Below are 56,039 nucleotides of genomic sequence, written 5' to 3'. Positions count from 1 at the left end.
GCCGACCCATCGGCGATGGTGTCGATCCTTCGGGCTGCATCTGCGCGGGATGCCCGCCTCAGCCGTACATGAGCGATCCCGGCGTGGTGAGCAGCTGGCCCGTCTCGAGCCAGGTCTTGAGACCGGAGAGGATCATCGGCCAGCCGCCGTACAGCTGCTCGTTCGCGCCCTCGCGGAGCTGGTCGTGGGTGAGGATGAGGCGGCAGGAGTCGCCGACCTGCTCGATCTCCCAGGTCACCCGCGACGTCCCCTCGCTCTTCACGTCCTCACCCCACAGGGCGACCATGCTCTGGACGAGCCGGTGGGGCGGATCGACCTCGAGGTTCACGCCCTCGCCGAGCAGGGCCGCGGCGCTCGGGTGACCCATCTCGAAGCGGGAGCCGGGCGTCCAGTCCGAGCTGATCCGGCCGCCGAACTGGTACTTGCTCCGGATGTCGGGGTCCGTGATGGCCTCCCAGAGACGCCCCGGGGTCGTCTTGATGTAGATCTCGAACACCTTCTCCATGGGACGCTCCAGTCTGATCCTGATGCCGTTGAGCGCAGCCGCCCAGGGCTCCGCGTATTTGCTCACCCACCGGTCGTGCGGACCGAGCGTCCAGCAGCCGTGCGCCAGCTCCCGCCGCCTCCTCCCGCGGCGCTTACGCGCGCGGTGCGTGGTCGAGCGTGGCGGAACCGCTGGGGGAGCCGCGGCCGCCTGGGCGCACGCACGGCAGACGGCTGCGACAGCGACGACGGCGCCTTCCCGCGTCGTCCACCACGTCCAGTACGCACCCAGAGCGTATCCGTCGCAGTCCGACATGCCCAGGCACGCGCGCCGCTCCCGGATCTGCCCACCACGCGACCAGTACGCACCCCGCGCGTAACCGGCACACGGCGGGCTCCGCATCGCCCGGCCGGCGACACCGGCCGCTCCCCGCGCGATGGCGTTCTGGGACAGCGCTGGCCGTCCACACAGATGGCGTTCTGGTATTGACATGGCTTCCTCGCGACCCGATACTGCGCGAAATCTAGGAAATCGATTTCCGGCCCGGCCCCGACAGGAAGCGAGGACAGCGAACCATGCACCGCTCGAATCGATCGATCGACGTTCCGCGTGTCAGTCCCCTCCTTGCGTGGCTCGCCGCCGGAGCGATCATCCTGGCGGGATGTTCGGGCGCCGCGTCGCCGAGCCCCGCCGCTTCGGCGGCCGCATCCGCGGCCCCGTCGGTCGCGGCGGGCTCGCCATCTCCAGTGGCCTCGGCGTCGGCGGCCTGCCCGATCCCGCCGTGCGATCAGCCGATCGTCATCGGCGTCTCACAGGCTCTCACCGGCGACAAATCCGACCCGGGCACCGCGATCGAGCATGGCTACCAGGTCTGGGTCAAGGAGATCAACGCCGCCGGCGGCCTCCTCGGGCGCCAGGTCGTCCTCAAGGAGTACGACAACCAGAGCCTCGCCGATACGGCCGTGAGCCAGATCGAGCGGCTCGTCACGGTCGACAAGGTGGACCTCCTGTTCGGTCCCTTCTCGTCGGCGCTGACGATCCCGACCTCGGCGATCGCGGAGAAGTACAAGTACGCGTTCATCGAAGGCGCGGGCGGCGCGCCGGGCGTCTTCCAGCGCCAGTTCCACTACACGTTCTTCGTCCAGCCCGCGACGGCCGAGCACCAGGCCGATCCGTTCGTCACCTACATCCTGTCGCTCCCGGCAGCCCAGCGGCCGAAGACCGCGGCGTACCCGCAGCAGGACGACCCGTTCGTCAAGGCCACCGAGGACGGCGCTCAGGCCACGCTCGAGGCGGCCGGCATCAAGACCGTCTATCACGCCGTCTATCCGCCGACTCAGACGGACTTCGCGTCGATCGCGGCCGCGGTCAAGGCGTCGGGCGCCGACATCGTCCTCGGCGGCACGATCTTCGGTGACGCCGTGGCCCAGGTGCAGGCATATGCCTCGATCAACTATCAGCCGAAGGCGATCTACTTCACCAGCGGCCCCAGCACGACCGGCCCGTTCGAGCAGGCGCTCGGCAGCAAGGTCAACGGCATCTTCACCGGCGACGGCTGGATCCAGTCGTCCAAGGCGACGGGCAACGCCCAGTTCGTCGCGGACTACCACGCGATGTTCCCCAAGGAGGTCGACATCCCCGGCGAGGCCGCCGAGGGCTATTCGGTGGGCCAGGTGCTGCTGGCGGCGGTGACGGCGACGCAGTCGCTCGACAACACCAAGATCGCCGACTGGCTGCATGCCAACCCGGTCCAGACGGTCCAGGGCCCCATCGGCTGGGATTCCATCGGTCGGCCGAACGGCAGCTACCTCCTCGAGCAGTACCAGTCCGGCAAGCTGTACGTCGTCGCCCCGGCGAACGATCCGAACAAGGGCGCGGATCCGGTGTACCCCAAGCCCAACTGGTGAGGTCTCCGGCGGAGCAGTCAGGTAACCTCCGCACGGAGAACGTCAGTTGAACCCGGAACTCCTCATCCAGAGCGTCGTCCTGGGCATCCTCACCGGCGGCGTCTACGCGCTCATGGCCTCGGGCCTCACGTTGATCTTCGGGATCATGCGTGTCGTCAACGTGGCGCACGGGGCCATGATCGTGATGGCGGCCTACGTCTCGTGGGTCCTCTACAAGACGTTCAACCTTGATCCGATCGCCTCGATCGTGGTCGTCATGCCGATCTTCTTCGTGGCGGGCGCACTCGTCCAATGGACGATCCTGCGCCGCCTCGGCGGGCGCGATCTCACGCTGACCGTCCTCGTCACCTTCGGCTTCGCGATCATCCTCGAGGGGCTCCAGGGCAGCCTCTGGTCGTCATCGTTCCAGGCGATCAACACGCCCTATTCGCTGAGCAGCTTCGAGATCGGCGGGATCTACGTTCCGCTCGTCCGGCTCCTTGCGGCGGGGGTGGCGCTCGTCCTCCTCGGCGCGCTCTACCTCCTCCTCGCCCGGAGCAACCTCGGCCGCGCGATCCGGGCGACGACCCAGGACCCGCGCACCGCGGCGCTCGTCGGGGTCAACGTGGAACAGGTGACGATGCTGGCGTTCGCGCTGGGCGTCTCGATGGCGGCGGCCGCCGGGCCGCTGCTGGGGATGATCTTCGCCTTCTACCCGGCGACGCACTGGCTGTGGATCGGGAAACTGCTCGCGATCGTCGTCCTCGGCGGGCTGGGGAGCCTTGCCGGCACGTTCGTCGCGGCGATGATCCTGGGCCTGGCCGAGCAGGTCGCGACGGTGACGGTCTCGCTCGACTGGGCGCCGATGGTCTTCTACATCTTCCTGTTCGGTGTCCTGATCGTGCGGCCGCGGGGCCTCTTCGGCACGACCGCCCGGGAAAGCCTGTAGTCCGATGCAGACCCGCAGGATCGTCCCCCTGATCGTGCTTGCGCTCCTCGTCGCCCTCCCGGTCTTCGTCCGCGAGGGCTTCTACCTGGACCTGCTCCTGTTCACCTTCATGTACGCCGCCATGTCGGTCGGCTGGGACATCATGGGCGGGTACGCCGGCTACGTCTCGCTCGGCCACGTCGGGTTCTTCGGGATCGGGTCGTACGCGGCCGGGCTGCTCGTCGTCAAGTTCGGGATCCCGGTCTTCGTGAGCGCCCCGTTCGTGGGGCTCTTCGCGGCGTTCATCGGGGCCGGTCTGGGATGGGTCTCGCTGCGGGCGCGGGGGACGTCGTTCGTCATCGTGACGCTCACCTTCACGTACATGGTCCAGCTCCTCGCGCTGAACTGGCGGGGCGTCACGGGCGGCAGCGCCGGTCTCTACCTGCCGCTCCTCGACCTTCCGGGGAACCTCGTCATCCTGCCGTTCTATTACTCGATGCTCATCCTCCTCGTCGTGGCGATCCTCGTCTCGATCGCGATCCGGCGCTCCAAGTTCGGTCTCGGCCTCGTCGCGATCCGCGAGGAGGAGGGCAAGGCGGACGGCTCGGGGGTGAACACGTCCCTCTACAAGATCCTTGCCTTCGCGATCAGCGTCTCGTTCGCCGGAGCGGCCGGCGCGCTGCACGCCCAGTACCTGAACTACGTCGACCCGGACCTCGCGTTCGAGCTCATCATCACCCTCAACCTCATCATCATGAGCCTCGTCGGGAGCCGTGGGACCGTGTGGGGCCCGGTGCTCGGTGCCTTCATCGTCCAGCCGCTCTCGCAATACCTCATCTATTTCATGCCCTCGCAGATCGCGGGCCAGGTCCACCTCATCGCGCTCGGCGTCGTCCTGGTCCTGGTCGTGATGTTCATGCCCGACGGCATCATCACCACGTACCAGACGTGGCGGCGCGGCCGCGGTGGAACACGGGCGGCGGGCGCCACGGGCGCCACTGATGCGACGGACGCGCGGCTCCCGGGCGCGACGGCATGAGCGCGGCATCGACGAGCGCGGCGACAGCGGCAACCACCACGACCGCAGACGAGCCGGCGCACCGGTCGGGGCGTGACGGGCCCGTCTGCCTGGCCGTGACCGGCATCGACAAGTCGTTCGGTGGCATCACCGCGCTCGTCGACTGCTCGTTGGCGGTGCAGCGCGGGAGCATCACCGCGCTCATCGGGCCGAACGGCTCCGGCAAGACCACGCTGTTCAACTGCATCACCGGCTTCTACCAGCCGGACCGCGGCCAGATCCACGTCCAAGGCGTCCCGATCACCGGACGCCGGCCGAGCGACATCGTCCACCTCGGCGTGATGCGCACGTTCCAGGTCACGCGGATCTTCCGGCGCATGACCGTCCTCGAGAACATGATCGTTCCGGTCCGCCAGCTGACGCTGCGGTCGCTCTTCACGGCGGCCATCAAGGGTCATGAGGCGCAGCGCGCGGAGGCGCTCCTCGAGTTCGTCGGTCTGCAGGCCCTGCGGCACCAGCCCGCCGGCAGTCTCTCATTCGGCCAGCAGAAGCTCCTCGAGCTCGTCGCCGCGCTGATGGCCGAGCCGGACCTCCTCATGCTCGATGAGCCGGCCGGCGGGTTGAACCCGGTCATGATCGAGAAGGTCGCCGGTCACGTCCGCGAGCTGAACGCGCGCGGGGTGACGTTCCTCATCATCGAGCACAACATGGGCTTCGTCATGAATCTGTGCGACCCGGTCATCGTGATGCACCGCGGCACGGTGATCGCGCAGGGCTCCCCCGCGGTCGTGCGCGACGACCCGACCGTCCTCGACGCGTACCTCGGAGACTAGCGATGCTGCTCGAGATCGAGGGTCTCCACGCAGGCTACGGTGGCGGCGGCGACATCCTGCGGGGTGTCGACCTCAGCCTCGCTGAGGGCGACTTCGTCTGTCTCATCGGGCCGAACGGGGCCGGGAAGTCGACGCTCCTGCGGGCCATCTCGGGGATCCTCCGGCCGCGCCGCGGCAGCATCCGCTTCGACGGCGTGAACGTGGGAGGATGGCGTCCCGACCTGCTCTTCCGACGCGGCATCGCCCACGTCCCGCAGGGCCGGAGCACGTTCCCGCAGATGACGGTGCACGAGAATCTCCTCATGGGCGCATACAGCATCCGCGACCGCTCGCTCGTACCGGAGCGGCTGCGCGCGGCCGCCGAGCTCTTTCCGATCGTCGTCGAGCAGGGAGGCCGCCGCGCCGGCCTCCTGAGCGGCGGGGAGCAGAAGCAGGTCGAGATGGCCCGGGCGGTCGTGACGGCACCGCGCCTCCTCCTCCTCGACGAGCCCACGCTCGGCCTGGAGCCCCGCGCGGCTCGCACGGTGATGGCAAAGATGCGCGAGCTCAACGAGCAGGGAGTGACGATCCTCCTCGTCGAGCAGAACGCCCGGATCGGGCTCGGCGCGGCGGGGTCCGGCTGCGTGATGGAGCTCGGCACGATCAAGCTGCGCGGCGCGGGCCAGGCGCTGCTCGACGATCCGCAGGTCAAGCGGCTCTACCTCGGCGAGAGTGCCGCGGTATGACCGGCGCCGCGAGGTAACCCGATGGGCGCGACGAGAGCTCGAGCGACGATCACCGACGTGGCGGCGGACGCCGGCGTCCACCCGTCCACGGTGTCGCGCGTCCTCAACGGCCACGCCGGGTCAACGATCCGGCCGGCCACGCGCGAGCGCATCCTCGCGGCCGCCGAGCGTCTCGGCTACCGGCCCTCGGCCCTCGCCCGCAGCCTCCGGCTGCAGCGGACGCTGACGCTCGGGATGCTCGTCCCGGACATCACCAACCCGTTCTTCTCGTCGATCATCAAGGGGGCCGAGGACGCGGCGCGCGAGCGAGGCTACAACCTCATCCTGTGCAACTCGGAGGACGAACCGGAGCGCGAGGCGACCTACCTCCGCGTGCTCCGCGAGCGCCAGGTGGACGGCCTGTTCATCGCGTCCTCGCAGATGGCCGACGACACGATCGCCGAGCTGCGCGAGGAGGCCTTCCCGTTCGTCCTCCTCAACCGCGCGACCCAGAGCACCGAGGACCTCGCGGTCGTCGTCGACAACTACGCCGCGGCCGTCGAGGTGGTCGCCCATCTCGCCGCCCTCGGCCACCGCCGCGTCGGCCACATCGCCGGGCCCCAGAACACGACGACCGGTATCGAGCGGCGCGAGGGGTACCGGGCCGGCGTCCTCGCCTGCGGCCTGGCCGACGAGCCCGAGCTCGTGGTCGAGGCCGACGCGTTCTCCGAGGAGGCGGGGCACCGGGCGCTCGGGATCATGCTCGCCGGCCCCGCCCGGCCGACGGCCGTCTTCGCCGCCAACGATCTCATCGCCATCGGCATGCTGCAGCGGCTTCGCGAGACCGGCGCCCGCGTCCCGGGCGACCTCTCGATCGTGGGCTTCAACGACATCCCGCTGGCCGGCCTGCTCGAGCCCGCGCTCACGACCGTGCGCGTGCCGCAGCTCGAGATGGGCGTCGCCGGCGCGCGCCTGCTCATCGACCGGGTCGAGGGTCGACCGATCGGCGCCGTGCGCCTGACCCTTCCGACCGAGCTCGTCATCCGCGCATCCTCGGCCGCGCCGGCCGCACTGTGAGGCAGTCCCCATGACCACCGGAGCCCAGCCATGACCCGCCTCGTCGACCTGACCCAGCCGTGGGGCGATCGGATGCCCACGTGGCCCCAGTTCGCCTCGATCGAAGTCACCGACATCACGACGCACCACCGGGACCGCAAGAGCACGATGCTCGTGAAGACGAACATGCATACCGGCACCCACATCGACGCGCCGAGCCACTACTGCGAAACCGGCCGGGACCTCGGCCGGATCGGGCTTGACGAGCTCTACGGAACGGGCCTCGTGATCGATCTCCGGCCGATCACCCGGCCCTGGAGCTCCTACAGCCTGGCCGACATCGAGGCCCACCTCCCGCCGGGCGAGTCGATCCGCGAGGGCGACATCGTCGTCCTGTACACCGGCTGGGACCGCTTCAACTGGACGCAGCCGACCCGCGACGACGTGACCTATTTCGACCGCCATCCGGGCCCTCAGCCCGAGGTGATCGATTTCCTCATCGGCAAGGGCATCAAGTGGATCGGCGCCGATCTCGCGTCGATCGACCACTCCCTGCACACGCGCGTCCGCCTGATGCGCCCGGACCTCGTCGCCGAATACGAGGCGATGACCGGCCGGCCGATCGAGGCGACGCTGCCCGAGAAGGATTTCGAGTACATCCACTACGCGACAGCGCGGCACGACGTCTCGATGCTCGAGAACCTCGGTGGCGAGCTTGCCGAGGTCGCCGGCAGGCGCGTGACCATGGGCGCCTTCCCGTGGCGCTGGCAGGGCGGCGAGGGCTGCATCTGCCGCGTCGCCGCATTCGTGGAGGAGTAGACATGGAAGCGCTCGTCCTCACCGCTCCCCATGCCTTCGAGATCCGCGAGGTCCCCCGGCCGGAGCCGGCCGCCAACGAGGTCGTCTGCCGGGTTCGGGCCATCGCGATCTGCGGCACGGACGCCGAGATCATCGAGGGTGGCTTCCCCGGCCGCTGGCCGCGGGCCTATCCGTTCATTCCCGGCCACGAATGGTCCGGCGAGGTCGTGGCAGCCGGGCCGATCGCCGAGCAGAACGGCTTCATCGTGGGTACGCGCGTCGCGGGGACCTCCCACTCCGGCTGCGGTTACTGCCGGATGTGCCGCATCGGCCGCTACAACCTGTGCTTCAACTACGGGCGCGAGGACCTGGGTCATCGCCAGTACGGCCACTACACGCAGGGAGCGTACGCCGAGTACGTCGTCCACACGATCAAGAGCGTCTTCCGGATCCCGGACGCGATGGCGTTCGACACGGCCGCCCTGTGCGACACCGCCTCGATCGCCCTCCACTCGGTCCGCCGTCCCGGGATCGAGCCCGGCGATCTCGTCGCCTCCGTGGGCTCGGGCGGGATGGGCCTGCTCGTCGCGATGTGCGCCCGGGTCCTCGGGGCGGCGCGGGTCATCGTCATCGGCGGTGGGAAGCGCCTCGAACGCGCTCGCACGCTCGGCTTCGAGACGGTCGACTACCACGACGGCGACCCCGTGGCACAGGTCCGCGACTGGTCCGGCGGGATGGGCGTGGACGTCGCGCTGGACTCGGCCGGCTCCAGGGACTCGGTCGGCCAGGCGATCGGGATGGTCCGCAAGGGCGGCCGGGTCGCCCTCACGGGGATCCCGAAGGAGCCGACCCAGGTCGACTTCCAGAAGATCGTCCTCGAGGAGATCGACCTCTACGGAGTCCGGGCCAACCGCAACACGATGGAGTCCGTGATCCCGCTCATGGCCGACGGGCGGATCCCGGCCGGCCGGCTCATCACCCACCACTTCCCGCTGTCCGAGTTCCGCGAGGCGCTGCGGGTCTTCAACGAGCGCGTCGACGGCGCACTCAAGGTGATCGTCGAGCCGTGACCACCCGCTGCCGACCCGCCGATCCGGCCATGAGCGCGGGCGCATGAGCCTTCCCTCGCGGATGCGCGCCGTCGTCTTCGAGGCGCCCGAGCGATTCGCCCTCGACGAGATCCGCATGCCCGAGCCCGGCGCGGGCCACGCCCTCGTCCGGGTCGAGGCTGCGATGGTGTGCGCGACGGATCGCAAGATCCTCGCCGGGACGTTCGCCGGCACGACGTTCCCCCATGTGCCGGGCCACGAGTTCGCCGGCACGATCGCCGCGCTCGGGCCGGCGACGATCGGCCCGCCAGCCGGGACCCGGGTGGGAGTGGAGGTCCACGTCGGCTGCGGGGTCTGCGATCGCTGCCGGGAGGGGCTCTACAACCTCTGCCGCAACTACGGCCGGACGGAGATGGGGCACGCCCACGTCGGGTTCACGATCGCCGGCGGCCTGGCCGAGTACGCCAGTGTGCCGGTGGCCGCGCTCCACCCGTTGCCCGACGCGGTCAGCACGGCCGACGGGGCATGGACGGACAACCTCGGGGTCGCCCTCTGGGCGATCGAGCGGGCCCGCCTCCTCGCCGGAGAGTCCGTCGTCGTCGTCGGATGCGGGGCGATCGGGCTGTGCGCCGCGCAGCTCGCCCGGGCGACTGGCGCCGGGCAGGTGACCCTGGTCGGTCGCGGCGAGCGCCTGGCCCGGGCCACCCGGTTCGCCGACACGGTCGTCGACGAGCGCGATGCCGGTGCCCTCGCCGGGACCGCCGACGTCGTCGTGGAGTTCGCCGGCACCTCCGAGGCGGCCAGGCTGGCGATCGCGGCGGCCCGTCGCGGCGGGCGTGTGGTCCTCGGCGGGGCGACCGGCCAGGGGGTGGACTTCCCGTCCATCGACCTCTCGACGATCGTTCGCGGCCACCTCGACGTCCTCGGCTCCGTGGCCAACCCGAAAGGTGTCTCCGGCCGAGCCCTTGCCCTCCTCGCGTCGGGCGCGATCGACGTGGCCGGTCTCACCACCCACCACTTTCCCCTCGACCAGTTCAACGACGCATGGGCGACGTTCACCGAGCGCCGCGACGGCGCGATCCGGGTGATGGTGGCCCCATGAGGAGGACCCGATGACCATCGACCGGGCGACCGCGCTCGACCTCTACCGGGTGATGCGGACGATCCGCCGCTTCGAGCAGCGCTCGGCCACCCTCTTCGGTGAGAACAAGATCTGGGGCACGATCCACAGCTACGCCGGCGAGGAGGCCATCGCCGCGGGTGTCTGCGCCCACCTTCGCGATGACGACTGGATCACCTCGACCCATCGGGGCCACGGCCACTGCATCGCCAAGCGGGCCGATCTCGGGAAGATGTTCGCGGAGCTCCTCGGGCGTGAGACCGGCTACTGCCGCGGCCGGGGCGGCTCGATGCACATCGCCGACACCTCGAAGGGCAACCTCGGGGCGAACGGGATCGTCGGCGGCGGGATCCCGATCGCGACCGGCGCGGCCCTCACCGCCCGGCAGCTCGGCACGGACCAGGTCGCCGTCTCGTTCTTCGGCGACGGGGGCGCCAACCAGGGCACGTTCCACGAGTCGCTCAACCTCGCCGCGATCTGGAAGCTGCCGGTCATCTACGTCTGCGAGAACAACCAGTACGCGGAGAGCCTCCCGGCAGGCAGGGCCTTCGCCACCGACGACATCGCCTCGCGGGCGATCGGCTACGGGATGCCCGGAGTCAACGTGGACGGTCGGGACGTCCGGCTCGTCCACGCGGTCGCCGGCGAGGCGATCGCCCGGGCCCGGGCGGGAGGCGGACCGACCCTGATCGTCGCCGAGTCCTACCGCCACGAGGGCCACTACTACGGCGATCCGCAGCAGTACCGGACGAAGGAGGAGATCGAGACCTGGCGGACGACGTTCGACCCGATCGTCAACGCCCGCGCCTGGCTCATCTCGGACGGCCTGGCGAGCGAGGCGGAGATCGACGCCGTCGACCGCGAGGTGGACGAAGCGACCGAGGCCGCGATCGCCTGGGCCGAGACCGGCCCGCTCGCCTCGCCGATCACGCCGGAGGAGATTTATGCCAGCTACTGAGACGGCCCCCGCCGGGGCTCCCGGCGGGACGATCGAGCAGTTCTACGCCGAGGCGCTCCGCGACGCGCTCCGGCTCGAGATGCAGCGCGACCCGCGGGTCCTCGTGATGGGTGAGGACATCGCCGAGCATGGCGGCGCGTTCCAGGTGACGGCGGGCCTGCTCGCGGAGTTCGGCCCGGAGCGGATCCGCCAGACGCCGATCAGCGAGATCGGGATCGTCGGCGCGGGCGTGGGCGCGGCACTCACCGGCCTGCGGCCGATCGTCGAGCTCATGTATATCGACTTCTCTGGCTTGGCGATCGATCAGATCGTGAACCAGGCGGCGCAGAACCGCTTCATGTTCGGTGGACAGGCGCGGGTGCCGCTCGTCGTGCGGACCCAGGGCGGCTCGGGCCGCGGCAATGCCGCCCAGCACTCGAAGTCGCTCGAAGCGTGGTTCACCCACGTCGCGGGCCTGAAGGTCGTCATGCCGGCGACGCCCGGCGACGCGAAGGGCCTCCTCACCGCCGCGATCCGGGACGACGACCCGGTCATGTTCATCGAGCACAAGCTCCTCTACCGCACGAAGGGACCGGTCCCGCAGGGCGAGTACGTCGTCCCGCTCGGCAAGGCCGACGTAAAGCGGGTGGGGAGCGATCTCACGATCGTGACCTGGTCGCGCGAGGTGCTGTTCGCGCTCGAGGCCGCGGCGAAGCTCGCCGACGAAGGCGTGGAAGCGGAGATCGTCGACCTGCGCTCCCTCGTGCCCCTCGACCGGGAGACGATCCTCGCGAGCGTGCGCAAGACACGGCGACTGCTCGTCGTCCACGAGGCCATCAAGCGCGGCGGCTATGGCGGCGAGATCGCCGCGCTCGTCGCCGAGGAGGCCTTCGACGATCTCGACGCCCCGCCGCGCCGCCTCGCCGGCGTGGAGACGCCGATCCCGTACGCGGCGCATCTCGAGCGCGGCGTCATCCCCCAGGTCGAGGACATCGTCCGCGTCGCGAAGGAGCTCGTCGGGTGAGCGTGACCCCGGTCATCCTGCCGAAACTCGGCCTGACCATGGACGAGGGAACGCTCGTGGCGTGGCTGAAGCAGGAAGGCGATCGCGTGGAGGCCGGCGAGGTCCTCTTCGAGGTCGAGACGGACAAGGCCACGATGGAGGTCGAATCTCCGGTCGCCGGGTACGTTCGCCGGCTGCTCGCGGCCGCCGGGGACACCGTTCCGGTCACGGAGGTCATCGCCCTCATCACCACCACCGCCGACGAGCCGTTCACCGTCCCGTCGACGCCCGTGGAGCTGGAGCGACCAGCCGCGGTCGAGGCACCGCCACCCGCTCCGACTGCGCCCCGGCTCGAGGACGAGCGAGTCATCGCCAGTCCGGCGGCCCGCAAGCGGGCCGCGGAGCTCGGCGTGGATCTCGCGCGGGTCCGTCCGGCCAGGGGCGGTCGAATCTCCGTCGAGGATGTCGAGACCGTCCATGCCGCGGGGGGCCCGGGAGAAGGGCCGGTCGCACCAGGCGGCGCCGCCGTCCGCGCCCCGCTGTCGCGGATGCGCCGGGCGATCGCCGAGCGGATGACCCAGTCGTTCCGCGACGTGCCCCAGTTCTCCGTGTCGCGCGACGTGGATATGACGGCCGCGGCAGCCGCCCGGACCACGGCCGGCGTCTCCTTTGCGGACGTGCTCATCTGGGCCGTCGCCCGGTCGCTGGCTGATCACCCGCGGCTCGCGATGCGCTACGACCCGGAGGGGCTGATCCCGCCGGACGGCATCCACATCGGGATCGCAGTCGCGCTGGACGACGGGTTGCTCGTGCCGGTGCTCCGCGATGCCGGCGCGAAGGAGCTCGCGGCGATCTCGCGCGAACGGGTGGCCCTGCAGGATGGTGCCCGTGCCGGGAAGCTCCCGGTGGAGGCGCTCGTCGGCGCGGTCTTCACGATCTCCAATCTCGGCCCGCAGAGCGTCGATCGCTTCACCGCCATCGTGAATCCGCCGGAGGCGGCGATCCTCGCGGTGGGCCGCGTCCGCGATCTCGTCGTGGCGCGCGACGGCGCGGTGGTGATCGCTCCGACCGTGACGCTCACGCTGTCGGTCGATCACCGGGTTGTCGACGGAGCGCAGGCGGCCGCGTTCCTCGCCGATCTCGCGGGTCGGCTCGAGGGCGGCCTGCCGTGAACCGGTCGCGCGCCGTGCCGACCAACCCGAAGGAGTCCGTCCGTGGCCACTGAACCAGCGAACCGGGTCCAGCTCGCCGTCTCCCACTGGAAGCCGCGCTTCGTGGCGAATGGGATCGACGTCAACGACTTCGAACGGGTCCAGGCCGCCACCATCGAGTGGGCAGACTGGGCGCCGAACTGGAAGGCCGTCGGCGACATGCACCGAGAGCTCGCCGAGGAGGCGGCCGCCCGCGGTCACACGGTGAGCGCGACCGAGGCGTTCCAGCGGGCCGCCTGGTCCTACCACCTCGGGAAGTTCCTCTGGTTCGAGGACCTCGACCTGCACCTCGCGATGGGCGCCCTCGTCGGCGCGATGTATGCCCGCGCACTCCCCCACCTCGATCCGCCCGGCGAACGCCTCGAGATCCCGTTCGAGGGCACGACGATCCCGGGCAACCTGCGCCGACCGCGGGACGTCACCCGTCCGCCGGTCGTGCTCCTCGTCCCCGGCCTCGACTCGGTGAAGGAGGAACTCTTCGCGATGGAACAGGACTTCCTCCAGCGCGGGATGGCGACCCTCACGGTGGACGGTCCGGGCCAGGGCGAGAGCGCGCCGCGCTTCCCGATCCGGGCCGACTGGTCGAGTGTCGTCCGGCCGATCATCGACACGCTCGCCGCCCGCTCGGATGTCGACGCCGGGCGGGTCGGGCTCATGGGGATCAGCATGGGCGGCATCTACGGCCCGCTCGCGGCCGCTCGCGAGAAGCGGGTCCGGGCCCTCGTCGCGCTCGCCGGCCCGTACGACCTGTCCGAGTGCTGGGCCGCCCTCAATGCGCTCACCCGGGGCGGCTACGTCTTCTACACGAAGTCGAAGGACGAGGCGGAGGCGTTCGAGCGATCGAAAACCCTCGCGCTCCATGGCGTGCTCGCGAACGTCGATCAGCCACTTCTCGTGATCCACGGCGCCAGGGACCGGCTCTTCCCGCCGGAGCAGGCCGAGCGGATCGCTCGCGAGGCGCCCAACGCGACGCTGCTCATGTACCCGGACGGCAACCACGTCTGCAACAACATCACGTACAAGTACCGGCCGGCGATGGCCGACTGGATGAGCGAGCGCCTGCGCTCATGATCGATCGGCAGGTAGTTCCGGAGGATCGGACATGACCATGACGATGGACCAACTCGAGCTCTCCGCCGAGCAGCGGCTCATGCAGCAGACGACGCGCGAGTACGTCGACCGGGTGGTCATCCCGTTCATCCGGGCCAACCGCCAGCGTGAATGGCTCTTCGAGCCGGACGAACGCCTGCCGCCGAACATCCTCGAGGAGGCCGACGCCGCCGGCCTGCGAGGTCTCGGAGTGCCCGGCGCGTACGGTGGGGTGGAGCTGGACCCGGGTACGGAGGCGCAGACGTTCGCACTCATCGGCACCGAGCTCGGCCGCGGGGATGCCGGCCTCGCCGACAAGCTCGCCCAGGGCTGGAAGGTGTCCGTGCTGCTGCGGAACGTTGCTCCCGAACACCTTCAGGCGCGCTGGTTCGCCCGCTACATGGCGGATCCGTCGTTCCTCATGGCCCATTGCCTGACCGAACCGAAGGGCGCGTCGGACCGCTGGCTGCCGTACAACGTCCCCGAGGCGAACATGGACACGCAGGCCACGTTCGCGCACGGTCACTGGACGATCAACGGTCGGAAGCAGTACATCAGCAACGGGTACGACGCCTCGCTGTACGTCGTTTATGCGAATACGAATCCCGCGCTCGGGATGCTCCAGGGCACGAGCAGCTTCCTCGTCCCACGCGATTCGCCGGGGCTGACCGTCACCCGCTGCAACGAGACGATCGGCGGCCGCTACATGAACAACGGCGAGATCGTCTTCGAGGACTGCCGGGTACCCGAAGACCATCTCCTGGTGCGCGATGACGCCCTCGGCAAGGCGGGGGTCTACTTCCGCCCCGGCAAGATCCTCCAGGCCGCCAAGAACCTCGGCACCGGGATCGCCGCCTTCGAGGACACGGCCACCTTCGTGCAGCAGCATGTCCAGGGCGGCCGCGTCCTCATCAAGCACCAGGCGGTCGCGCTGAGATTGGCCAAGATGGCCATCAAGCTCGACGCGGTCAGCGCGTTCGTCCGCCACGCGGCCCGGGCGGTGGACCGGAACGCGGCGGACGCCGACAAGCTGTGCAACATGGTGAAGGTGTTCGCCTCGGAAGAGGTGTTCGAGGTATGCCGTCAGGCCATGGAGCTGCACGGCGGCCACGGGTCGATGCTCGATGTGGGGATCGAGAAGTACCTCCGTGACGCGTCCGTGTACCTCCACATGGATGCCACGGTGGACGTCTCTGCCTTCAAGATCATCAAGGCCATGTTCCCGCAGACGGCCGGTGCCTATGCGGGCCCGGAATGATCGGCCGCGAGCGCCGATAGAGGAGGCCGCGTTGGCAGAGAGACAGCGGATCAGCTATGTCGGGCCGGAGTCCGTGGACGGGGACATGCGCGCCGAACTGGAGCGGTGTGCCCGGTTCGGCACGCCGCGGCCGGAGAGCCAGTCCGTCCGGGCCCACGTCCCCGCCGTGTTCTGGTCGTTCGCGAACTCCTGGCAGGCGGTGTTCCGCGAGGGCGTCTGCGACCACACGATCAAGGAGCTCTGCCGGGTCTACGTGTCGCGCACGGTGAAGTGCGAATACTGCGGCAACCAGCGCTCGGTCCAGGCCTCGGCGCAGGGACTGAGCGAGGGAAAGTACGACGAGCTGCTCAATTTCGAGACTTCGGGCGTCTACGACGAGCGGCAGAAGGCCGCGCTGGCGTACGCCGAGGCGATCACCTGGCGCCTGGATCCCGACGACGCGTTCTGGGACCGGCTGCGCCGACACTTCAGCGAGCCCGAGCTCGTCGAATTGGGCTACTTCATCGCGCTCACGATGGGCCAGCAGAGTTGGCTGCGGCTCCTCAACATCGAACACCACGAGGTCCTCGCCGGCGACGCGGCCTCCATGGCTCCCGGCTTCGAGACCCCGGCCGCGCTGGCGGCCAGCAAGTCGAGCGACGACTACTGGGCCAGGCGCTGAGGGACGGAGCCTCCCGAGGTGGGCACCGTGGCCTGCGATGGCCATTCGTCTTCCTCGAGCGGTGCGACCATGACCGCGGGCACGCCTAGCCAGCCTCGAGTACCGGACGCGTCGAGGCGGTACCGGTGCCCGTGCCGGCAGTCGGCACCGCCGCACCCGGGAACCGATCGAGCATCTCCAGGAACGCGTGCGCGCCGAGTCGCTCGCCGATCTCGCGGGCCTCGCCGAGGGCTGCGTCACGCTCCTCGTTCGGTGGCCGCAGCACCGCGAGCTCGACGAGACGGGCGAGCGCGAGCGACCAGATGCTGCCTGTCCGTCGCAGAACGTCAGCCGCCTCTCGAAAGGCGGTCGACGCCGCTGGGACGTTGCCGTCGAGCGCCTCAAGCGCGCCCCGGTAGAGCGTTCGATGTGCGATCGTGAAGTCGAGCCCGGGCGGGCCGGCTTCGAGCCCGACGATCGTCTGGCGCAAGCGCTCGGCATTCGTCGCAAGGGCGGCCGCGCGCCCGGCCGCGATCCATCCGTCGATCGCGTCACCGAGCTCCTGTCCGACCGCGACGAGTGCCATGGCAGCCTCCCACGTTCGATCGGGCGTCTCGTGGGCGAGCGCCCATTCGGCCTCGGCGCCGCGGGCTGCGAATCGGTCCTGCGCAGTCCCACGCTCGACGCGACGACCTAGTTCGGCAAGCACGGTCTCCGCCGCGCGATCGTCGCCTCGCCAGATCGCGAGGGAGATCTTCGCCGCGGCGAGCGGCGTCCACGTCAGGTTGCCGAGATCGTCACGGAAATGCTCATCGATCCGGGCCTCCGCCCATTCCCACTCGCCCGCGAGAAACGCAGGGATCGCGAGGAAGCCGAACTTCGCGGCCCACCCCGAATGGCCGAGTCGTTCAGCCATCTCGAGCCCCGGGCGACCGATCTCGAGCGCGCGCCGCGGACCGTAGGTGATGAAGAACGTGGCGAGATTGTTCCGCGCTCGCTGCTGGCTCTCGAGCAGACCGTGCTCAACGGACATCTCGAGCGCACCCTGCAGGATCGCCACCGACTCGCGCCAGCGACCCATCGTCTGGACCGCCCAGGCCCGCGTGATCAACATGTCGGCGATCCCGGCGACGTCGTCGATCCGCGGCGCCGCCGCGAGGCCGCGTTCGAGCCAGGCGACCGCTTCGTCGGGGCGGCTGGCGAACATGGCCGCCCGTCCGAGCTGGGCGAGCATGATCACGGCCTCGGGGCTCGCGTCTCCCTCGGGAAGCGCCCCGAGCGCCTGCGCGAGGACCCCGGAGGCTTCCTCGATCCTCGAGGCGAACATCAGGAGGACGCCGAGCATCGCCGCTGCGCGAGCGGCGCCAGCCGGGTCGCCCGACGCCTCAAACGCGGCGATCGCCGCCCGCGCATGGTCCTCAGACGCCGACATCCGGTTCGCCTGATAACCCGCCCGGGCAGCCTCGTCGTGGAGGCGTGCGGACTCGGCGGTGTCCTGGGTCACTGCGAGGGCTCGCTCAAGGTAGCCGAGGGCGAGGTCGGGCGAGTGGAGCGCGAGCGCACGCTCGGCCGCGCCGCGGAGCGCGATCCGGGCTTGAGCCGCCAGAGCGTCGGCCTCCGGGCCCGGCGTGCTGGCGGCGTGCGCCTCGACGTAGTGGGTGGCGAGGACACCGGACAGCTCCTCGTCCCCGAGCGCCTCGAAGAACCGCGCGACCGCCAGGTGCTTGGACCGTCGTTCCCGTCGCGCCAGCGTCGTATAGGCGACCTCGCGGATGAGCGACTGGACGAAGCCGTACTGGCCGCGCTCGGGCGATCGTGGGTCGAGATCCAGGATAAGGATCTCGCGCCGGACGAGGCCGCGAAGCTGGACTTCGAGCTCTCCGGGGCGCTGGTCGACGACCGCGGCCAGCGAATCGAGCGTGAAGGTCTGACCCAGGACAGACGCATCCTGGACGAGCGCGCGATCGGCCGGGTCGAGGGCGTCGAGGCGAGAGGCGATCAGCGCGTGGAGCGACTCAGGCACGTCGAGTGCGACGCCAGTCCCCGCCGCGACCATCCGCCCCTCCGCCGTCGGGGCGAGAGCGCCGCGATCGACGAGCATCCGGAACGTCTCGACGGCGTAGAGCGGGATCCCCTCGGCCCGGGCCACGATCCGGTCGACGATCTCATCGGATAGTCCTGAGGCCATCCCGCGGATCAGGATGCGCACATCGGCGTCCGGGAGCGGGTCGAGGCGGAGGGAGGTGAATGCCCGCTGGCCGGCGCCCCATGTGGGCCGCCGCTCGAGCAGCTCCGGCCGGGCGAGCGTGATGACAAGCAGACGATGGTTTCTGCTCCACTGGATCATCGACTCGACGAAGTCGAGGAGGCCAGGATCCGCCCATTGCAGGTCCTCGAAGACGAGGATCGTCGTGCCCCGCTCTGCGATCCCCTCGAAGAAACGGCGCCAGGCGGCGAACATCTCCTCGCGCTGTGCCGCTGCCGGAGGCTCCTCGAGGCCGAGCAGGCTCCGCAGCCGCTGCCGCACCCAGCCGCGGTCGTCCTCGCTCGTCACCCACTCGATGACCGCCTCGTCGACCTTCGCCGCGGTCGTGGCCGCATCGTCCGCCTCCGCGATCCGGGCCCGGCGTCGCACCATTTCGCCGAGCGCCCAGAAGGCGATCCCGTCTCCGTACGCTGGCGAGCGGCCCTGGTGCCAGTAGACAGATTCGACGACGCCGTCGAGGTACTTCTCGAGCTCCCAGATGAGCCGGCTCTTGCCGATCCCGCCCACGCCGACGATCGAGATCAGCCGCGCGCGACCGTCCTCGCCCGTCGTCCCGACGGCGTCCTTGAGGAGGCGCAGCTCCCGCTCGCGGCCGACGAACGGGGCCTCGAACCCCTCGCTCCGGCCGGCCCCGCCGACGCGGGCCACGACGTGCAGCGCGCGCCACGCCGGGACGGGGGCGGTCTTGCCCTTGAGGAGCTGGTCGCCTGCCTGCTCGAAGGCGATGGCGTTGGAGGCTGCGCGCTGCGTCGCCTCACCGACGAACACGGCGCCGGGCGGCGCGGCGGACTGGAGTCGCGACGCCGTGTTCACCAGGTCACCCGCCACCATCCCCTGCCCCGCGGCACCGAGCGTCACCGCCGCCTCGCCGGTGAGGACCCCGGCCCTCGCCCGCAGCTGCGTCTCGATCGTCGGAATGGCCGCGACGAGCTCGAGGCCCGCGCGCACGGCGCGCTCGGCGTCGTCCTCACGGGCGACTGGCGCTCCCCAGACGGCCATGACGGCGTCGCCGATGAACTTTTCGATCACCCCGCCGTAGCGCTCGACGACGTCGCGCGCGAGCTCGAAGTAGCGTCCCAGCAGCTCACGCGTCTCCTCCGCATCACGGCCATCAGCGATCGCCGTGAAGCCGACGAGATCGGCGAAAAGCACAGACACGAGTCGACGCTCGGCGACCGGGGGAGACGTCGTGGCCGCCTGGACCGGCGCCGATCGCGTCGTCGGTTCGGCCTCGAGCGGCGAGGCGCACTGCCCGCAGAACCGATCGCCCGGGTCATTGGCGGCCCCGCAGCGTGAGCACGGCGCGGCGAGCGGAGAGGCACACTGCGCACAGAACCTACGCCCCGGCTTGTTCTCCGTCCCGCAGCTCGCGCAAACCACCGAGGCCTCCCGTCTTCAGGGCGCCCAGCGTAGCGGATGCCGGATAGCCCGCACAGGACCGGCTCAGCCTCACCAGCGGCTGGCGACATACTCCGCGTCGCGCACGACCCCCAGGAAGGTGGCCGAAGCCTGGTCGCGCTGCCAGGGCAGACCGACGAAGGCGAGGCCGGGCACCTCGCTCACACCACGGTCCTGCCTGGGCATACCCTGTTCGTCGAGGATCGGCAGGTGGATCCAGCCGAAGTCGGGCCGATAGCCGCTCGTCCAGATGATCGTCGAGATGCCCTCGGCGGCCAGGTCGAGCTCGGTCACCTCGGGCGGCTCGAACTTGACCACCGTTCGGTCGTCGGCCGGCGCATCGAGGTCCGCGCGCTCGATGAACGCGTCGAGGAGCGGTCGGAAACGCTGGTCGAAGAACGTGTCGGCGAACTGGAGGTTGGCGGCGAGATCGGGCGCGAAGCGGAGGACCTCCCCCGCCCCGCCCTCGACGCGGCCGACGAGGCGGATCCCGTCGGCGGCGAACTGGCGCAGGTTCGTGTCGTGCCCTCCGCCATGCCCGGACAGATGCGGATTACCGGCGAACCGAAGGCGCGGGTCGGGCAGCTCGGCGACCGTCGGCAGGGCCATGCCGAGTTCTGGCCCGCGGGACACGACGTCCGCCAGCCAACCGAAGATGTCCCGGCCCCGGTAGCGCCGCGGTAGTCGACCGCAGTGCCCGACGGCCAGGGTGACCGGCCGGCCGACCGAATGGAGTTCCTCGGCGATCTGGACGCCGGACTGACCGGACCCGACGACGAGGACACCGCCGGGCGGCAGCGACGCCTCGCTGCGGTAGTCATGGCTGTGGAGCTGGCTTACTCGAGGCGCCAGGTCGGCCGCGATGGGCGGCACCTTCGGGACGTGATAGCCGCCGGCCGCGACGATGACGCCGCTCGCCGCCACGGTCCCCCGCGACGTCTCGAGGCGGAATCCAGCGCCTGCGTCGCCCGCGGACAGGGAGCGTACGTCCGTCCCGCTGAATACGGGCGCGGCGATGACCTCAGCGTAGCGGGCGAGACGCGCCACGATCTCGTCGCGTGGCATGAACCCGTCCGGATCGGGCCCGTCGTAGCCGTACCCGGGCATCGCCATGCACGCGTTCGGCGTCACGAAGCAGAAGTCGTCCCAGCGGTCCTGCCAGCCGCCGCCTACTCGGGGCCGCCGATCCAGGACGACGTGATCGCGACCGGCCTGCCGCAACAGTGCGCTCACGATCAGCCCGGCGTGCCCGGCTCCGATCACGGCCGCATCGATCGTCGCCGGCAGGACGTCCTCGACCATCCCGACCTCCGCTCTGGCGCCCACCCCGATCCGGCTCTGCCCCGATCCGGCTCTGCCCAGTGCGTACCGTCGGGCAGTCCGGTCCGCCATCGTGCGCCTCGATCGACGGGGTTGGGCAGGGCCGCCGAACGAGACAGGCGCGAGGAGGGTACCTCGGATGAACCTGTCCCCGCGTCAGTACGGTTCACCCCGTCCAGATCCGGCGCCTTGCCCCCACCGCAAGCTGAGGACGGGGACGGTCGGGCGGACCGGTCGATGGCCCGCCCGATGCAACGCGCGCCGGATCGCCCCTGGCCGTGACCCCCGGACACGTCGTCGCCGAGAATCCCATCGGATCGAGCCCGCCGTCCCAGGTTCCGGCAGATGGCCATCAGGCGGGCGTTGGTCTGCATGTTGGTGACCGCTGGTCTTCACCCGGGCATCTGGCAGGATCCACGCGCCGGCCCGGCTCGATCCACGCTCAGGTCTGCCAGCGCCGCGTGGGGAGTCGGTGACGAGCGCCCGCCTGGGGGTCAGCTGTCACGAACGGCGAGCCGCGACGTACCACGGCGGGCCGATGGAACCGGAGCCGAGCGCCCTACCGACGGCCGCGCTGAGCGAAACGGCGGCTGGCGACTGGCACGAACGCGAGGAAGACCAGGATCCCGATGACCAGCGGCAGGGCCGAACCGCCCGATGCGGGCCCGACAGGTCGGGTCGAGGTGGGTGGCGCGGTCGCGCCGGCAGTGGGTGACGCGGTCGAGGTCGCGGTCGGAGTCGAGGTCGGAGTCGAGGTCGGAGCCGGAGCCGCGACGGTGACACCGATCTGGCCGCGGATCTCGCCCCCCGGATGGGCGGCGGTGTGGATGTTGAAGTACGTGTTCCCGGCCTGGATCGCGGCGACCGCCTGGGCGAATGTCGTGATCGCGCCGGACGGCATGAAGTTCGCTGCGGTCAGTGTCCCGACCATGGGGCTCGCGCTCACGGCGAGCGGCAGGATCACGCCGCCGGCGACGCCGGCCGCGCCGGTGTGGATGTGGGCCGCGACTGCCGGCCCGGAGAGGCCGCTGTACGTGACGTAGTACGTGATCGTCGATCCGTCGGAGCTGATGAGGGCCCAGCCGCTGCCGGTCGCCGACGTGGCGACGGCGGGCACCTCCTGGAAACCGGCGAGCGCGGCAAAGCTCGCATTGCCCTTGGCGACGATCTGGCCGCGGATCTCGCCACCCGGATGGGCGGCGGTGTGGATGTTGAAGTACGTGTTCCCGGCCTGGATCGCGGCGACCGCCTGGGCGAATGTCGTGATCGCGCCGGACGGCATGAAGTTCGCTGCGGTCAGTGTCCCGACCATGGGGCTCGCGCTCACGGCGAGCGGCAGGATCACGCCGCCGGCGACGCCGGCCGCGCCGGTGTGGATGTGGGCCGCGACTGCCGGCCCGGAGAGGCCGCTGTACGTGACGTAGTACGTGATCGTCGATCCGTCAGAGCTGATGACCGCGGTCCCATCCCCGGTGCCCGCCGTCGCGACGGCGGGCACCTCCTGGGCACCGGTGAGCGGACCGCCGAACGCCGGAGTCAATGGGTTGGCAGCAAGGACGATCGCCGGAGCCGCGGCGAGAGCGAGAATCCCCGCGATCAGGGTCAGGGGCACGCGCATGAGATTCCTCCTCCGTGGCGACCCGAGCCTGTCACCGCATGCCGGACCCGGATCATGTCTCCCGGTGATACGTACGCCGACCCGCGCCCGGTTTCAGAGATCCACCGTTGTGCGGATGGACGTATCCACTGCGAGAGCAGGGTCCGGAGGAGACATGTCGCATCGTGCCCGTTCGTCGGGCATCGTCGCGCTGGGCATCGTCGCGCTTTTCGAGACGGGCAGCGCCGCAGCAGCCTCCATCTCCGTGGCGGCCGTGAATTTCGAGTTCAAGCCGCCCTCCAGGACGATCCACGTGGGCGACACGGTCGTCTGGACGATGTCGGGCGACGGTCACACCGTGACGTCGGGAACCATCGATGGGAGCAACGTCGGCCACCCTTCCGGTGGACCCCTGGACTCCGGATTCACGGCCGCCGGTGGATCGTATTCGTTCACGTTCACCGTGGCAGGAACGTACCACTACTTCTGCGAGATCCACGCCGATTCGCAGATGAAGGGCACGATCACGGTCGTGGTGGCGACGACCCCAGGTCCGACTCCGCGCGCGACGCCGCTGGCGACTCCTGCGCGGACGCCGCCATCCACACCCGCGCCGAGCCACACGGTGATAGTGGCCGCGAACCCGACCTCGAGTGGAACGCCACCGCTCGCCGCGGTCTCTTCCGCGACGATCGCCAGCCCCCCGGGGCAGCCAGCCGCGTCGCCCTCGCCCGCCGGAAACAGCGTCACGCCCGTCTCGGACCCGGCCCCGTTGGTCGTGGCGGGGATCCTCATCGCCGTGGCGATCCTCGGCGCGATCCTGGCGCGGGTCCGGAGGAACGGCTGACCGTCGACATCGGGACGGTCGCACCGGTCGCGCGGAGCGATCCGTCGAGGAGGTCGTCACCGTGTTTCCATCCTTGTTTCCGCGGACCACCCGCCCCATCGTGCCGGACAGGGGCTGCCGATCGCGCTGGGATCGCGGTCATGAGGCGCCTGCAGTAAACGAGGGAGGCGAGATGGGTTACAGGAACGGTGGCGTCGGGATCGTCGGCGTGATCGTCATCGTCGTGGTGATCCTCATCCTGGTGGGCGTCATCAAACTGTGATGGTCGCCCGCGAGCAATCGCAAGGAGACAGATCGATGGACGAAGCGAAGCGAACCTACCGCGAGGTCAAGACCGGGATCAGGAAGGCCGCTCGCGGCGTGGACGGCGCAGACCTCAAGGATCGCGTCGGCAACGCCGGCGACGAAGCCCGCAAGGACCTTGGGAATCTCGGCGATGACGTCCGCAAGGCTCGTCGGCCTCAGAGCGGTTGGGGCGATCCAACCACAACGCCCGATCGGCCGACCCCGAGCGACCGCTGACGCGCAACGCCACGAACGCGCCAGAATCGAGATTCAGGTCCGCCCCCGTGGGATGATCGGATGCCATCCATGACCAAGTTCGGCCGGGTCATCCGCCTCGCCACCTTGCCCGAGACTCGCGGCGTGATCTTCGCGGCCGCTCGATCGGCGACCCTCCGCGACATGGCTCGGCGCGTCGCAAACGACCGATCCGCCCTGCTGCGGGACGTGCGACATCCACGGGATGTGCGAGCCGCGGTCCGCAGCGCCGTTCGCCATCCGGCGGCCAGAGAACTCGCGGGTGCGGGCCTGTTGTTCCTGCCGGGTCGATATCTTCCGCTCGGCTGGGCTGCGACCTGGGCGACAGAGCGGGTCCTCCGTCGTTACATGAACCGTCGTTACATGAACCCGCCCGCCGCTCCCACTCTCCGCGCCTTGAGCGCGTCGTCCAGGACCACCCTGCGGTGAACCCAGGCGGCGCCGATCAGGAGCGCCTGACTGACGAATGACAGCCAGATCATCGCGCCGAATACGGCCACGAACGCACCGTAGACCTGCAGGGAGCCCCCGAGCTGGGGGGTGAGCGCCGCAAAGAGCACCGTGAACATCGCGGTGAACGTACCGACGACGATCGCCGGCCGGCCGATCATCTGCCATTCCGGCCGGTGGTCGGAACGAGGCGGTACAAGATCGCGATCCCCCACTGAACACGGTGACGATGACGAGCCCTGAGCCGATGGTGGAGCTGAGGATCGAGGCGCCGAGGGCGACGCCGGGTATCCCATCGGCGGCGAGGTTGGCGACGAGGTGCGAAGCGGCGATGACACCGCCGACGCCTGCCCCGAGCAGGAGCACGGAGAGGATGCCGAACACGCCGCGTTGGAGTGGATCACGCCGGCGTGTGCTCTCGAAGATCCGGGCCATCGCATCGTCGAGTGACTGGTAGAACCGACTGGCGCCCCAGACGAGGACGACCACGCCAACGACGGAATAGGTGACCGCGCCGTCCGCGAAGCCCGCCAGCGCCTCCTTGAAGAAGCTCGTGAGGGGCGGAAAGGTCGCCGACAGGTTGGCTGACAGTGCGGCCAGCCTGCCCGGGTCACCGAGGAAGACACCGACCACGCCGATGACCAGGAGGATCGAGGGCAGGATCGCGAAGAGCGAGTTGAAGGCGAGCCCCGCTGCGAGGAGACCGCCGCCGGCCGCGTCCCAAACGGCCCTTTGGGCGCTGGAGCAGGCGGCCTGGGATCAGCGACCGCGATCGTGTCGGCCTGTAGGTCGGACAGGAGGACTTCGGGCGAGCATCTCCAGACGCCTAGCGTAGCGGATGCCGGACGGCTCGCACAGGGAGGTTCCATCGCGATCGGGCGTAGCATGGCGACCTGTTCCCCGCTCGCATTGGGTGTCGCCGATGACCCGGATCCTCCTGTACACCGGCAAGGGCGGCGTCGGCAAGACGAGCGTCGCGGCCGCGACGGCGCTCCTGAGCGCGGACCGTGGCACTCGCACGATCGTCCTCTCCACGGACATCGCCCACAGCCTGGGCGACGCGTTCGACACCCGGCTCGGACCGGAACCGTCCGAGATCGCCCCGAACCTGTGGGCACAGGAACCCGACGTCTATTTCAACATCGGGCGGTACTGGCGGACGATCCAGACCTATATGGCCGAGCTGTTCAGCTGGCGCGGTCTCGATGCCGTGATGGCCGAGGAGATGACGGTCCTGCCGGGGATGGACGAACTCGGCAACCTGCTCTGGATCGCGGATCACGTGGAATCGGGTCGCTACGACCTGATCGTCGTCGACGCGGCCCCGACCGGCGAGACCCTCCGCCTGCTCTCCCTGCCCGAGGCCAGCCGCTGGTGGGTCGACCGCATCGCTCCGATCGGCCGCCGGGTGAGCCGGCTCGGCCGGCCCGTCATCGAACGGATGATCGGCGTGCCGGTTCCGCACGATGAAGTCTTCGCCGCCGCCGAGCGCCTGCTCACCCGTCTCGATCTCGTCCATCGGCTGCTCGCCGACCCCGAGCGATCGTCGGTCCGCCTGGTCCTCGCGCTCGAGCAACTCGCGATCGCCGAAGCCCGCCGCTCGTTCACCTACTTCCACCTCTTCGGCTACCCGAGTGACCTTGTCGTGTGCAACCGCGTCCTCCCGGCGGCGGTCGATGGCTACTTCGCGGGCCTCCGTGACGCACAGCAGCGGGACCTGCCCCGGGTCCGCGAAGATTTCGCCCCCGTTCCGGTCCGGACCGTGCCCTTCTTCGACCAGGAGGTCGTCGGCGCCGCCGGATTACGGGAGATCGGCCGCGCCCTCTTCGGCGACGAGGATCCCGGCAGCTTCTTCTATCGGGGACGCCCGTACCGGATCCGAACCGAGGGCGGGAGGCACATCCTCGAGATCGCCCTGCCCTTCACGAGCCGCGAGGAGGTCGGCCTCTCGCGCGACGGCGACGACCTGGTGCTCCAGGTCGGAAACTGGCGTCGAACGCTCGTCCTGCCTCGGGCGCTCGTCGACGCGCCGACGACCGGAGCGAAGATGGAGGACGGGATCCTGCGTATCGAATTCTCGACCCGGACAAAGAACGGTGCAGAAGGAGGTCGATGATGACTGACGAGCGACGAGCCGCCCGAGGCTCGCAGGGGTCCACGACGCGCCGACGGAGGACGGCGGTTCCTTCAGCCGGTATGCCGATGGGCGAGTCCGGCCCGGCCGAGGAACGGCTGGCCGAACTTGAGGCTCGCCTCGCCCGGCTCGAGCGTACGTTCGGACTGCGCGAGAGAGGCCGGGATCTGATGAGCCGCGTCGCGCCGCCCGAGGCGAGCGGACACTTCCGGAATGCCGGCCGCGAGCACCTCCTCGGGATCCGTTCGATCGTCGACTTCTGGATCGGACGGATGGAGACGGACCAGAAGCGACCACACGCGCCCGCCAGGAATCGCAGGACGATCAAGGTCGAGTAGGCGACCCGGGGAAGGCGGGCCCCTGATCGGAGCCCGAAGGCGACCGGCCAGCTGGCCGAGCTGGACGACGAGTGGCAGGACGGCCGCCGCTACTTCGGGCCCGAGCCTGTGGCCGCCATGGATGCCGTCGTCGACCATGCAGCGGTCCACGCGGCGCTCTTCATCGCGAGTTGATCATCCGCGACGCGAGGTTGAAGCCCGTTACACCGTGCGTCCTGGGACTTGACCGGGGTCGGGCGCCCGCGAGTGTCAGAGCTAACGGCCGTGGATTGGACACGACGGCCGGGGGCGAGTGAGATCGCGAGGGCGGCGGGGGGCGTCGACCGACAGTCGGATCGGTACCGCCCGTTCATGGAACGGGCACACGGCCGGCGGCCGGCCGGACGAACTTCCCGAGCATCGAGCCTGCCGCCGCCAGCGAGGCTCCTTGAAATCCGGAGGCCAGCGCGTCCCTGGCCCGATGGACGTCGGCGATCCGGTCGAACATCTCCCGGATCCGCTCGGGCGGCGCGTCGTTGCTCCCGGTCATCGGCTGGACCCCGAATCCGGATCGAGACGAGCCGGTTCGAACCCGGTCCAGCCGCTTCGGGCAGCGAACGCCTCGATCGCCGCGGCGACGATCCCCGAGTGGGTGAGCGGCGCGCCGTGGGCGGCGCCATCGATCCACTCGCGGGCCGCTTCCGGCACCCGCTCGACGAGCGCCTCGGCGATAGCGGCGTAGACGGGCTGGCTCGCCGTCCCCGTCGCGACGACGACCGGGCACCGGATCCGTTCGAGCCCGTCGGGCTCGAGACCAAGGAGGGCAGCATCGGCGAGGGCGGCCGAGCCTGCCAGCCGGATCCGCTGCCGGGCGGCCGGCGAGAGGCCCTGTATGGCTCCGGCGCCGCCCACGGCCGACAGGAAGGCCTCGGCGGCTGCGCCCTGCCCGCCCCGTCGACCCGCCGCGGCCGTCCGCCGGGCGACGTCGGCGAGGGTGGCTCGGACCGCCGGCCCGCCGATCGGCGCGTACGGGGGTTCGTACACCCAGCTGCCCGTGATGAGCCCCGGCCGGCGGGCGGCGAACTCGAGGGCGAGACAGCCGCCGTAGCTGTGGCCCACGGCGAGGATGGGCTCGACCCGCTCGGCGGCAAGGATCGCGGCCAGGTCGTCGACGTGCACGGCCACGTCGATCGGTCCAGGCGGGGGCGCCCCGGGCGGGCGGCTCTCCCCGCTCCCCCGCCGATCGACCGCGATGACCGTGAACGACGCGGCGAGGCGGTCCGCCAGCGACTGGAGCTGCGCAGAGGAGGAGAGCGTCGCATGGAGGAGGACGAGCGAGGGACCGCCGCCCGTCCGGCGGTAGGCCAGGGCCCACCCGTCGCGCTCGAGGAACCGGACGGGTGCCCCGCTCACGTCGACCGCTCCGTGAGCAGCGCGCGGACCTCGCGCCGAAGGAGCTTGCCGCCCACTGTCGGCGGGAGGGCGCTCAGACGGTGGAAGGCCACCGGGACCTTGAAGCCCGCCAGCCGGGCCCGACAGTGAGCCGCCAGCACACGATCGCTCGCCACGGCGCCCGGCCCCAGGACGATCGCCGCGACCGGGACGGCGCCCCAGCGCGGATCCGGGCGCCCCACGACGGCCGCCTCGACGACGGCCGGGTGGGTCAGGAGGACGGCCTCGACCTCAGCCGGATAGACGTTCTCGCCGCCGGACACGAACAGGTCGTCGCGGCGATCGACGACGGTGAGGTATCCGTCGCCATCGCGCGCGCCGAGGTCGCCGGTGCGCAGCCAACCGTCGCGCAGGACGCGGGCCGTCTCGCCGGGCAGGCCAGCATAGCCGGCGAAGACCATCGGCCCGCGGACGACGATCTCCCCGACCTCGTCCGGCCGGGCCGCCCGCCCGTCGACCGCGATCCGGAGCTCGACGCCGGGCAGCGGCCGGCCCGCCGCCGCGGGGCGCTGCGCGGCCGTCTCGGCCGCCAGCGCCGCGACCCCCGACGCCGTCTCGGTCAGGCCGTAGGTCGAGACAACCGGCAGACCACGATCGCAGGCGCGTGTCACGAGCGCCGCCTGGATCGGTCCGCCGCCCAGGAGCATCGCCCGCAGCGTGGGCGGGACCGGTCGGTCGGGGCGGACCTCCAGGAGCCGCTCGAGTGTCGGTCCGACGAGCGACAGGTGGCTGACTCCGTCCTCGACGGCGCGGTCGACCGCGGACGGGTCGAACCGTTCGTGGACCTCGAGCGGGAGGCCCCACCGGCTCGCTCGCACGACCATCGCCAGGCCAGCGACGTGGAAGAGGGGCAGGCAGGCGAGCCAGCGATCGCTCCGCCGCGGTTCGAGGAAGACGGCCCACGCATCCGCGCTCGCGACGTGGCAGCCGTGCGTCAGGACGGCGCCCTTCGGGCGACCGGTCGTCCCGGAGGTGAAGAGGATCGTCGCGGGCGCCTCCAGGTCGACCTCGTCGCGGAAGGCCGCGAGGGCCGCCGACTGGTCGGCAGTACCGGCGAGCAGCTGCGCGATTCCGAGCAGCCGGACGGTCGGGCGGTCGGCGAGGGCTGCCCGGGCCAGGCCGGCCCGCTCCGGATCGTGAACGAGGACCGCTCCCTCGGCGGCGGCCAGCTGGAAGGCGAGCTCAGCAGGCGCGGCGCGGCGGTTGAGCGGAACGAGCACGGCGCCAAGCCGCCGGACGGCGTGGACGACGGCGACGGTGACCGCGCCGTCGCCGAGGAGCGTCGCGACGCGCGACCCCTCGCCGAGAGCCTCCGCGTGGAGCGCCGCGGCGATCCGCCGGGTCACCGCCTCGAGCTGCGCGTACGTCCAGCGCGTCCCCCTGTCGACGACCGCCTCGGCATCGGGACGCGCCGCCGCCCACTCGACGAGCCAGTCGCGAATGAGGCCGCTCATCGGGCCTGGTACGTCTCGACCGCGACCGGATCGAGCCGAACGCCCAGCCCGGGACCGGACGGGAGGGTCATCGAGCCATCGACGATCGATAGGGGCTCTGCGAGCAGGTCTGACGCGAGGAGGCCGACCGTCGCCAGGCCGTGCTCCCTGCCGCCATCGCCGAGCGTCGCCGCGAGGTGGAGTGCCGCGGCGACCCCGATCCCGGTCTCGAAGAGCGTTGAGACGACGATCGGGACCCCGGCGGCAGCAGCCAGGTCGGCGATCCGTCGAGCCTGCCGGATCCCCCCCACACGGGCCGGCTTGACGACGAGGACGTCGGCCGCACCCGCCTCGAGGAGCGCACGGGCAGCCTCCGGATCGGTGACCGACTCATCGGCCGCGAGCGGGACCGAGACGGCGCAGCGGAGCGTGGCGAGCGTGCCGGGCCCCAGCTCGGGCGGAAGCGGCTGCTCGATGTACTCGAGATCGAACCCGGCCACCGCCTCGATCGCCGTGATCGCCTCGGTCAGCCCGGACCAGGTGCCGTTGACATCGAGCCGAAGCCGGACCGCCGGACCGACGGCCGCACGGACGGCCCGGACCCGCTCGGCGAGGAGCATCGGCTGCTCGCGGCCGCCCTTCAGCTTCAGGCACGTGAATCCGGCCTCAGTGAGCGTCACGGCCGCTCGTGCCGCGGCCTCCGGTGTGTCGATCCCCACCAGCCCGTTCAGCGGGACCCGGGAGTACGGGCCGGCCGCGAGGGACGCGGCGACGGACACGCCGGCCGCCCTGGCGAGGAGGTCGACCGCGGCGGTCTCGAGCGCCGACCGGAGGGCCCGACCGATGGACGGCACTCGCTCGATCTCGCGCAGCCGCTCGTCGAGTTCGGCCGGGTCGGCCAGGTCGAGGCCGGCGAACCGCCCCACGAGCCCGTTGGGGATCGGAGCGGGCAGCCCGTCCGGCTCACCGCCCGCCACCTCGCCGATCCCCTCCAGCCCATCCTCGGCGATCAGCCGGACGATCGCCAGGCGGCGTGTCGCCCACCGATGGTCGGTAGTCGCGACAGGGACGCGAAGCGGCATCTCGAGGACGTCGACGCGAACCTCGCGGACGCGCGTCACGGGCGACTGCCAAGGGCGAGGCCAACAGCGAAGAGGACGGCGAAGACGAGCGACAGCCGGGCCGTCGCGCGGAGAGCTGGATTGAGCCGCCGCGGATCCTCCCCGCCGCGGACCGCCCGGACGAGCGGCATCGCCAGCGGTGCGCTCGCGAGCGGGAGGAGCGCGGGGAGCCCCGCCCAGCCCACGACGACGAGCGCGAAGGGCGCGCTGTACGCGACCGCCAGCAGCAGCAGGTACTCGAGCACGGTCGCCCGTTCACCCAAGAGAACGGCGAGCGTGCGCTTGGCGGCACGCCGGTCGGTCCCGATGTCGCGCAGGTTGTTGATGACGAGGATCGCCGTCACGAGTGCCCCGATCGGTATTGCCGCGGCAACGGCGAGCGGCTCGAGCCGATCGGTCTGGAGATAGGTCGTGCCGCCGACCGCGACGGGCCCGAAGAACGTGAAGACAAAGACCTCGCCGAGCCCGTGGTAGCCATAGGGCCACGGGCCGCCGGTGTAGGCAAGGGCGCTGACCATGGCGAGCAGTCCGAGGACCAGGATCGGCGGGCCGCCGACGCTCACGAGGTAGACCCCGACCAACCCGACCAGACCGAGGACGACCGCGATGCCCGCGCCGAGCTCACGCTCGGTCAGCAGGCCAAGCGCCGCGGCCCGCGGCGGCCCCAGGCGGTCCGGTGTGTCGGCGCCGGAACGGAAGTCGAACAGGTCGTTGGCAAGGTTCGCGCTGACCTGGAGCAGGAGCGCGACACCGAGCGCGGCTCCGGCCGTGAACGGCCGGAACGCCCCCTCGCCAAGGGCGACCGCCAGGCCCACGAGGACGGGTCCCACCGCGGCGGGGAGGGTCGGTAGGCGGATCGCGAGGAGCCAGGCCCGGCGGCGCGACCCGATCGCGGACGCCGGAGTGCTCATCATCGGGCGGGGACGAGAGGCGCGGCGGACATCACGGCCGCCGCGGGAACTTCGTGAAGTCGGGCTTGCGCTTCTCCAGGAACGCCCGGCTCCCCTCGTGAGCCTCCTCGGTCTGGTAGTAGAGCATCGTCGCGTCGCCAGCAAGCTCCTGGAGGCCGGCCAGGCCGTCCGTGTCGGCGTTGAAGGCTCGCTTGAGGAAGCGGATCGCCGTCGGGCTCTTCTCGAGGATCTCGTCCGCCCAGCGGATCCCCTCCTCCTCGAGATCATCGAGGGGGACGACGGCGTTGACGAGACCCATCAGGAGCGCCTCCTGCGCCGTGTACTGGCGACAGAGGTACCAGATCTCGCGGGCCCGCTTGTGACCCACGATCCGGGCCAGCAGCGTCGCCCCGTAGCCCCCGTCGAAGCTCCCGAGCCGCGGGCCGGTCTGGCCGAAGCGCGCGTGGTCGGCCGCGATCGTCAGGTCGCACACGACGTGGAGGACGTGGCCGCCGCCGATCGCATAGCCGTTGACGAGGGCGATGACCGGGATCGGCAGCGAGCGGATCAGGCGCTGGAAGTCGAGGACGTTGAGCCTCGCGATCCCGTCCGAGCCGACGTAACCGCCCTGGCCCTTCACCCGCTGGTCGCCACCGGAGCAGAACGCCCGGTCGCCGGCTCCGGTGAAGAGAACGGCCCCGATCGACGTGTCGTCGCGGATCTGGCGGAAGGCGTCGATGAGCTCGGTCACGGTCTCCGGCCGGAAGGCGTTGAGAACCTCCGGTCGATTGATCGTGACCCTGGCGATCCCGGTTCCGGAGTGTTCGTGGATGATGTCGACGTAGTCGCGGACCTTCGTCCAGGTGACAGCCATCGTGGCTCCTCAGTGCGTGGGCGGGTCTGGCGTGCCAGCGAGAAAGGCGATGACGAGCCGGCGGAAGACCGCCGGCCGCTCGAGATGAGGGGTGTGCCCGGCGCCCTCGACGACCTCGAAGCGGGCTCCGGGGATCCCGCCGGCGATGACGGCAGCCCGCTCGCGGCCGACCGGGTCGAGGCTCCCGACCACGACGAGCGTGGTGGCGCAAACCTTGCCGAGGCGACCGTCGAGCGGCGTCATCGCTCCCTGCCCGCCGCCGCGGAGGGCGTTCGCCAAACCGGCTGGCGTGTGTCCCAGGCGCTGTCGACGGAGACGCTCCCGCGCCGCGGCCGGGAGCGCGACATGGCTCGCGAAGATGGGCTGGCCCTCCCAACGGTCGACGAACGCGGCGACCCCGTCGCGCTCGATCGTCTCGGCCAGCGCCTCGTCGGCGGCCCGGCGTCGGGCGCGTTCGGTGGCGTCGGCGATCCCGGCCGAGGGGCTCTCGAGGACGAGCCGCCGGATGGCGGTCGGGTGGTCGAGGGCAAGGCGCAGGGCGATCCGGGCGCCCATCGAGTAGCCGAGCACGTCGGCTACCGGCGCCCCGATGGCACGGGCCAGCGCTGCCAGGTCATCGGCCTGACGCTCGATCGCGTAGCGGGCCGGATCGACTGGCGCGTCGGAGCGGCCGTGACCGAGCAGGTCGACGACGATCGTCCCGTGGGAGCGCCCGAAGGCGGGCAGGTGGGGGGCCCAGCTCGAGCCCCGCCCCGTGAAGCCGTGGAGCAGGAGGAGCGGCATCCCCTGCCCACCCGCGCGGACCTCGAGCCGGACGCCGTTCACCGCCAGCCGAGTCATGGGCGGACCCCGGCGGCGCCGGCGAGGAGCCGCCCGAGGGCGTCCGAGACGGCCGCGGCGCTCGCCCGGTGGAGGGCCACGTTCCGCGTCCGATCGGTCCGGAGCTCGAGGACCCTGACCCCGGGCCGGTCGAGCGACCCGGCGACGGCGGGGCCGATCTCGCCCGGCCCGACCTGCCGGTGCTCGCCGCCCAGCGCGGCGACGAGCCGACCGAGATCGAGGCCGTGGGGCGTCCCGAAAAGCTCCTCGAAGTGGTCGGGCAGGCCGACCTCCGGCCGGGCCGCCGACGCCTGGGGCAGGAATGAGAAGATCCCGCCTCCGTCGTTGTTGACGAGGACGATCGTTGCTGACAGCGGATGGAGGCGCGCCGCGACGAGCGCGTTCAGATCGTGGACGAACGACAGGTCGCCGACGACGAGGGCGACGGGGCCGTCGTGGACCGCGGCTATCCCCAGGGTCGTCGAGACCACGCCGTCGATCCCGTTCGCCCCGCGGTTGGCGAGGCAGCGCACGGCCGCCGGCCCTGCCGGCAGGAACGCGTCCATGTCCCGGACCGGCATGCTGTTCCCGGCGACGAGCACGGTGCCGTCGGGCAGGACCCCCTCGAGGTCGGCGAAGGCCGCACCCTCGAACGGTTCGTCGAGCGTCGCCAACCAGCCGCGGATCGCCGCGTCCGCGGTCCGGTCGGCCGCCAGCCAGGCGCCGAGCCAGTCGACCTCCGCCGGCCCGGCGCGCACGGCCGCGACGGCCTCGGCGAGCGCCGCCGCGAGGCCGACCGGCTCGGCGTGGACCATCGTGACCGCCCGGAGCGTCGGCTCCGCCCAGCCGCCGTCGTCGACGACGATCTGCCGCGGCCGCTGCTCCGCGAGCATCTCGACGAGCGCTGTTGAGGTCGGGGTCCCGCCGAAGCGGATGATGAGGTCCGGCACGTGGGCCGCCCGAAACCGCTCCGAACGGACGATCGCGTCGTGTCGCGCGACGACGCGGGAGCGATCGTGGCGCCCGAGGCGGACGTTCGACAGGCCATCGGCGAGGATCGGGAAACCGCTCGCCGCGGCGAGACACGCCACGGCCTCGGGGAATCCGGGCAGGTCGAGCGGCCCGCAGACGATCAGCCCGCGCCGGAGACGGGAAAGCCGGTCGGCGAGCCGGGCGAGATCGCCCTCCGGGAGCGCCGCGCGCCCGCGCAGGACCTCGACGTGGGGCGGCTCGTCCGCGGCTCCCTCGGGCTCGAGCGAGCCCTCGGGCACGAGCGGCTCGCGGAACGGGAGGTTCACGTGGACGGGCCCCGCGGGCACCTCCACGGCCATCGCCACCGCCCGTCCCACGACTCCCCGGAGATGGGCCTCGAGGAGCGCCGACTCCTCCGGGACGGGGAGCTCGACGTACCACTTCGCGAAGCGCCCGTAGAGGTGAGACTGGTCGATCGCCTGGGGGGCCGACCGGTCGCGCAGCTCGGGCGGCCGATCGGCGGTCAGGACGACGAGCGGGACGCGACCCTCGCGAGCCTCCACGACGGCCGGCGCGAAGTTCACGACGGCCGTCCCAGACGTGCCCAGAATCACCGTCGGGCGGCGACTCGCGCGGGCCGCCCCGAGCGCAAAGTAGGCTCCCGCTCGCTCATCGAGGTGGAGCCAGGTCCGGATCGCCGGGTTGGCCCGGAGGGCCAGCGCGATGGGCGTCGAGCGCGACCCGGGGCAGACGACCGCGTCCCGGACCCCGGCCCGGACGAGCTCCTCGACGAGTGCTCGGAGCGGGCCGGCCGGTGTGCGGTAGGGCGCCGAGCCAGATGCCGTGCCGGCGCCAGCTCCCGCGCCTGCGCCGCCGCTCACGACGCGACCCTCCCGAGCGCGGTGGCGAGCGTCCGGAGCTTCATCAGCGACTCTTCCCACTCGCGCTGCGGATCTGAATCGGCGACGATCCCGCAGCCCGCGAAGAGGCTCGCCGCTCGACCGTCGACAACGCCCGAGCGGATCGCGACGACGAACTCGCCATCTCCTCGCCGGTCGAGCCAGCCCACGGGGCCGGCGTACCAACCGCGCTCGAGTCGCTCCTCGTGGGCGATCAACTCGAGCGCGAGCTCGCGGGGCGCCCCGCCGACCGCCGGGGTCGGGTGGAGCCGCTCGACGAGCCCGACGATCCCGACCGGTTCGCGCAGCCGGCCGCGCAGCTCGGTCGCCAGGTGCTGGATGTGGCGGAGCCGGACGACCGACGGCCGGTGCGGAATCTCGAGCCGATCGGTGACCGGGCTGAGGGTCTCGCGAAGCATCTCCACGACGACCGCTTGCTCCTCCCGATCCTTCTCGCTCGCCAGGAGATCGGCGCCCAGTCGCTCGTCCTCCTCGGCGTCCGAACCGCGACGGATCGAGCCCGCCATAGCGACCGTCCGGAACTCCCGGCCCTTGCTGCGCGCGAGCCGCTCGGGCGTCGCCCCGAGGAAGGTCCTCGTGCCGCGGCCGACGGCGAAGATCGTCGACTCGGGCCCCGTCGCCTCGAGGCGACGGATCACGGCAGGAACGTCGATGGACCCGTCGGCGTGGAGGTCGACCCGGCGGGCGAGGACGGCCTTGTCGAGCCGGCCACGGCCGACCGCGCCGGCGAACCGGGCCACGGTCGCCCGCCACTCCGGGGCCTCCGGGACCTGCCGGGCGATCCGGAGCTCGGCTGAGGCTGGGACGAGCGGCACCGGTTCGGTCGCCTCGGCAGCGAGCCTCGCCCACCGTCGGTCGAGCTCCCTCGCCACCGCTTCACGGGCGCCGGGCTTCGCCCCCGGCGTGATCATGATGCTCGCTGTCAGCCACGTCGACGCCTGCGTGACCGTCATGAGGAGGCTCGGCAGGCCGAGTCGGGCGGACTCGAAACCGGCCCAGGTTGGCGATCGTGCGGCCTCCGCCCCGAACCCGAAACCACCGAACAGGAGAGGACCCGCGCCGGGAACGTCGTCCGAACCCTGGACGACCGCGCCCTCGACGAGGTCCGACCAGGCGGTCGCGACCTGCCGGAAGCGGTCACAGCCGGTCGCCTCCACCGTCCAGGCCGACCCGATCGCGACGAGCCCGAACCCGGCGTCGGGCTGGAGCCAGATCGCCACCTCGTCGTCGATCGCGCGAGCCGCGGCGAAGAGTGCCACCGGATCGCGCCAGGCGACCGGCACCGTCGCACTGACGAGCGTTCGCACGCCGCGGACCGTGGTCCGGTCGAGGAGCGGCAAGAGAATGGCGACGAGTTCGTCCGCGCCGGAACCCGGCCGGCGATCGGTCTCGGCGCCGGTGCGATTGGTGACGGTCATCGCTCCGGCAACGCGGCAATCCGCGACTCGTCGATCCCCACCCCACGCAGAAGGACCGCCCGAAGCGTCGGATAGGTGCGTTCCAGCACATCGGGCCGGGAGGCCATCAGCCAGCGAACGACGATCTCGTGGAGTGCGCCGAACCAGGCCTCTGCGACCGTAGCGGTATCGAGCGGCGCGATGATCCCGTCCTCGACCGCCCGCTCCAGATGCGCCGCGATAAGGCCCGCGAACCGCTCGTGGAGGCGTTCGAGTTCGGCCTGGAAGACCGGGCCCGCGCCGATCGCATCGACAAGCAGGAGGCGGGCCATCGTCCGGTGCCCTGCGAACGTCGAGAGGACCGTCCAGAGCGCGACGTCGGCGCGAGCGATGGGGTCTGACTCGCGGGCAGCTTCGCGCTCGACCTTGGCCACGAGGCGGTCGGCGGTCGTTCGGAGCAGCTCGAGAAAGAGCGACTCCTTCGTCGGGAAGTGGAAATAGACCCCACCCTTGCTCGTCTCGGCCTGACGGGCGATCTCGTCGACGGCTGCGCCCCGATAGCCGAGGCCGCTGAAGACGTGGAAGGCGGCGTCGAGGATCCGCTCGCGCCGGCGTCTGCTCCGCTCCTGCGTCACTCCCCTGGAGACCTCGCCCATATCCGACTTGTTGGTCGGTTTGTGGAATCGTATCAGAACGTTCCGCCCCAGGGCTCGGCCGGCTCCGGCGCGCCGCTGCGCGAACCCTTCTGTGCGAAGTCGGAATCGCTGACTCAGGACACCTCGACACGACCAATGAGGTCGACGTCACGGGTTCGTCCCGAGCCCGGCGCCTTTCCAGCCCGCAGGAATCGCAGATCCGTCGGCTGGATCAGCTCCGAGAGCGGCGGCGCGCCGAACGAGCGGTGGACCTGCTCCTCCGGCGGTTGGCCGTACAGGGTCGTACGCTGGCGAGGTTGGCGACCGATCGAGCGGATGAGCGCCTCCATCCCCTCGGGCGCCAGCTCCTGTCCGTGGGTGGCGCCCGCTGCCCGCGAGATCGACTCGTTCATCAGTGTCCCGCCCATGTCGTTCGCGCCGCTCTGGAGCGCCGCTGCCGCGCCGGTCGGGCCGAGCTTCACCCAGGAGGCCTGGATCCTTCCGATGAGCGGATGGAGGGCGAGCCGGCTCACCGCGTGCATGAGGATCGACTCGCGGTACGTCGGCCCGCGCCGGGCGCGGCCCTTGAGGTACATCGGCGCCTCGAGGTGGACGAACGGGAGCGGGACGAACTCGGTGATCCCGCCGGTCCGCGCCTGGATCCCCCGCAGCACGAGCAGGTGACGGGCCCAGGCGTCGTAGCCCTCGACGTGGCCGAACATGATCGTGCTCGTCGTGCGCAGACCCACGTGGTGGGCCGCCTCGATGACCTCGGCCCACTCGGCGGTCCGGAGCTTGTCCGGGCAGATGATCGCCCGGATATCGTCGTCGAGGATCTCGGCGGCCGTGCCCGGAAGACTCCCCAGGCCGGCCTCGCGGAGTCGTCCGAGGTACGCCTCGGGCCCGAGCCCGAGCGTCCGCGCCCCCTGGCTCACCTCGAGCGGCGAGAAGGCATGGACGTGCATGGTCGGCAGCTCCGCCTTGATCGCCCGGAGCACGTCGAGGTAGAAGTCCCCTGTGAAATCCGGGTGGATGCCGCCCTGGAGGCAGACCTCGGTGGCGCCTCGCTCCCAGGCCTCCCGGCTGCGCCGGACGATCTCCTCGAGGGGCAGCAGGTACGGCTTCCCGCGGAGGTTCTCGGCGAGCTTGCCCTTGCTGAAGGCACAGAACTGGCAGCGGTACGTGCACACGTTCGTGTAGTTGATGTTCCGGTTGACGACGTACGTGACCTCGTCGCCGTTCGTCGCCCGCCGCAGCTCATCAGCGGCCTCCGTCACCAGCCGCACCTCGCCGCCACGGGCCTCGAAGAGCCGGACGATCTGGGTCGCGGTCAGGGCGTCGCCGCCGCCGGCGCGCTCGAGGATCGATGGAAGGGAGTTGCGACCGGAGATCGGCACCGGGCCGGCGATCAGCGACGTCAGCGGCGGACTGTCGGGGGTGATCCCGGCGAACCACGCTTCGTCCCGGGCGAATCCTGCGCCGTCAGACAGCCGGAGCACGCCCGGTCGAACCCCCTCGTCGATCCAGTGCGTCCCGTCGAGGACGTACTCGGGGTAGACGGTGAGGCGGGGCTGGAGGGCAAGCCCGCGCGACTCGGTGATGGTCCCGAGCCGATCGAGATCGGGCCAGGGGGCCTCCGGGTTGACATGGTCGACGGTGACCGGCGAGACGCCGCCCCAGTCGTCGATTCCCGCGTCGAGGAGGCGGCCGAAGTCGCCGGTGAGGTTCGGCGGGGCCTGGAGATGGGCTCTGGACCCGAGGATCAGGCGGGCGACCGCGATCGTCCAGAGGTGGTCATCGAGCGTCGGCTCGGCGCTCTCGGCCATCTTCGTGCCGGGCTTGGCCCGGAAGTTCTGGACGATCACCTCCTGGATGTGGCCATGGCGGGCATGGCGGTCCGCGATCGCATACAGGGCGTCGATCCGCTCTGCGCGGGTCTCGCCGATGCCGATGAGGATCCCGGTTGTGAACGGGATCGCCAGCCGACCGGCCGCCTCGATCATGGCGAGCCGGCGCTCGGGCAGCTTGTCCGGCGAGCCGAAGTGTGGTCCGCCCCGTTCGCTGAGCCGCGGGGTCGCCGTCTCGAGCATGATCCCCTGCGAGGGAGCGACCGTCCGGAGCAGGGCGAGCTCGTACTCGGAGACGACGCCCGGGTTCGCATGGGAGAGCAGCCCCGTCTCGCGGAGGACGGCGCCCGCCGCCTCGGCGAGGTACGAGATCGTCGTCGGATGGCCGAGCGCGGCCAGCTCATCGCGGGCCACGGCGTAGCGCAGCTCCGGCTTGTCACCGAGGGTGAAGAGCGCCTCCCGACAACCGGCCGCAGCCCCCGCCCGCGCGATCTCGACGACCTCGTCGAGGCTCAGGTAAGCCCGTTCACCTCGCCGGGGAGGCCGGGCGAACGTGCAGTAGTGGCAGACGTCGCGGCAGAGCTTCGTGAGCGGGATGAAGACCTTCGGGGAATAGGTGATCCGGCCGTGGCCGCGCCCATCTCGGAGAGCCACGGCCCGGGCGAGCAGCGCCTCGAGCTCGGGCCCGTCGGCGATCCCGGTCAGGGCGTGGGCCTCCGCGCGGTCGATGCGCGGGGTCGCCCCCGTGGGAAAATCGGTGGCATGCGTCGCGTCTGACTTACGCCGGATGGGTGTCGCAGGCGTCATCGGTCCCGAACCTTCCTTCTCAGATCGCACGGGAATCAATCATCTCGCTGTGGGCCCGAGCCGCCAGCTCCGGACCGGCCAGGAGCCTCGCCATCTCGACCGCGTCGCGGGCCGCGTCGGCGCCCCGATGGTAGGTGCCATCGGCGCGGTCCCAGGCCTGGGCCATCGTGTTGGTGGTGAGGACGCCGAAGATCACCGGCCGACTGGTGTCGAGACCGACCTGGAGGATCCCGTCCGCGGCCGCAGCGGCGACGAAATCGAAGTGCGGCGTCTCCCCCCTGACGACCGCGCCGAGGCAGACGACCGCGTCCGGGGGGATGGCAGAGCGAAGCAGCGCGTGGGCCACGATCGGCAGCTCGAATGCCCCGGGAACGCGGAGGAGGAGGACGTCCTCCGGCCGGACCCCGAGCCGGACGAGCTCGTCGCGGGCCGTCTCGACGAGCCGCTCGACGATCTCCGCGTTGAACCGCGAGGCCACGATCCCGATCCGCAACCCGCGTCCGTCGCGGCCGTCGCCCGCGGACTCGCCACGGCCGACGCTGGTTTCCGAGCTGGCGGTCATCGGTTCGTCTCCAGCAGATGGCCCAGGCGGGTTCGTTTCGTCGCGAGGTAGGCGGCGTTCTCCTGCCCAGGTACCACCTCGAGCGGGCGGCGTTCGAGCACGCGGATCCCGGCGGCCTCGAGGCCCTGCACCTTCGCCGGGTTGTTCGTGAGGAGGCAGACCCGATCGACCCCGAGATCGGCGAGGATCGCCGCCGCTCGTCCGTAGTCACGAAGGTCCGCCGGGAATCCGAGCGCAAGGTTCGCGTCGACCGTATCGAGCCCGGCATCCTGGAGGGCGTAGGCCCGGGCCTTGTTCGCGAGCCCGATGCCGCGACCCTCCTGGCGCAGGTAGACAAGGATCCCAGACCCGGCTGCGGCGATCGTCGCGAGCGCCTGCTCGCGCTGGGGGCCGCAGTCACAGCGAAGCGAGCCGAGGACGTCGCCGGTGAGGCATTCGGAGTGCACCCGGACGAGAGCGTTGTCCGGGTCCGGCTGGCCGAGGACGAGCGCGAGGTCGTTGAGCCCGTCGCCGGCGCCATAGACGATCATCCGGAAGCGCCCGTGCTCGGTCGGGAGCGAGCTCTCCGCGACCCGGACCACCGAACCTCGCGCCTCCACCGACCGGCCCTGTGGCCGAACCTCGCCCGCGGCGTCGTCGAAGCCGGCGATGTCACCGACCGTGATGAGCGAGAGATCGTTGGCGGCCGCAAACGCGGCCAGCTCTGGCCGCCGGGCCATCGTGCCGTCGGGATTCATCACCTCCACGATGACCGCGGCGGGTTCGAGTCCGGCCAGCCGGCAGAGCTCGACGGCGGCCTCGGTGTGTCCTCGCCGCTCTCTCAACCCCCCGTCCACGGCGCGGAGCGGGAAGACGTGGCCCGGTCGCACCAGATCGGCGGGCCTGGTCGCGGGGTCGATGAGCGTGCGCACGGTCGCCGCCCGCTCGGCGGCGGAGACGCCGGTCGACACCGTGGCGGCATCGACACTGACGGTGAAGGCGGTTCCCTGTCGCGACGTGTTCGCGTCGACCATGAGCGGGACATCGAGCGCGTCGAGCCGCCCGCCGTCCATCGCCACGCAGACGAAGCCGCCCGCCTCCCGGATGAGAAACGCGAGCCACTCGGCGGTCGCGAACTCGGCGGCGAGGACGAGGTCGCCCTCGTTCTCGCGGTCCTCGTCATCGAGAACGAGGACCGGCCGCCCAGCCCGGAGCGCGTCGAGCGCTGCGGTGATCGCGACGGATGGATCACCCTCTCCCGGCGGCGAACCATCCGCGGCGGCAAGCGGGCGGGGTGCCGGCGCCCCATCGAGGAGGTGGCGGGCGAAGAGGTCGACCTCGACATTCACGATCGTACCGGGCCTGGCCGCCCCGAGGGTCGTCAGCTCGAGCGTCGTCCGGACCAGGGAGACGACGAAGCCGTCGGGCAGCGAGCGGACGACGGTCAGGCTCACCCCGTCGACCGTGACGAACCCTTTTTCGACGATCGCGCGGGCGAGCCGACCCTCCCGCAGGCGAACCCGCAGCAGCCGAGCGTCTCCCTCGGGAACGACCGAGACGACCTCCGCGATCCCGTCGATGTGCCCCTGGACGAGGTGGCCGCCGATCCGATCCCCGAACCGCAGCGACCGTTCGAGATTGACCGAGTCGCCGGCGACGAGCCCGCCGAGGTTCGAGCGTCGGAGCGTCTCGGGCATCAGGTCGAAGGCAAGCTCGTCGGGGGCCGGGCGGCCGGCCGCGGTCAGGCAGGCGCCGTTGACGGCCACGCTCTCGCCGTCGACCACGTCGTCGAGAAGCTCAGGGGCGTGAACGATGAGCCGGATCCCCGGCTCGCCCGAGGTGAGAGAGGCGACCCTGCCGGCCCCCGCGACGATCCCGCTAAACATTCGCGACCTCCATCGGCGGCCCGGCCGGGCGCGCCACGATCCAGACATCCCGATCCCGCCGGACGAGATCGACGATCTCGAACCGGCCGGCCCGATCGATCCGCTCGACGCCGATCCCGCCGACCGGCGTGTTCGCCCCACGGCCGCCGATCACGAGCGGCGCCACGCAGGCCTCTACCTCATCGATGAGCCCAAGCGCGAAGAACCCCGCCAGCAGTTCGCCGCCACCCTCGACGAGCACCTCGTTGTAGCCTCGCCGGCCGAGGGCAGCGAGGAGGTCGCGGAGGTTCACGCGCCCCGATCGGTCGGGTGGGAGGCCGAGAAGGCCGAGGCCGCGATCCTCGAGCGCCGCGGCGGCTTGGGCGAGGGCCGGTGCCGGACCGCTCAACCGGTCCGCCTCGATCGCATCGTCTGACGTCGAGCCGCGGCCCGCTGCCGCGAAGGCCACCGTCGTCCCGGCGGCGAGTTCAGGCCCGGCGAGCGCCGCATCGAGGGGCATCCGCAGCCGCGTGTCGACGACGATCCGATGGGGCTGGCGGCCATCGGCCGGCATCGGGCGCACGGTGAGGCGGGGGTCGTCGACGAGCACGGTCCCGATGCCCACGATCACCGCGTCCGAGCGATCCCGAAGCACATGACCGTGCGCCCGCGAGGCTTCGCCGCTGATCCAGCGGGCGTCGCCGGAGTGAGTCGCGATCTTGCCGTCCAGGCTCATCGCGAATTTCGCGGTGACCCACGGGCGACCGCGCCGATGGCGGAGCAGGTACCCCCGCAGGAGCTCCCCGGCCGCCGCTTCCGACTCGCCGACCTCGACTCGGATCCCGGCCGCGACGAGGGCGCGGTGTCCGCTGCCCGCGACGCGCGGATCCGGGTCCCCGACCGCATACCAGACCTCGGCGACGCCCGCGGCGATGATCGCCTCCGTACAGGGAGGCGTCCGGCCGTGGTGGCAGCAGGGCTCGAGCGTGACGTAGAGGGTGGCGTCCCGGGCGAGTGGACCGGCCTCCGCCAGGGCGATCGTCTCCGCGTGAGCTGTGCCGGCGGCAACGTGATATCCCTCGCCGACGATCTGGCCGTCCCGGGCGACGACGGCGCCGACGGGAGGATTCGGGGCCGTCCGGCCGCGCCCGAGGGCAGCGAGCTCGAGGGCTCGTCCCATCGGATCTTGCGCCGGTCTCTTCATCGCGCCCCGTCACCTCATCCGGCTCGGGGCCCAGACGAGACGCAACGAGCGCGCCCGATGCGGACGCGACGCGACGCTGCCTTCTTCCATCCGGACTGTACCGTCGGCTCCGTCGAGGTCGCCCCGAGAGGCGACCTTCGGATCTGCTGACACCCGTCGCTCGACGGGCCGCTCGTGGGCTCCCTGCGCCTGAACGCAGGACTACCACCGGTCGGGAATCTCACCCTGCCCCGAAGGCCGACCCCAATCTACCACGCACCGCTCGCGGGACGGATCTGGTCGAGCCGGCGCGAGGCTGACGCCCTGTTACGTCACGTCCCGGGACCTGACCGGTCCCTGCGAGGCCTGGCTCTCGCCGGCCAGCGACTGGATGCGCGATTTATCGCGGGACCGTGGCGATCCGAAGGCGTCGACGGCTGTTCGACGCGGAGGCCCTGCGCTCGCCAGGGTCCCTCGTGGCTCTCCACCTCTCCGCTGCGGCGGGCCTGGCCAGCAGGTATCCCTGACCGAGCCTCACCCCGAGCTCGGCGACCGTCGCCCGCTCCCCCTCTGTCTCGATACCCTCGGCGATGATGAGGCAGCCGGCAGCCTCGGCGAAATGCACGAGCCCGACGACGAGGGCCGAGCGGCTGACATCCGTGTCGACGCCGCGAACCAGCCCTGCATCGATCTTGACGAAGTCGGGCCGAAGCTCGACCAGATGACTGAAGTTCGCGATCCCCGCGCCGGCATCGTCGACCGCCAGGCGAACGTGGGAACCGAGGCGCGTCAACGCCTCACGCAACGGCGCGTAGGCGCCGATCGACTCGTGCTCGGTGATCTCGAGCACGACCGCTCGGGACGGTTCGCCAAGCAGCGGTCGAAGGGCCTCGACATCGGAGAGCAGCGTCGGCGAGACGTTGAGGCTGAGCCACGCGTTGCGCGGCAGCAGACGAGCCTCGCGAACTGCAGCCTCGAGGGTCACGCGTTCGAGCTCGATTCCCAGACCGCATTCGAGCGCTCTTGCGAATACCACGTCGGGTCGGCAACCATCATCGAACCGGGTGAGTGCCTCGAACCCGACGACCGAGCCGCTCGACAGATCGACGACCGGCTGGAAGACCGGTCGGAACGCCCGCTGCGCGATCGTCGCCTCGATCTTCCGTCGCGCCTCCGCTCGCTGTTCGCGGACGGCGAGGATGGGCGCCAGGCGGCGCTCTTCCTCTTCCTTGCGGCCGGTCACATCCCGCGCCACGGCATAGAGACGGGATCCGTCGGCCGAGGGCGTCGACGTCCATTCCAACCACCGGTAGGAGCCGTCCCGGTGGCGGTAGCGGTTCTCGAAGTTGAGGACCGTCTTGCCCTCGTCCACCTGCCGAGCAGCCTCGATGTTGGTCGCCGCCCGATCGTCGGGGTGGACGAACTCGATAAAGGGCCGCGAACGGAGCTCAGCAAGGTCGTATCCGAGCGTAGCCTGCCATGCGGGATTGAGGCGGATGAAGTACCCGTCGGCGCTCGCCGTGGCGAGCATGTCGGAGGAGACGTCGAAGAACCGGTCGCGTTCCTCGAGGGCGGCCGACCGGGCGATCTCGGTCCGTCGCGCCGACCGCGCGCTCTGCCAGATGACCGCAGTGAGGAAGACGAACGTCCCGAGCACCGTGAGGGAGGCCCCGTACCGGGCTCCGTATAGGCCCCATTCTTCGCCCTGAAGTCGAAGCCAAGACAGGGCGACCGGAGCGACAAGCGACGCGATGACAAGGCGGCGGGCGAGTCCGGCTGAGGAAGACTGACCCGCGAAGACCTCGAGTGGCCCGCCATCGGGCAGGAGAGCCATGGCGCCGATGCTCAGCACGACCATCATGACCGCCGTGTTGAGTGCCATCTGGGTATAGCCGGCGAGCAGCGATGGGGTCGCCCCCTCGAAGATGAAATCGAGGATGTTCAACAGCGCGACGATGAGCGCACCGAGCAGCAGCGCCGGCACGGCCGCGCTGGTGCGATTCCTGCTGGCGAGGAGCACCCCGGTCCCGATCAACAGGAAGCAGACGACCGTCATCGGCGACATCCGGTTCGGGTGGAGGGTCCCGATCTGCCCCGGCAGCTCCCGGAACAGCCACTGATCGATGCCCGAGTCCCGGCCGACCAGATACTGGCTGCCGACCGCGGCGCTGAGAAGCATCGCGGCGATCAACGGCGCGACCGCCAGGTGGCGCCGCCACATGCCGATCGGTCTCGTTCGAGCGAACATCCCGACGCCGAGCAGCACGAAGACCAGGGCCGTGTTGACCTTCATGGTCAACGCCCCCGGCACCAACGACTTGAGGCCGTCGATCCCCAGCCACCAGCCGAGGAGCACGATGCCCCCAACGAGGATCGACGCGGCAGCGCTGAGCCCGGCCAGATCCCTGACACCGGGTCGAGCCCCGCCGAACGAGACCCCGGTCGCGAGACGCGCGCGAACCGCCCCAGCCGAGGCATCTGGCACCCGAAGTCCCACCGATCTCATTCCCGTGCAGCGTCCGTGGAGAGCACCACGACCGGCGGAGGTGTGCCAGCGGGGCGCGACCGGCTCCCCGCGACGACGATCCGGTTGCGGCCGTCGCGTCTGTGGTTCGAGACCGCCAACGCAAGGCTCCTGCCGATCTGCAGGTCCGCCGCGGGCACCGTCAAACCGAGGGACGCCGAGGTCATGCGCACGACGCTATCGCACCGCGACGGCCTCCGTCCATGGGCCATCGGTACCGGACAGTCCCGACGGCCTGCCCTGTGGGGATCGGAGGCGCTGTTCGCTCAGGGGTCCCGCCTTGGGGGCGTCCGCCGCCGCGGGGCGGTGAGCAGGGCGAAGAGCGCGAGCACGGCGATGCCGGCGAGGAACCCGGCGAGCACGTCGCTCGGATAGTGGGCGTTGAGGGCCACCCGGGCCACGGCAACGAGGGCGACGAAGATCGTGACGGCGATCGCGAGGCCCGCCCGGGCCCAGCCCGGCAGCCCGCTCCGCCAGACGAGGAGGGCGATGATCCCGAGGATCGTGACCGCCTCGAGGACGTGGCCCGAGGGGAAGCTGTACACGACCCCCGGGACGACCGTATCGCTGCCCGGCGGCCGGGGCCGGGCGATGAGCAGCTTGACGCCCTCGCTGCCGGCCGTCACCGCCGCCAGCACGACGATAACGAGGATGCCGTCACGGCGACGATGGGCGAGGAACAGGGACAGCACGAGGCCCACCCCGATCGCGATCATCGGCAGGTTGGCGGAGTTCGAGATCAGGTTCCAGACGTCGGCGAAGCGGCCGAAGCTCCGGCCGAGGTCGAGAAGCGGCTGATCGAACGGGATGACGGTCCGGGTACCGACGAGCCCCAGGAGCAGGAGGAACCCGGCGAGGCCGATCAGCGCGATCGCGCCCCAGGCGCGGGAGACGGATCTCGAGCTCATCGGGGCACGATGACAGTGAGAGCCCCGGGCCGGATCGACACGCTGACCGGTGTCTTGCCGACGACGCTGCCATCGGTTTCGACAAGCCGGCTCGGCTCGGATTCGATCTCCACGGACCGGGCCTGGGCGCGGAACACATGACCGCCGGCGCTCTCGCCGAGATCCTTCTGCATGAGGGCCTCCCATCCTGCGAGCAGGCCCGGGATCGGCCCGGAGGCGCGGACGACGATGACGTCGAGCAGGCCGTCGTCGCCGCGGATGCGGCGACGAGGCACGACCACCGGCAGCATCCGACCGAAGTTCGCGATGAACACCTGGGCCGCCTCGGTGGTGGTGCGGACGCCGTCGATCGTGATCACATGCGGGGCGTTATGGATGTGCCCGGTCTGGCCGATCGCGTTGGCGAGATAGGCGAGCTTACCCCAGCGGATCTTCTGGCTCGTACCGGTGGCGTCCATGACCTTCGCATCGAAGCCGATGCCGCAGGCCACGGTGAAATCGTGCTCCACGCCATCGACCGTCACCCGTCCGAGGTCGATCTTCCGGAGCCGTCCGCTCAGGAGCGTGCGCGCCGCGGCGGCGGGCTCTCGCGGGATCCTGAGGTTGCCGGCAAGGAGATTCCCGGTCCCGGCCGGGACGATCCCGAGGGCCGTGCTCGTCTCCGCGAGCGACGATGCGACCTGGAGCACGGCGCCGTCCCCGCCGACCACGACGACGACATCAAGGTGCTCCTTCACCCCGTCACGGGCCAGGCGGCGAAGGTCCCGCTTGCGCTTCACCACGCGGCTCGTCACCTTCCATCCGCCATCGCGGAGCAGGCGCTCGACCTCGCCGACGACGTCGTCGATCTTCCGTCCCTTGCGAAGCCGCCCGACGACGAGGGCGTGGGTCGTCACGCGCCGTCCGCCGGCCCCGCGGCGCCGGGCCATTCCCCGTCAGCGTGGCCCGACTTCCGGTCCACAGGCGATCCTCCTCGGTTCCCTTGCGAACACGCGCATGGGTCCGGATCCCCCGGGTGGCGTGCCCGCGCTCGTTACAAACTCCTTTCAGAGTACCAAGAGACGGGGCCGGCCCGGATGCGGCCGCCGCTACACGCACGGGAAGCCTCCTGGTCGTCGAGCGTACGCTGATACGGGTCATGGACCCGGGTTCGGCGCACCCCGAACGCCGGCCAGCTTGTCGAGGAGGAGCAGACGATGACAGAGCACGCGAATGCCGAGCTGGCCCGCACGATGACCGAGGCGCTGGGTCGCGGCGACATGCGGGCGCTCGATGGGTTGATCGCCGACGATGTCGTGTGGCACGAGATCGGCCGCTCCGAGCCGCTCCGCGGCAAGGCCGCCCTGCGGGCCCAGGGACCGGGCGGGGCAGCCGACTACACGATCACCGGCAAGCTCCACGACGTGATCGCCAACGACGACCACACGATCGCGCTCGTCGAGGCGACCGCCACCCGCGGCGGCAGGACTTTCACCTACCGAACGGCCGAGATCTATCACATGAGGGAGGGCAAGATCAGCGAGCGCTGGGCGTTCTCCGACGACACGGCGGCGATCACGGCGTTCTTCAGCTGACGAAGGGCCCTCGGCGGAGCGGCCCAACCGGGCCAGCCGCTCAGAGGTCGCGGGCCGATCAGTACCGGCCAGATCGCGCTGGTGCAGGCCCTGCAGCGGGTGGCGTCGAGCGCATTCGCTTCCTTGCAGGCCGGGCACCCCTTGACCGGCGCCGTCGCCTCCTCGTGGACGAAGGCCTTGGCGATCATGTACACGACGAACGCGATCACGACGAACGTGATCACGACGTTGACGAAGTTGCCCCAGCGCAGGGCAACCTCCGTCGTCGGGTTCCCGCCGGTCGCGGCCTTCAACACGATCTTGAGCTGTCCGAAGTCGATCCCACCGAGCGCCAGGCCGATCGGCGGCATGATCAGGTCGTTGACCAGGGAGTTGACGACGTTGCCGAGCGCCACGCCGATGATCACGCCGATGGCCAACGCCATCGCGTTGGTCTTCAGCAGGAACTCGCGGAATCCCCTCATCCAGGGTCACCCCAACTGCCGGGCGGGAAGCGCTTCTGCTTCGTCGCGATGATAGGCAGGCCGGTCAAGTCGCCGGACGCTGCGTGTCGCCGACGGAGCCGGCCAGGAGGATGATCGCCTCGCGTGGGCGCAGCTGCAGCTGGTCGCCATTCGCGAGCTCGCTGGTCGTCGGCGCCTGGGTATCGAAGATCACGGTCCAACGGCGCCCCGTCCGCACCCGGAAGCTCCTCGCCGCCGGACCGAAGTTGACCGCGACGATGATCGTCTCGTCGGCCGCCGCGCGCTCGTAGGCGAACAGGTCAAGCGATCCCGAGGCCAACCGTCGGTAGGTCCCGGACTGGAGCGCCGGGTGGTGCCGACGGAGCCAGACCAGCCGGCGATAGGTGGCCAGCACGGACCATGGGTCGCGATCCTGGACGGCGACGTTCCGGGACTCGACATCCGGGGCCATGCGCAACCATGACCGGGCGGAGGAGAAACCGCCGTTCGGGCCCTCGCCCCAGGGCATCGGCGATCGTGCCTGGTCGCGATTCCACCAGGGCGCGAGGATCCGGCCGAGCCGACCGCCGCGTTTGGCCGGCGGGTCGATGATCTCCGGCCAGGGGATCGGCACGTCGCGCGCCCCGATCTCCTCACCGTAGTAGAGGAATGGCGTGCCACGGAGGGTCAGGCTGATCGTCGCGGCCGCCCGCGCGATCGCGTCACTTGTGGCCGGATCGGCTCCCGGGGCCAGGCGCGAGGCCTGCCGCGGCTGGTCGTGGTTCGAGAGCACGATCGTCGGCCAGCCTTGCGGCCCGAAGCGCTGCTCGTGCTTCTCGCTGGCCTCGGCGAATCCCTGGGCGTTCCAGCGTTGCCGGAGCAGGTCGAAATCGAAGATGAGATGTCGCGGGGCGCTCAGCCTGGAGGCCAGCGCGGGATCCGCAGAGAAGAGCTCGCCCACGGTCATCCGCTGCGGATAGGAATCCACGAGGGCACGGAACTCGACGAGGAGGTCGACCAGCTCAGGACGGTCCTTGTCGTAGAGATGGATCTGCCGATCGTACGGTCGCCGGCCCATGATCCGGCGTGGGTTCGATGGCAGATCTGCGTGCTTGAAGAAGGCGTTGAAGACGTCGAGACGGAATCCATCGACGCCTCGATCGAGCCAACCCCGAACCATCGTCAGCATCGCTGCTCGGAGTTCCCGGTTGCGCCAGTTCACGTCCGGTTGCTGCGGCAGGAACGTGTGCAGATAGAACTGGCCGCGCATCTCGTCCCAGGTCCAGGCCGAGCCTCCGAAGAACGAGACCCAGTTGTTGGGCGGGCGGAGCCGGCCGGATCGATCGCGGCGCCCATCGCGCCAGAGGTACCAGTCGCCGAACGGGCCGGACGGATCCCGGCGCGATTCCTCGAACCAGCGATGGATCGAGCTCGTGTGGTTCACCACCAGGTCGAGGACGATCCGGATGCCGCGCCGATGCGCCTCTGCGACGAGGCGGTCGAGGTCCTCGAGCGTGCCGAAGATCGGGTCGATCGCATCGTAATCGGCGACGTCGTACCCAACGTCGAATCCCGGCGACGGATGGATCGGCGAGAGCCAGATCGCATCGACGCCGAGCGACCGATCGGTGCCGTCGTTGAGGTAGTCGAGCTTCTCGATCAGCCCGGGCAGATCGCCGATGCCGTCGTCGTTGGAGTCGGCGAACGAGCGCGGGTAGACCTGGTAGACCACTCCCCGCCTCCACCAGTCGTCGCCGAAGGCGGCGCCCTCGACGGGCGGAGGGAGGGTGGTCGCCGCGGCTGTCCTGGCAGTCGGTGCGCGGCGCGGCGCCCTGGGCATGACACGACCGTCCCTTCGTCGAACCTGCGGATTGGCGCCCTGCTCGGTGCGGACCCAGCCTACGACATCGGGTTCAGGCGACGAGGGTCGGCCGCCGTCGGCCCCGTATACTCCACGCCGATGGGCACGCCCGCTGCCGCTTCCCGTGCCTGATCGCGTTCGAGTCGGCGTCCTGGGCCTCGGCGCGGTCGCCCAGGCCGTTCACCTGCCGCTGCTCGACGGCCTCGGTGACCGGTTCGGGATCACGGCCGTGGCGGACCTGTCGCCCAGGTTGGTCGAGGCGATCGGCGAGCGGTACCGGGTGCCCGCGGCCAACAGATTCGGCTCGCTGGCGGAGCTGCTCGACGCCGGTGGATTCGATGCCCTCCTCATTCTCACCTCGGGCTCCCACGGCGATGCCATCCTCGCCGGACTCGATCGGGGCGTGGCCGTCTTCGCCGAGAAGCCCATGGCGTGGACGCTTGCCGAGGCGGACACGATCGCCACCCGACTGGCCGCGGACTCGAGTCGCAGGCTCCAGGTCGGCTACATGAAGCTCTATGACCCGGCGGTCGTGGAGGGTCTCGCGGTCGCGAGCGACACCGGCCGCGTCGGGTCGGTCCGCTCGATCGAGGTCTGCGTCCTCCACCCGACCGGGGAGCGGCAGCTCGCCCATGCCCATCTCCTGCCACACGCGGGCGACATCCCCGCGGATGCCATCGCGAAGCTGCGCGATGAGCAGGATCGGCTGCGGTCGGTCGCCCTCGGACCTGCGGCCGCGGAACTCGGCCGGCTCTACTCGGACGTCCTGCTCGGGAGCATCGTTCACGAGTTGGCGCTGATCCGTGCCTTCGCCGGCGATCCGATCGGGATCGATGCCGTCGACGTGTGGCCGGCGAACCGCTGGCCGCCATCAGTCTCGATCACGGGACGCCTCCGCGGCGACGCGCGATTCGCGATCCGCTGGCACTTCCTGCCCGACTATCCGGTCTATCGCGAGGAGGTCCGCGTCGTCAGCGAGCGGGCGACGATCGAGCTCGAGTTCCCGGCGCCCTATCTGCTGCACGCCCCGACCGACCTGCGGATCGCCGAGCTTGCCGGGGGCAGCAGGCGCGATACGCGCGAACGGTCTGTCGCCGAGGCATTCGAGGAAGAGCTGCTGGCGTTCCACGCCCTGATCGTTGACGGACGCGCGCCAAAGGCCAGCGCCGTGGAGGGTCGCGCAGATATCGTGACCTCCCAGCGGATCGTGGCTCGCCATGCAGCCCAGACCGGCCTTCCGATCCAAACCGAGGCGTCACCCCTTGACTGAGCGCGCCGTCGTCCATCTCGTCCCGCACACCCATTGGGACCGCGAGTGGTACGAGCCATTCCAGACCTTCCGGATGCGACTCGTCGAACTCGTGGACCAACTCCTCGAGCGGATGGCGCAGGACCCGCGGATGCGCTTCACCCTGGACGGTCAGACGGCCACGATCGACGACTACCTCGAGGTGCGTCCGAACGCGGAGCCGCTCATCCGGCGATTGATCGCCGAGGGGCGTCTGGCGATCGGGCCGTGGCAGATCCTCATGGACGAGTTCCTGGTCTCGGGCGAGACGATCGTTCGCAACCTGGAGTTCGGCTGGGCCCGGGCCGAAGGGCTCGGTGGCGCCATGCCCGTCGGCTACCTGCCCGACATGTTCGGGCACATCGCCCAGATGCCACAGATCCTGCGGCGCGCGGGGATCGACCGGGCAGTCGTCTGGCGCGGCGTGCCCGCGGCCATCGACCGAAACACGTTCCGCTGGGCCGCGCCGGACGGCTCCGAGGTGGCGGCCGAATACCTTGTCGGCGGCTACGGCAACGGCGCCTACCTGTTCGACGTGCCCGATCTCCTCGGCTCGAAGCTGGTCGGCTACCGCGCCGCCAATGCGGGCTTCTATGGCGAACGCTCGTTCCTCGCCATGTACGGCACCGACCATGCCGTCCCCTCACCGCGTCTCGCCGACCTCGTTGATGCGGTCAACCGCGACGATGCGGAGGTCGAGGTGCGCCTCGAGACGCTGGCCGACTATGCGGCCCGACGCCCGGAGACGGACGACCGACCGACCCGGCAGTGGACCGGCGAGCTCCGCTCCGGCGCCCGGGCGAACATGCTGATGGGGGTCAGTTCGGCTCGGATCGATCTCAAGGCCGCCTGCGCCAGGGTGGAGCGCCTGCTCGAACGGTATGCGGAGCCGCTGACCGCGCTGCATGGCGGCGAATGGCCGGAGCGGCTCCTTGAGCTGGCCTGGCGGCGGGTCGTCGACAACTCGGCCCACGACTCGATCTGCGGCTGCTCCCACGATACCGTCGTGGCCCAGGTTCTCGTCCGGTTCGCGGAAGCCGAGCAGCTGGGTCGCGGGATCGTCAACGCGACCTGCCGAAGGATCGCCGCCGGTATCCCCGTCGCCAGCTGGGGGGTCGTCAACCCGTCGCCGATGCCTCGTACCGATCTCGTCGCCCTGGACGTCGCCGTTCCGGACGGAGACGAGTTGGCGTTCGCCAGCGAGGGGCAGCGGCTGGCCTTCCAGGAGCTCTCGCGGAAGGATCCGGTCATCGCGCGGATCCGGCTCCGCGGCGACGAGATCCCGGAGCTCCTGCGGCGGCGGCGGCACGGCCGCGAGATCTTCGGGCGCCAGCTGAACGGCTCGCGGTTCGAGACCGGCGGTGATGTCCCCACGATCATCCTCCTCGTCGACGATGTCGGCGAGCCACCCGAACTCGACGTGGACGAGCTCGTGGGCGGCGTCGTGACGGCCGCGGCCCGCGCGCCGGACGAGCTGTGGGAGCTGGTGGTCATGGCCCCGGACCGCCGCCGGATCCTCGTGCGCGTTCCCGCACCACCGCTCGGGTGGTCCACCGTCGACGTGGGCGGTGCGACGACCGAGCCGACATCGGACGAGGCACCCGTCGTGGCCTCTGCCCAGGCGCTCTCCAATGGCCTGCTCGAGCTGAGCGTCGAGGCGGACGGAACGATCCGTCTCCGTGGTGGCGGATCCGAGCTGGTCGGCGTCGGGCGCATCGTCGACGGCGGGGAGTTCGGCGACAGCTACAACTACGGGCCGCCGGTCACCGACCGGCTGGTCCAGGCACCGCTGGCCGTCTCGATCGAGCGGACCATCGACGGGCCGCTCCTCGGCGAAGTCGTCGTCCGGCGCCGCTACGACTGGCCGCTCGCCGTGGAGCCGGCGGGCTCGGCCCGAACCGGCGCCACGGTCGAGACGGAGGTGACGACCAGGCTCGAGCTCCGAGCCGGCGAGTCGTTCGTGCGGGTCCGCATCGAGTTCGAGAATCGCTCACGGGATCACCGGCTGCGCTGGCACATCCCGCTCCCATCACCGGCCACGACCTCGGCCGCCGAGGGGCAGTTCGCCGTCGTGGAACGCGCTCTCACGATGGAGGGCGGGCACGGCGAGGTGCCGCTGCCGACCTACCCGGCGCGGGGCTTCGTCCATGCTGCCGGGGTGACGGTCCTGCTCGACCATCTGACCGAGTATGAGCTGGTCGATGGCGGTCGTGAGCTGGCGCTCACGGTGCTGCGTTCGTTCGGATCGATCAGCCGCAATGCGAACCCGTTCCGGGAGGACCCGGCTGGCCCCGAGATCCCCGTGCCCGATGCGCAGCGGCTCGGCCCCTGGGGCTTCGGGTTCGCCATCCTCCCCCATGCCCTCGGCTGGTCGGAGGCTGGCGTCCTGCTCGCAGCAGAGCGCTACCAGCACCCGCTGGTGGCCGTGCGCGGCACGGCGCGCGCCGCGGCACCCGGGACGAGCGGTGCGGCCGGGCTCAGCATCGAAGGGTCCGGTGTCGTTCTCAGCGCCCTCAGGCGTCGCGGCGACGGGCTGGAGCTTCGGCTCGTCGCCGAGCACGCGTCACCGACCGAGGCGATCGTCCGGGGGGACTTCCGCGAGGCGTGGGCCGTCGATCTGCTCGGTCGGGTGGGCGCTCCCCTGCGCTGCGCCGAATCGCTGCTGCGACTGCCGATGGGCGCCTGGGAAATCGCCACCGTCCGCCTGCGCTGAGGACCGCTCGATTGGACACGCCCGGCCCCCCCACCCCGGATCTGCGGTCACGGCTCAGGCGCTCGGGAGACGCCCTGCGCGAGACGTCGATCGGGACCGTGCCGATCCTCTGGAACAGCGTCGACGTCGGGGAGCCCCTGCCGGGCACGAGCGCGGCGACGATCCTCGACGAGATCGCGCGGCTCGGCTACGAGGGGACCCAGTTGGGTACGGGCTTTCCCGAGGGCAAGGAGCTGCGGACAGCCCTGGCGGCGCGCGGCCTCCGGCTGGCCGAGGTGTACGCCGCCCTGCCGGCGACCTCCGACGGGCTGGCGAAGGATGCCCTGGCCCTCGGGCGCGAGCGGCTGCGCCTGCTCCACGAGGGCGGGGGCGACGTGCTCTGCGTGGCGCTCGACGGTTCTGCCGACCGCGACGAGCGAGCCGGCCGTGCGAATCAGCCGGGCACACCCCGCCTGTCGGATACAGCCTGGCGGGGACTCGCGACGGCGTTGCACACCCTCGCCGACGAGACGATCGAGCGAGGTCATCGGCTGGCCTTCCATCCCCACGCCGCGACGCTCGTGGAGACGCCCGAGGAGGTCGACCGCCTCGTGGCGGAGACGGACGGAGCACGGGTGGGCATCTGCCTCGACGTCGGCCACCATCTCGTCGGCGGCGGCGATCCGGTGGACGCGCTCCGTCGGCTCGGCGCCCGGGTCACCCACGTCCACCTGAAGGACGTCGATCCGGACGTGCTCGCGGATCTGCGCAGCGGCGCGCTGAGCGGACTCCGCCGGGCGGTCGAGGCTCGCATCTTCACCGAGCTCGGATCGGGAGCCCTCGATCTGCCCGGATGCCTGCGCGTCCTCGCGGAGCGCCGCTATGCCGGCTGGCTCATGGTCGAGCAGGACAGCAGCTGGTCGCCACCATCGGAGGCGGCCGCGATCGGGCGCCGCGTCCTCGCATCGATGCTCACCGTCGTCGGGTCGGAACCGCTGAACACGGAACCGATCACATGAAATCGATTACGCATTGACAGCGAACTGGAGCGAGCCCTAGTGCGCCGTCTCAAGAATGGCTCGACAACGCCCGACCTTGGCCAGGATCGCC

47 protein-coding genes and 1 riboswitch are annotated in these 56,039 nt (G+C 70.9%); of the genes, 23 read left to right on the top strand and 24 right to left on the bottom strand.

Annotated elements, in window-relative coordinates:
* Positions 1-58: 58 nt before the first annotated feature.
* A complete protein-coding gene (locus IVW53_11255) occupies positions 59-613 on the bottom strand; it encodes an SRPBCC family protein (GenBank protein ID MBF6606148.1) in 555 nt (184 codons plus the stop codon).
* 446 nt (positions 614-1,059) lie between these two features.
* Here IVW53_11255 and IVW53_11250 point away from each other — a divergent pair, with 446 nt between their 5' ends.
* The 15 genes from IVW53_11250 to IVW53_11180 are packed head-to-tail and all read left to right on the top strand — an operon-like array spanning position 1,060 to position 16,035.
* Positions 1,060-2,391, top strand: a complete 1,332-nt coding sequence (locus IVW53_11250) for an amino acid ABC transporter substrate-binding protein (GenBank protein MBF6606147.1) — start codon at positions 1,060-1,062, stop codon at positions 2,389-2,391.
* 46 nt (positions 2,392-2,437) lie between these two features.
* Positions 2,438-3,319: a branched-chain amino acid ABC transporter permease gene (locus IVW53_11245; GenBank protein ID MBF6606146.1), complete on the top strand. Its 882-nt coding sequence runs from the start codon at positions 2,438-2,440 to the stop codon at positions 3,317-3,319.
* 4 nt (positions 3,320-3,323) lie between these two features.
* On the top strand, positions 3,324-4,337 hold the full coding sequence (locus tag IVW53_11240; GenBank protein ID MBF6606145.1) for a branched-chain amino acid ABC transporter permease: 1,014 nt from the start codon (positions 3,324-3,326) through the stop codon (positions 4,335-4,337).
* A complete protein-coding gene (locus tag IVW53_11235) occupies positions 4,334-5,149 on the top strand; it encodes an ABC transporter ATP-binding protein (GenBank protein MBF6606144.1) in 816 nt (271 codons plus the stop codon). Before IVW53_11240 ends, IVW53_11235 begins: the two co-directional genes overlap by 4 nt.
* 2 nt (positions 5,150-5,151) lie before the next feature.
* Positions 5,152-5,874 (top strand): ABC transporter ATP-binding protein, encoded by a 723-nt coding sequence (locus IVW53_11230; protein MBF6606143.1) that lies wholly within the window; start codon positions 5,152-5,154, stop codon positions 5,872-5,874.
* Between the two features lie 21 nt (positions 5,875-5,895).
* A complete protein-coding gene (locus tag IVW53_11225) occupies positions 5,896-6,930 on the top strand; it encodes a LacI family DNA-binding transcriptional regulator (GenBank protein ID MBF6606142.1) in 1,035 nt (344 codons plus the stop codon).
* Positions 6,931-6,960: 30 nt separating this feature from the next.
* Entirely contained in the window at positions 6,961-7,728 is a 768-nt protein-coding gene (locus IVW53_11220) for a cyclase family protein (protein MBF6606141.1), read from the top strand.
* A gap of 2 nt (positions 7,729-7,730) precedes the next feature.
* Positions 7,731-8,777 (top strand): alcohol dehydrogenase catalytic domain-containing protein, encoded by a 1,047-nt coding sequence (locus IVW53_11215; protein ID MBF6606140.1) that lies wholly within the window; start codon positions 7,731-7,733, stop codon positions 8,775-8,777.
* Positions 8,778-8,820: 43 nt separating this feature from the next.
* On the top strand, positions 8,821-9,858 hold the full coding sequence (locus IVW53_11210) for an alcohol dehydrogenase catalytic domain-containing protein (protein MBF6606139.1): 1,038 nt from the start codon (positions 8,821-8,823) through the stop codon (positions 9,856-9,858).
* Between the two features lie 10 nt (positions 9,859-9,868).
* Positions 9,869-10,834: a thiamine pyrophosphate-dependent dehydrogenase E1 component subunit alpha gene (locus IVW53_11205; protein MBF6606138.1), complete on the top strand. Its 966-nt coding sequence runs from the start codon at positions 9,869-9,871 to the stop codon at positions 10,832-10,834.
* Positions 10,821-11,837, top strand: a complete 1,017-nt coding sequence (locus IVW53_11200; GenBank protein MBF6606137.1) for an alpha-ketoacid dehydrogenase subunit beta — start codon at positions 10,821-10,823, stop codon at positions 11,835-11,837. Before IVW53_11205 ends, IVW53_11200 begins: the two co-directional genes overlap by 14 nt.
* A complete protein-coding gene (locus IVW53_11195) occupies positions 11,834-12,988 on the top strand; it encodes a 2-oxo acid dehydrogenase subunit E2 (GenBank protein ID MBF6606136.1) in 1,155 nt (384 codons plus the stop codon). The genes IVW53_11200 and IVW53_11195 overlap by 4 nt, the downstream gene beginning before the upstream one ends.
* 42 nt (positions 12,989-13,030) lie before the next feature.
* On the top strand, positions 13,031-14,098 hold the full coding sequence (locus IVW53_11190) for an alpha/beta fold hydrolase (GenBank protein ID MBF6606135.1): 1,068 nt from the start codon (positions 13,031-13,033) through the stop codon (positions 14,096-14,098).
* A gap of 37 nt (positions 14,099-14,135) precedes the next feature.
* Positions 14,136-15,374 carry an acyl-CoA/acyl-ACP dehydrogenase gene (locus IVW53_11185; GenBank protein MBF6606134.1) on the top strand — a complete coding sequence of 413 codons (1,239 nt, stop codon included), beginning with the start codon at positions 14,136-14,138 and terminating at the stop codon, positions 15,372-15,374.
* Positions 15,375-15,405: 31 nt separating this feature from the next.
* On the top strand, positions 15,406-16,035 hold the full coding sequence (locus IVW53_11180; GenBank protein ID MBF6606133.1) for a carboxymuconolactone decarboxylase family protein: 630 nt from the start codon (positions 15,406-15,408) through the stop codon (positions 16,033-16,035).
* Positions 16,036-16,120: 85 nt separating this feature from the next.
* On the opposite strand, the gene IVW53_11175 is transcribed toward IVW53_11180, so the two are convergent.
* The 3 genes from IVW53_11175 to IVW53_11165 form a co-directional block, all read right to left on the bottom strand.
* Entirely contained in the window at positions 16,121-19,660 is a 3,540-nt protein-coding gene (locus IVW53_11175; GenBank protein ID MBF6606132.1) for an AAA family ATPase, read from the bottom strand.
* Between the two features lie 69 nt (positions 19,661-19,729).
* Complete coding sequence (locus IVW53_11170) at positions 19,730-20,980, bottom strand: NAD(P)-binding domain-containing protein (protein MBF6606131.1); 1,251 nt, start codon at positions 20,978-20,980, stop codon at positions 19,730-19,732.
* Positions 20,981-21,557: 577 nt separating this feature from the next.
* Positions 21,558-22,616 carry a CHRD domain-containing protein gene (locus tag IVW53_11165; GenBank protein ID MBF6606130.1) on the bottom strand — a complete coding sequence of 353 codons (1,059 nt, stop codon included), beginning with the start codon at positions 22,614-22,616 and terminating at the stop codon, positions 21,558-21,560.
* Positions 22,617-22,770: 154 nt separating this feature from the next.
* Between IVW53_11165 and IVW53_11160 the strand changes: the two genes are divergently transcribed.
* Positions 22,771-23,442: a hypothetical protein gene (locus IVW53_11160; GenBank protein MBF6606129.1), complete on the top strand. Its 672-nt coding sequence runs from the start codon at positions 22,771-22,773 to the stop codon at positions 23,440-23,442.
* Between the two features lie 297 nt (positions 23,443-23,739).
* Entirely contained in the window at positions 23,740-23,964 is a 225-nt protein-coding gene (locus IVW53_11155; GenBank protein MBF6606128.1) for a hypothetical protein, read from the top strand.
* 33 nt (positions 23,965-23,997) lie between these two features.
* Here the strand turns inward: IVW53_11155 and IVW53_11150 are convergent, their stop codons facing one another.
* A complete protein-coding gene (locus IVW53_11150; protein ID MBF6606127.1) occupies positions 23,998-25,095 on the bottom strand; it encodes a YihY/virulence factor BrkB family protein in 1,098 nt (365 codons plus the stop codon).
* Positions 25,096-25,354: 259 nt separating this feature from the next.
* Between IVW53_11150 and IVW53_11145 the strand changes: the two genes are divergently transcribed.
* Together IVW53_11145 and IVW53_11140 are read left to right on the top strand one after the other, a co-directional pair.
* Entirely contained in the window at positions 25,355-26,548 is a 1,194-nt protein-coding gene (locus IVW53_11145) for an ArsA family ATPase (protein ID MBF6606126.1), read from the top strand.
* A gap of 188 nt (positions 26,549-26,736) precedes the next feature.
* A complete protein-coding gene (locus tag IVW53_11140; GenBank protein ID MBF6606125.1) occupies positions 26,737-26,904 on the top strand; it encodes a hypothetical protein in 168 nt (55 codons plus the stop codon).
* A 349-nt stretch (positions 26,905-27,253) separates the two neighbouring features.
* On the opposite strand, the gene IVW53_11135 is transcribed toward IVW53_11140, so the two are convergent.
* From IVW53_11135 to IVW53_11055, 17 genes are all read right to left on the bottom strand, one after another.
* Positions 27,254-27,433, bottom strand: coding sequence for a hypothetical protein (locus tag IVW53_11135; protein ID MBF6606124.1), 180 nt, complete (start codon positions 27,431-27,433; stop codon positions 27,254-27,256).
* Positions 27,430-28,296, bottom strand: a complete 867-nt coding sequence (locus tag IVW53_11130) for an alpha/beta hydrolase (GenBank protein MBF6606123.1) — start codon at positions 28,294-28,296, stop codon at positions 27,430-27,432. Before IVW53_11130 ends, IVW53_11135 begins: the two co-directional genes overlap by 4 nt.
* Positions 28,293-29,789, bottom strand: a complete 1,497-nt coding sequence (gene menE / locus IVW53_11125; protein ID MBF6606122.1) for an o-succinylbenzoate--CoA ligase — start codon at positions 29,787-29,789, stop codon at positions 28,293-28,295. Before menE ends, IVW53_11130 begins: the two co-directional genes overlap by 4 nt.
* Positions 29,786-30,889 carry a mandelate racemase/muconate lactonizing enzyme family protein gene (locus IVW53_11120; protein ID MBF6606121.1) on the bottom strand — a complete coding sequence of 368 codons (1,104 nt, stop codon included), beginning with the start codon at positions 30,887-30,889 and terminating at the stop codon, positions 29,786-29,788. Before IVW53_11120 ends, menE begins: the two co-directional genes overlap by 4 nt.
* Complete coding sequence (locus tag IVW53_11115) at positions 30,886-31,803, bottom strand: 1,4-dihydroxy-2-naphthoate polyprenyltransferase (protein ID MBF6606120.1); 918 nt, start codon at positions 31,801-31,803, stop codon at positions 30,886-30,888. The genes IVW53_11120 and IVW53_11115 overlap by 4 nt, the downstream gene beginning before the upstream one ends.
* A gap of 28 nt (positions 31,804-31,831) precedes the next feature.
* Positions 31,832-32,653 (bottom strand): 1,4-dihydroxy-2-naphthoyl-CoA synthase, encoded by an 822-nt coding sequence (gene menB, locus IVW53_11110; protein MBF6606119.1) that lies wholly within the window; start codon positions 32,651-32,653, stop codon positions 31,832-31,834.
* 9 nt (positions 32,654-32,662) lie between these two features.
* On the bottom strand, positions 32,663-33,493 hold the full coding sequence (locus IVW53_11105; GenBank protein MBF6606118.1) for an alpha/beta fold hydrolase: 831 nt from the start codon (positions 33,491-33,493) through the stop codon (positions 32,663-32,665).
* A complete protein-coding gene (gene menD / locus IVW53_11100; protein ID MBF6606117.1) occupies positions 33,490-35,325 on the bottom strand; it encodes a 2-succinyl-5-enolpyruvyl-6-hydroxy-3-cyclohexene-1-carboxylic-acid synthase in 1,836 nt (611 codons plus the stop codon). Before menD ends, IVW53_11105 begins: the two co-directional genes overlap by 4 nt.
* Positions 35,322-36,782, bottom strand: a complete 1,461-nt coding sequence (locus tag IVW53_11095; GenBank protein MBF6606116.1) for an isochorismate synthase — start codon at positions 36,780-36,782, stop codon at positions 35,322-35,324. Before IVW53_11095 ends, menD begins: the two co-directional genes overlap by 4 nt.
* A complete protein-coding gene (locus IVW53_11090; protein ID MBF6606115.1) occupies positions 36,779-37,396 on the bottom strand; it encodes a TetR/AcrR family transcriptional regulator in 618 nt (205 codons plus the stop codon). Before IVW53_11090 ends, IVW53_11095 begins: the two co-directional genes overlap by 4 nt.
* Positions 37,397-37,530: 134 nt before the next feature.
* Positions 37,531-40,050 (bottom strand): 5-amino-6-(D-ribitylamino)uracil--L-tyrosine 4-hydroxyphenyl transferase CofH, encoded by a 2,520-nt coding sequence (cofH, locus tag IVW53_11085; protein ID MBF6606114.1) that lies wholly within the window; start codon positions 40,048-40,050, stop codon positions 37,531-37,533.
* Between the two features lie 19 nt (positions 40,051-40,069).
* The gene (locus IVW53_11080) at positions 40,070-40,612 is read right to left on the bottom strand and encodes a 6,7-dimethyl-8-ribityllumazine synthase (GenBank protein ID MBF6606113.1); all 543 of its coding nucleotides are present in this window, start codon (positions 40,610-40,612) and stop codon (positions 40,070-40,072) included.
* Complete coding sequence (gene ribA / locus IVW53_11075) at positions 40,609-42,477, bottom strand: GTP cyclohydrolase II (GenBank protein MBF6606112.1); 1,869 nt, start codon at positions 42,475-42,477, stop codon at positions 40,609-40,611. Before ribA ends, IVW53_11080 begins: the two co-directional genes overlap by 4 nt.
* Positions 42,470-43,636 (bottom strand): bifunctional diaminohydroxyphosphoribosylaminopyrimidine deaminase/5-amino-6-(5-phosphoribosylamino)uracil reductase RibD, encoded by a 1,167-nt coding sequence (gene ribD, locus IVW53_11070; protein ID MBF6606111.1) that lies wholly within the window; start codon positions 43,634-43,636, stop codon positions 42,470-42,472. The genes ribA and ribD overlap by 8 nt, the downstream gene beginning before the upstream one ends.
* Positions 43,637-43,734: 98 nt before the next feature.
* Positions 43,735-43,902, bottom strand: a riboswitch (FMN riboswitch).
* Between the two features lie 137 nt (positions 43,903-44,039).
* Positions 44,040-46,124, bottom strand: a complete 2,085-nt coding sequence (locus tag IVW53_11065) for an EAL domain-containing protein (GenBank protein ID MBF6606110.1) — start codon at positions 46,122-46,124, stop codon at positions 44,040-44,042.
* A 305-nt stretch (positions 46,125-46,429) separates the two neighbouring features.
* On the bottom strand, positions 46,430-47,071 hold the full coding sequence (locus IVW53_11060) for a phosphatase PAP2 family protein (protein MBF6606109.1): 642 nt from the start codon (positions 47,069-47,071) through the stop codon (positions 46,430-46,432).
* Complete coding sequence (locus IVW53_11055) at positions 47,068-47,967, bottom strand: NAD(+)/NADH kinase (GenBank protein ID MBF6606108.1); 900 nt, start codon at positions 47,965-47,967, stop codon at positions 47,068-47,070. Before IVW53_11055 ends, IVW53_11060 begins: the two co-directional genes overlap by 4 nt.
* A 300-nt stretch (positions 47,968-48,267) precedes the next feature.
* On the opposite strand from IVW53_11055, the gene IVW53_11050 reads away from it, so the two are divergent.
* On the top strand, positions 48,268-48,645 hold the full coding sequence (locus IVW53_11050) for a nuclear transport factor 2 family protein (GenBank protein MBF6606107.1): 378 nt from the start codon (positions 48,268-48,270) through the stop codon (positions 48,643-48,645).
* Here IVW53_11050 and mscL read toward each other — a convergent pair.
* Together mscL and IVW53_11040 are read right to left on the bottom strand one after the other, a co-directional pair.
* Positions 48,567-49,109: a large conductance mechanosensitive channel protein MscL gene (gene mscL, locus IVW53_11045; protein ID MBF6606106.1), complete on the bottom strand. Its 543-nt coding sequence runs from the start codon at positions 49,107-49,109 to the stop codon at positions 48,567-48,569. The two genes, IVW53_11050 and mscL, sit on opposite strands and share 79 nt — an antisense overlap.
* Before the next feature lie 64 nt (positions 49,110-49,173).
* Entirely contained in the window at positions 49,174-50,928 is a 1,755-nt protein-coding gene (locus IVW53_11040; protein ID MBF6606105.1) for an alpha-glucosidase, read from the bottom strand.
* A gap of 145 nt (positions 50,929-51,073) precedes the next feature.
* On the opposite strand from IVW53_11040, the gene IVW53_11035 reads away from it, so the two are divergent.
* The 3 genes from IVW53_11035 to IVW53_11025 are packed head-to-tail and all read left to right on the top strand — an operon-like array spanning position 51,074 to position 55,948.
* Positions 51,074-52,219, top strand: coding sequence for a Gfo/Idh/MocA family oxidoreductase (locus tag IVW53_11035; protein ID MBF6606104.1), 1,146 nt, complete (start codon positions 51,074-51,076; stop codon positions 52,217-52,219).
* On the top strand, positions 52,167-54,950 hold the full coding sequence (locus IVW53_11030) for an alpha-mannosidase (protein ID MBF6606103.1): 2,784 nt from the start codon (positions 52,167-52,169) through the stop codon (positions 54,948-54,950). Before IVW53_11035 ends, IVW53_11030 begins: the two co-directional genes overlap by 53 nt.
* An 11-nt stretch (positions 54,951-54,961) precedes the next feature.
* The gene (locus IVW53_11025) at positions 54,962-55,948 is read left to right on the top strand and encodes a TIM barrel protein (protein ID MBF6606102.1); all 987 of its coding nucleotides are present in this window, start codon (positions 54,962-54,964) and stop codon (positions 55,946-55,948) included.
* Positions 55,949-56,039: the final 91 nt, after the last annotated feature.

Source organism: Chloroflexota bacterium (assembly GCA_015478725.1).
Taxonomy (GTDB): Bacteria; Chloroflexota; Limnocylindria; order Limnocylindrales; family CSP1-4; genus C-114.
The sequence above is the reverse complement of the archived record's forward strand: the minus strand, read 5'-3'. Positions and strand labels throughout refer to the sequence as shown.

Coding starts and splice junctions, on each gene's coding strand:
- IVW53_11225 (MBF6606142.1), top strand. CDS start 5,896: ATGGGCGCGACGAGAGCTCGAGCGACGATCACCGACGTGGCGGCGGAC.
- IVW53_11200 (MBF6606137.1), top strand. CDS start 10,821: ATGCCAGCTACTGAGACGGCCCCCGCCGGGGCTCCCGGCGGGACGATC.
- cofH (MBF6606114.1), bottom strand. CDS start 40,050: ATGACGCCTGCGACACCCATCCGGCGTAAGTCAGACGCGACGCATGCC.
- IVW53_11145 (MBF6606126.1), top strand. CDS start 25,355: ATGACCCGGATCCTCCTGTACACCGGCAAGGGCGGCGTCGGCAAGACG.
- IVW53_11160 (MBF6606129.1), top strand. CDS start 22,771: ATGTCGCATCGTGCCCGTTCGTCGGGCATCGTCGCGCTGGGCATCGTC.
- IVW53_11250 (MBF6606147.1), top strand. CDS start 1,060: ATGCACCGCTCGAATCGATCGATCGACGTTCCGCGTGTCAGTCCCCTC.
- IVW53_11205 (MBF6606138.1), top strand. CDS start 9,869: ATGACCATCGACCGGGCGACCGCGCTCGACCTCTACCGGGTGATGCGG.
- IVW53_11235 (MBF6606144.1), top strand. CDS start 4,334: ATGAGCGCGGCATCGACGAGCGCGGCGACAGCGGCAACCACCACGACC.
- IVW53_11170 (MBF6606131.1), bottom strand. CDS start 20,980: ATGGTCGAGGACGTCCTGCCGGCGACGATCGATGCGGCCGTGATCGGA.
- IVW53_11040 (MBF6606105.1), bottom strand. CDS start 50,928: ATGCCCAGGGCGCCGCGCCGCGCACCGACTGCCAGGACAGCCGCGGCG.
- IVW53_11135 (MBF6606124.1), bottom strand. CDS start 27,433: ATGACCGGGAGCAACGACGCGCCGCCCGAGCGGATCCGGGAGATGTTC.
- mscL (MBF6606106.1), bottom strand. CDS start 49,109: ATGAGGGGATTCCGCGAGTTCCTGCTGAAGACCAACGCGATGGCGTTG.
- IVW53_11080 (MBF6606113.1), bottom strand. CDS start 40,612: ATGACCGCCAGCTCGGAAACCAGCGTCGGCCGTGGCGAGTCCGCGGGC.
- menB (MBF6606119.1), bottom strand. CDS start 32,653: ATGGCTGTCACCTGGACGAAGGTCCGCGACTACGTCGACATCATCCAC.
- IVW53_11155 (MBF6606128.1), top strand. CDS start 23,740: ATGGACGAAGCGAAGCGAACCTACCGCGAGGTCAAGACCGGGATCAGG.
- IVW53_11210 (MBF6606139.1), top strand. CDS start 8,821: ATGAGCCTTCCCTCGCGGATGCGCGCCGTCGTCTTCGAGGCGCCCGAG.
- IVW53_11220 (MBF6606141.1), top strand. CDS start 6,961: ATGACCCGCCTCGTCGACCTGACCCAGCCGTGGGGCGATCGGATGCCC.
- IVW53_11230 (MBF6606143.1), top strand. CDS start 5,152: ATGCTGCTCGAGATCGAGGGTCTCCACGCAGGCTACGGTGGCGGCGGC.
- IVW53_11060 (MBF6606109.1), bottom strand. CDS start 47,071: ATGAGCTCGAGATCCGTCTCCCGCGCCTGGGGCGCGATCGCGCTGATC.
- IVW53_11115 (MBF6606120.1), bottom strand. CDS start 31,803: ATGATGAGCACTCCGGCGTCCGCGATCGGGTCGCGCCGCCGGGCCTGG.
- IVW53_11215 (MBF6606140.1), top strand. CDS start 7,731: ATGGAAGCGCTCGTCCTCACCGCTCCCCATGCCTTCGAGATCCGCGAG.
- IVW53_11105 (MBF6606118.1), bottom strand. CDS start 33,493: ATGACTCGGCTGGCGGTGAACGGCGTCCGGCTCGAGGTCCGCGCGGGT.
- IVW53_11095 (MBF6606116.1), bottom strand. CDS start 36,782: ATGACCGTCACCAATCGCACCGGCGCCGAGACCGATCGCCGGCCGGGT.
- IVW53_11240 (MBF6606145.1), top strand. CDS start 3,324: ATGCAGACCCGCAGGATCGTCCCCCTGATCGTGCTTGCGCTCCTCGTC.
- IVW53_11050 (MBF6606107.1), top strand. CDS start 48,268: ATGACAGAGCACGCGAATGCCGAGCTGGCCCGCACGATGACCGAGGCG.
- menE (MBF6606122.1), bottom strand. CDS start 29,789: ATGAGCGGCCTCATTCGCGACTGGCTCGTCGAGTGGGCGGCGGCGCGT.
- ribA (MBF6606112.1), bottom strand. CDS start 42,477: ATGTTTAGCGGGATCGTCGCGGGGGCCGGCAGGGTCGCCTCTCTCACC.
- IVW53_11140 (MBF6606125.1), top strand. CDS start 26,737: ATGAGCCGCGTCGCGCCGCCCGAGGCGAGCGGACACTTCCGGAATGCC.
- ribD (MBF6606111.1), bottom strand. CDS start 43,636: ATGGGACGAGCCCTCGAGCTCGCTGCCCTCGGGCGCGGCCGGACGGCC.
- IVW53_11165 (MBF6606130.1), bottom strand. CDS start 22,616: ATGCGCGTGCCCCTGACCCTGATCGCGGGGATTCTCGCTCTCGCCGCG.
- IVW53_11185 (MBF6606134.1), top strand. CDS start 14,136: ATGACGATGGACCAACTCGAGCTCTCCGCCGAGCAGCGGCTCATGCAG.
- IVW53_11030 (MBF6606103.1), top strand. CDS start 52,167: ATGCAGCCCAGACCGGCCTTCCGATCCAAACCGAGGCGTCACCCCTTG.